Origin of the sequence: Brevibacillus sp. MER 51, assembly GCF_023714195.1 — a bacterium.
Lineage (GTDB): Bacteria > Bacillota > Bacilli > Brevibacillales > Brevibacillaceae > Brevibacillus.
Window position 1 is genome coordinate 172,582 of record NZ_JAMAUS010000011.1, and the last position, 42,268, is coordinate 214,849.

At 46.4% G+C, this 42,268-nt stretch carries 50 protein-coding genes (1 of these 50 cut by a window edge); 11 read left to right on the top strand and 39 right to left on the bottom strand.

What is annotated here, in order from left to right; all coding sequences use genetic code 11:
• Positions 1–203, top strand: the 3' portion of a protein-coding gene (locus M3630_RS22330; RefSeq protein WP_251253601.1) for a DUF4183 domain-containing protein. Its footprint begins 154 nt before the window's first position; only the last 203 of its 357 coding nucleotides appear in the window; the start codon falls outside the window, past its left edge; its stop codon occupies positions 201–203.
• Between the two features lie 285 nt (positions 204–488).
• Here the strand turns inward: M3630_RS22330 and M3630_RS22335 are convergent, their stop codons facing one another.
• From M3630_RS22335 to M3630_RS22355, 5 genes are all read right to left on the bottom strand, one after another.
• Positions 489–797 carry a WGxxGxxG family protein gene (locus tag M3630_RS22335; protein ID WP_251253571.1) on the bottom strand — a complete coding sequence of 103 codons (309 nt, stop codon included), beginning with the start codon at positions 795–797 and terminating at the stop codon, positions 489–491.
• A 381-nt stretch (positions 798–1,178) separates the two neighbouring features.
• Entirely contained in the window at positions 1,179–1,775 is a 597-nt protein-coding gene (locus tag M3630_RS22340; RefSeq protein ID WP_047074928.1) for a sulfite oxidase-like oxidoreductase, read from the bottom strand.
• 36 nt (positions 1,776–1,811) lie between these two features.
• Positions 1,812–2,243, bottom strand: coding sequence for a CoA-binding protein (locus tag M3630_RS22345; RefSeq protein ID WP_173610083.1), 432 nt, complete (start codon positions 2,241–2,243; stop codon positions 1,812–1,814).
• A 47-nt stretch (positions 2,244–2,290) separates the two neighbouring features.
• A complete protein-coding gene (locus M3630_RS22350) occupies positions 2,291–3,787 on the bottom strand; it encodes a leucyl aminopeptidase (protein WP_251253572.1) in 1,497 nt (498 codons plus the stop codon).
• A gap of 49 nt (positions 3,788–3,836) precedes the next feature.
• Positions 3,837–4,211, bottom strand: a complete 375-nt coding sequence (locus tag M3630_RS22355) for a DUF309 domain-containing protein (RefSeq protein ID WP_017251328.1) — start codon at positions 4,209–4,211, stop codon at positions 3,837–3,839.
• Positions 4,212–4,364: 153 nt separating this feature from the next.
• On the opposite strand from M3630_RS22355, the gene M3630_RS22360 reads away from it, so the two are divergent.
• Together M3630_RS22360 and M3630_RS22365 are read left to right on the top strand one after the other, a co-directional pair.
• Positions 4,365–4,841, top strand: coding sequence for a divergent PAP2 family protein (locus M3630_RS22360; protein WP_015892987.1), 477 nt, complete (start codon positions 4,365–4,367; stop codon positions 4,839–4,841).
• A 12-nt stretch (positions 4,842–4,853) separates the two neighbouring features.
• A complete protein-coding gene (locus tag M3630_RS22365) occupies positions 4,854–5,624 on the top strand; it encodes a cobalamin-binding protein (RefSeq protein ID WP_232773513.1) in 771 nt (256 codons plus the stop codon).
• Between the two features lie 90 nt (positions 5,625–5,714).
• Here M3630_RS22365 and M3630_RS22370 read toward each other — a convergent pair whose 3' ends face one another.
• The 6 genes from M3630_RS22370 to M3630_RS22395 all read right to left on the bottom strand — a co-directional run bounded on the left by M3630_RS22370 (position 5,715) and on the right by M3630_RS22395 (position 9,288).
• On the bottom strand, positions 5,715–6,350 hold the full coding sequence (locus M3630_RS22370; RefSeq protein WP_251253573.1) for a 3D domain-containing protein: 636 nt from the start codon (positions 6,348–6,350) through the stop codon (positions 5,715–5,717).
• Positions 6,351–6,509: 159 nt separating this feature from the next.
• The gene (locus M3630_RS22375) at positions 6,510–6,770 is read right to left on the bottom strand and encodes a YuiB family protein (RefSeq protein ID WP_017251331.1); all 261 of its coding nucleotides are present in this window, start codon (positions 6,768–6,770) and stop codon (positions 6,510–6,512) included.
• A 206-nt stretch (positions 6,771–6,976) separates the two neighbouring features.
• Positions 6,977–7,120, bottom strand: a complete 144-nt coding sequence (locus M3630_RS22380; RefSeq protein ID WP_236841141.1) for a YuiA family protein — start codon at positions 7,118–7,120, stop codon at positions 6,977–6,979.
• A gap of 180 nt (positions 7,121–7,300) precedes the next feature.
• Complete coding sequence (locus M3630_RS22385; protein ID WP_251253574.1) at positions 7,301–7,777, bottom strand: NUDIX domain-containing protein; 477 nt, start codon at positions 7,775–7,777, stop codon at positions 7,301–7,303.
• A gap of 64 nt (positions 7,778–7,841) precedes the next feature.
• Positions 7,842–8,093 (bottom strand): hypothetical protein, encoded by a 252-nt coding sequence (locus M3630_RS22390; protein WP_173610077.1) that lies wholly within the window; start codon positions 8,091–8,093, stop codon positions 7,842–7,844.
• Positions 8,094–8,097: 4 nt separating this feature from the next.
• Positions 8,098–9,288 (bottom strand): NAD(P)/FAD-dependent oxidoreductase, encoded by a 1,191-nt coding sequence (locus M3630_RS22395; protein ID WP_251253575.1) that lies wholly within the window; start codon positions 9,286–9,288, stop codon positions 8,098–8,100.
• 348 nt (positions 9,289–9,636) lie between these two features.
• On the opposite strand from M3630_RS22395, the gene M3630_RS22400 reads away from it, so the two are divergent.
• Together M3630_RS22400 and M3630_RS22405 are read left to right on the top strand one after the other, a co-directional pair.
• Positions 9,637–10,647: an NAD(P)/FAD-dependent oxidoreductase gene (locus tag M3630_RS22400; protein ID WP_106783852.1), complete on the top strand. Its 1,011-nt coding sequence runs from the start codon at positions 9,637–9,639 to the stop codon at positions 10,645–10,647.
• A gap of 111 nt (positions 10,648–10,758) precedes the next feature.
• Complete coding sequence (locus M3630_RS22405; RefSeq protein WP_251253576.1) at positions 10,759–11,049, top strand: hypothetical protein; 291 nt, start codon at positions 10,759–10,761, stop codon at positions 11,047–11,049.
• 29 nt (positions 11,050–11,078) lie between these two features.
• Here M3630_RS22405 and M3630_RS22410 read toward each other — a convergent pair whose 3' ends face one another.
• From M3630_RS22410 to M3630_RS22425, 4 genes are all read right to left on the bottom strand, one after another.
• The gene (locus M3630_RS22410) at positions 11,079–11,699 is read right to left on the bottom strand and encodes a hypothetical protein (protein ID WP_251253577.1); all 621 of its coding nucleotides are present in this window, start codon (positions 11,697–11,699) and stop codon (positions 11,079–11,081) included.
• Positions 11,700–11,748: 49 nt separating this feature from the next.
• Positions 11,749–12,108: a hypothetical protein gene (locus M3630_RS22415; protein ID WP_251253578.1), complete on the bottom strand. Its 360-nt coding sequence runs from the start codon at positions 12,106–12,108 to the stop codon at positions 11,749–11,751.
• A 394-nt stretch (positions 12,109–12,502) separates the two neighbouring features.
• Positions 12,503–12,883: a cupredoxin domain-containing protein gene (locus tag M3630_RS22420; protein ID WP_173610072.1), complete on the bottom strand. Its 381-nt coding sequence runs from the start codon at positions 12,881–12,883 to the stop codon at positions 12,503–12,505.
• Positions 12,884–13,003: 120 nt separating this feature from the next.
• Complete coding sequence (locus M3630_RS22425; RefSeq protein WP_251253579.1) at positions 13,004–13,798, bottom strand: metallophosphoesterase; 795 nt, start codon at positions 13,796–13,798, stop codon at positions 13,004–13,006.
• A gap of 55 nt (positions 13,799–13,853) precedes the next feature.
• On the opposite strand from M3630_RS22425, the gene M3630_RS22430 reads away from it, so the two are divergent.
• A complete protein-coding gene (locus M3630_RS22430) occupies positions 13,854–14,432 on the top strand; it encodes a hypothetical protein (protein WP_251253580.1) in 579 nt (192 codons plus the stop codon).
• 24 nt (positions 14,433–14,456) lie between these two features.
• On the opposite strand, the gene M3630_RS22435 is transcribed toward M3630_RS22430, so the two are convergent.
• From M3630_RS22435 to M3630_RS22455, 5 genes are all read right to left on the bottom strand, one after another.
• Positions 14,457–15,938: a DUF4153 domain-containing protein gene (locus M3630_RS22435; RefSeq protein ID WP_285861805.1), complete on the bottom strand. Its 1,482-nt coding sequence runs from the start codon at positions 15,936–15,938 to the stop codon at positions 14,457–14,459.
• Between the two features lie 122 nt (positions 15,939–16,060).
• Positions 16,061–16,978 carry a hypothetical protein gene (locus M3630_RS22440; protein ID WP_251253582.1) on the bottom strand — a complete coding sequence of 306 codons (918 nt, stop codon included), beginning with the start codon at positions 16,976–16,978 and terminating at the stop codon, positions 16,061–16,063.
• A complete protein-coding gene (locus tag M3630_RS22445) occupies positions 16,953–17,537 on the bottom strand; it encodes an RNA polymerase sigma factor (RefSeq protein WP_251253583.1) in 585 nt (194 codons plus the stop codon). The genes M3630_RS22440 and M3630_RS22445 overlap by 26 nt, the downstream gene beginning before the upstream one ends.
• Before the next feature lie 294 nt (positions 17,538–17,831).
• Positions 17,832–18,191 (bottom strand): iron-sulfur cluster insertion protein ErpA, encoded by a 360-nt coding sequence (gene erpA, locus M3630_RS22450; RefSeq protein ID WP_007716763.1) that lies wholly within the window; start codon positions 18,189–18,191, stop codon positions 17,832–17,834.
• Between the two features lie 150 nt (positions 18,192–18,341).
• The gene (locus tag M3630_RS22455; RefSeq protein ID WP_017251347.1) at positions 18,342–18,563 is read right to left on the bottom strand and encodes an aspartyl-phosphate phosphatase Spo0E family protein; all 222 of its coding nucleotides are present in this window, start codon (positions 18,561–18,563) and stop codon (positions 18,342–18,344) included.
• 381 nt (positions 18,564–18,944) lie between these two features.
• Here M3630_RS22455 and mqnE point away from each other — a divergent pair, with 381 nt between their 5' ends.
• Positions 18,945–20,048, top strand: coding sequence for an aminofutalosine synthase MqnE (gene mqnE / locus M3630_RS22460; RefSeq protein WP_047072973.1), 1,104 nt, complete (start codon positions 18,945–18,947; stop codon positions 20,046–20,048).
• Positions 20,049–20,151: 103 nt separating this feature from the next.
• On the opposite strand, the gene M3630_RS22465 is transcribed toward mqnE, so the two are convergent.
• Positions 20,152–20,415, bottom strand: coding sequence for a DUF1450 domain-containing protein (locus M3630_RS22465; protein WP_047072975.1), 264 nt, complete (start codon positions 20,413–20,415; stop codon positions 20,152–20,154).
• A 173-nt stretch (positions 20,416–20,588) separates the two neighbouring features.
• On the opposite strand from M3630_RS22465, the gene M3630_RS22470 reads away from it, so the two are divergent.
• Entirely contained in the window at positions 20,589–21,656 is a 1,068-nt protein-coding gene (locus M3630_RS22470) for an NAD(P)/FAD-dependent oxidoreductase (RefSeq protein ID WP_251253584.1), read from the top strand.
• Positions 21,657–21,766: 110 nt separating this feature from the next.
• Positions 21,767–22,627, top strand: a complete 861-nt coding sequence (locus M3630_RS22475; protein WP_251253585.1) for an MBL fold metallo-hydrolase — start codon at positions 21,767–21,769, stop codon at positions 22,625–22,627.
• A 59-nt stretch (positions 22,628–22,686) separates the two neighbouring features.
• Here M3630_RS22475 and M3630_RS22480 read toward each other — a convergent pair whose 3' ends face one another.
• The 10 genes from M3630_RS22480 to cysK all read right to left on the bottom strand — a co-directional run bounded on the left by M3630_RS22480 (position 22,687) and on the right by cysK (position 31,097).
• On the bottom strand, positions 22,687–23,916 hold the full coding sequence (locus M3630_RS22480; RefSeq protein WP_251253586.1) for an AAA family ATPase: 1,230 nt from the start codon (positions 23,914–23,916) through the stop codon (positions 22,687–22,689).
• Between the two features lie 11 nt (positions 23,917–23,927).
• On the bottom strand, positions 23,928–24,797 hold the full coding sequence (locus M3630_RS22485) for a tetratricopeptide repeat protein (protein WP_251253587.1): 870 nt from the start codon (positions 24,795–24,797) through the stop codon (positions 23,928–23,930).
• Positions 24,787–25,200 carry a hypothetical protein gene (locus M3630_RS22490; protein WP_251253588.1) on the bottom strand — a complete coding sequence of 138 codons (414 nt, stop codon included), beginning with the start codon at positions 25,198–25,200 and terminating at the stop codon, positions 24,787–24,789. The genes M3630_RS22485 and M3630_RS22490 overlap by 11 nt, the downstream gene beginning before the upstream one ends.
• A gap of 21 nt (positions 25,201–25,221) precedes the next feature.
• Entirely contained in the window at positions 25,222–25,980 is a 759-nt protein-coding gene (locus M3630_RS22495; protein WP_251253589.1) for a carbon-nitrogen hydrolase family protein, read from the bottom strand.
• 15 nt (positions 25,981–25,995) lie between these two features.
• Positions 25,996–26,907, bottom strand: a complete 912-nt coding sequence (locus M3630_RS22500) for an ATP-grasp domain-containing protein (protein WP_251253590.1) — start codon at positions 26,905–26,907, stop codon at positions 25,996–25,998.
• A 106-nt stretch (positions 26,908–27,013) separates the two neighbouring features.
• On the bottom strand, positions 27,014–27,355 hold the full coding sequence (locus M3630_RS22505; RefSeq protein WP_173610062.1) for a hypothetical protein: 342 nt from the start codon (positions 27,353–27,355) through the stop codon (positions 27,014–27,016).
• A 130-nt stretch (positions 27,356–27,485) separates the two neighbouring features.
• Complete coding sequence (locus M3630_RS22510; RefSeq protein WP_251253591.1) at positions 27,486–28,379, bottom strand: hypothetical protein; 894 nt, start codon at positions 28,377–28,379, stop codon at positions 27,486–27,488.
• Positions 28,380–28,674: 295 nt separating this feature from the next.
• A complete protein-coding gene (locus M3630_RS22515) occupies positions 28,675–29,010 on the bottom strand; it encodes a YuzD family protein (protein WP_047072988.1) in 336 nt (111 codons plus the stop codon).
• A 28-nt stretch (positions 29,011–29,038) separates the two neighbouring features.
• Positions 29,039–30,172 carry a bifunctional cystathionine gamma-lyase/homocysteine desulfhydrase gene (locus M3630_RS22520; RefSeq protein ID WP_047072990.1) on the bottom strand — a complete coding sequence of 378 codons (1,134 nt, stop codon included), beginning with the start codon at positions 30,170–30,172 and terminating at the stop codon, positions 29,039–29,041.
• 1 nt (position 30,173) lies between these two features.
• Entirely contained in the window at positions 30,174–31,097 is a 924-nt protein-coding gene (cysK, locus tag M3630_RS22525; RefSeq protein WP_007715789.1) for a cysteine synthase A, read from the bottom strand.
• Positions 31,098–31,292: 195 nt separating this feature from the next.
• Between cysK and M3630_RS22530 the strand changes: the two genes are divergently transcribed.
• The gene (locus tag M3630_RS22530; protein ID WP_007715787.1) at positions 31,293–31,520 is read left to right on the top strand and encodes a NifU family protein; all 228 of its coding nucleotides are present in this window, start codon (positions 31,293–31,295) and stop codon (positions 31,518–31,520) included.
• Positions 31,521–31,571: 51 nt separating this feature from the next.
• Here the strand turns inward: M3630_RS22530 and M3630_RS22535 are convergent, their stop codons facing one another.
• The 3 genes from M3630_RS22535 to M3630_RS22545 are packed head-to-tail and all read right to left on the bottom strand — an operon-like array spanning position 31,572 to position 34,490.
• Complete coding sequence (locus M3630_RS22535) at positions 31,572–32,492, bottom strand: alpha/beta hydrolase (RefSeq protein WP_251253592.1); 921 nt, start codon at positions 32,490–32,492, stop codon at positions 31,572–31,574.
• Entirely contained in the window at positions 32,489–33,448 is a 960-nt protein-coding gene (locus tag M3630_RS22540; protein ID WP_232773503.1) for a 2-hydroxyacid dehydrogenase, read from the bottom strand. Before M3630_RS22540 ends, M3630_RS22535 begins: the two co-directional genes overlap by 4 nt.
• Entirely contained in the window at positions 33,405–34,490 is a 1,086-nt protein-coding gene (locus M3630_RS22545) for a protein kinase family protein (protein ID WP_232773502.1), read from the bottom strand. The genes M3630_RS22540 and M3630_RS22545 overlap by 44 nt, the downstream gene beginning before the upstream one ends.
• A 120-nt stretch (positions 34,491–34,610) precedes the next feature.
• On the opposite strand from M3630_RS22545, the gene M3630_RS22550 reads away from it, so the two are divergent.
• Positions 34,611–35,126, top strand: a complete 516-nt coding sequence (locus M3630_RS22550; protein WP_232773501.1) for a phosphatidylglycerophosphatase A family protein — start codon at positions 34,611–34,613, stop codon at positions 35,124–35,126.
• Here the strand turns inward: M3630_RS22550 and M3630_RS22555 are convergent.
• From M3630_RS22555 to M3630_RS31225, 5 genes are all read right to left on the bottom strand, one after another.
• Positions 35,121–35,900: a TIGR01457 family HAD-type hydrolase gene (locus M3630_RS22555; protein WP_251253593.1), complete on the bottom strand. Its 780-nt coding sequence runs from the start codon at positions 35,898–35,900 to the stop codon at positions 35,121–35,123. The two genes, M3630_RS22550 and M3630_RS22555, sit on opposite strands and share 6 nt — an antisense overlap.
• 218 nt (positions 35,901–36,118) lie before the next feature.
• Positions 36,119–37,360, bottom strand: a complete 1,242-nt coding sequence (locus tag M3630_RS22560) for a DUF4073 domain-containing protein (RefSeq protein WP_251253594.1) — start codon at positions 37,358–37,360, stop codon at positions 36,119–36,121.
• Between the two features lie 281 nt (positions 37,361–37,641).
• The gene (locus M3630_RS22565) at positions 37,642–38,178 is read right to left on the bottom strand and encodes a hypothetical protein (RefSeq protein WP_251253595.1); all 537 of its coding nucleotides are present in this window, start codon (positions 38,176–38,178) and stop codon (positions 37,642–37,644) included.
• 993 nt (positions 38,179–39,171) lie between these two features.
• A complete protein-coding gene (locus tag M3630_RS22570; protein ID WP_251253596.1) occupies positions 39,172–41,388 on the bottom strand; it encodes a S8 family peptidase in 2,217 nt (738 codons plus the stop codon).
• Between the two features lie 790 nt (positions 41,389–42,178).
• Positions 42,179–42,268: IS3 family transposase (locus M3630_RS31225; RefSeq protein WP_483298460.1), on the bottom strand; the 90-nt coding region annotated here is incomplete at its 5' end.

Here is a 42,268-nt window from a genome sequence, read left to right on the forward strand (position 1 = left end):
ATACAAATGCCGACGCCTCCCTACAATTTAGTACTTCCGGAATTCTCGACCCCAGCACCGTATCGATTATCAATCTTTTTATCAACGGCATACTCCAGCCTTCAAATACGTATGTAGTCCAGCCGGGCGTCTTGATGCTTAGTGATGTCCCGTTCCAAGGTGTACCTATAATCCTTCAATTTATTCAAATCTCCAATTCCTAATAAACGTGTCTTACATACGGGTAAGGGACTACGAGTACGCTTGGAAGCCTTTCATCTGAGGGGATGGACGGTATCATTTTTCCTTTTAATTGGCACGAAACAAAACATCCTAATAGTATAGATGTTGTGGTACAGGGGGAACAGGTGAATCTTTTTCATACAGAAATGAGAATTCATAAATTCCAAGTAACTATTAGCTCTTTCCAAGAATCACTTGTAACTATTTATAGATTATTAATTAAACAAACCCGTCTCCTCAAAATGGGGACGGGTTGTTGATTTTGGTTACTTCTGTGGATTTCGTTCTCTATTTCTTCCCCTCAAACCAAAAAGACCAGCTAATCCAAGCAACCCTATCCATTCCCAGTCTGAATCAGTGTCTACTGCTGTCGTTCTGTACGTGTTGTTATTAATACCAGTGTTAGCGGGTGCCCCATTTCCTGTAACTCCTACACCTGTATTGCCCGTCATATTATTTGGGGTGTTTGTTCCTCCTGTGTTCCCTGCACCTGTACCACCAGTCTCAGCAAATGCAGTTAAACTCATTGTTACAGTTAACATTAAAGCTAACATAATTACCCTCAACTTTTTCACTTGAAAAACCCCCTTGCTGTATTGTCAATCAGAGAATAATTTTTCAGACCGTCGCATTTTGTTTGCAGGTCTGAAGTGGAACCATTGATGTTACTTTGCTCTAAATACGATAATCTTATCCAAGGCAACACTATGCAGACGGAATGACAATCTACAGCTACTTCCTGAAGATAATCGGAAGTAGTAAAATCGCTTGTTACCATGGATTTCTCCACGGGGGAAGGCTATGTTAATTTTGTAATTTTGAAATTGAATTATTGTCCTAAAACTTGAATGGGTATGATTTTGCGCTTTTGGCGCCGAAAGTGTAAACTTGTGTCGCTAAGAGTAAGCCCAATGAAAACAAAAAAGAGGCGGATAATCACCGCCTCTTTTCCCCAATCAATCCCAAGCAAACCTCTGCTCTTTCCAAGGATCTCCATACATATTATACCCATTCTTCTCCCAAAACCCTTGCTTGTCTTTCTCCATAAACTCAATCCCACGCACCCACTTGGCGCTTTTCCAGAAGTAGAGATGCGGGATAACAAAACGCAGCGGCCAGCCGTGCTCTGGGGTCAAATCCTCGCCGTTATGTTTCGTAGCGAACAGGTTGCCGCTTTTCATGAAGTCAACAAGCGGAATGTTCACCGTCCATCCGTGCTCGGCATGCAGCATGACGTACTTCGCTTCCGGCTTCACCTTGACCAGCTTCAGAACTTCCTCAACCGGAATACCTTCCCATTCATTATCCAGCTTGCTCCAGCCTGTAACGCAATGAATATCGTTGGTCGTGCCGCCTTTTGGCAGAGCCATCATTTGTTCGTAGGTCAGTGTTACTTCTTCTTCGACGAGACCGAAAAGACGAAAGCTCCACTCGGTGGACAGGTCTGTATATTCAGGAACCTCCCCGTAGTGCAGGACAGGAAAACCTGTCGTCTGCTTCTGATTAGGGGGAATACGGTCGCGTTTGGTGTCTGATGATGGATTGATAAACATGTTGTTTCCACTCCCCTCGCTGATCAGTGTTCTCGATTATTTCCCAACCCGCAGCAAGGCGTGATCTACCTTGATGCACATGTCCTGCACAACCTCAATGCCTTGATCGGCAACCAATTTAGCCGCTTCTTCGTTGGCAATGCCTTGTTGCATCCAGAACACTTTTGGCTTGTTCTGCATTTTCAATGCATCCTCGGCAACAGGCATCATGTCTTCGCTGCGACGGAACACATCGACGATGTCGACTGGCTGATCGATTTCAGACAGGCTGGCAACCACTTTTTCACCCAAAACCGTTTCACCCGCGATGACAGGATTGACCGGAATGATCTTGTAGCCCGCGTTCTGCATGGCTTGCGATACCATATAGCTGGTGCGGTCCGGCTTGTTGGACAGACCTACTACTGCGATCGTTTTTGCATCCTCCAGCAGTTGACGGCGTACTTCATTGCTTGGATTTTGTGCCATGTGAAAACACTCCTCTTTTATATTGAAATAAAATATTGAACTACCTTTTATTCACTACGGCTGGAAACAAACTCAACAACGGTGCGGGTCATCGCTCCGGTACCGCCAGCTGGTTGCATGTCGCCAGCACTTGCTGTGTAAGCCGTACCCGCGATGTCCAGATGTACCCATGGTGTGTCGCCAACGAATTCCTGCAGGAAAACACCGCCGATGATGCCGTGGCCAAAACGTCCACCAGAGTTTTTCAAATCGGCAAAACGGCTCTTGTTCAGGCTGCGGTACTCATCGAAGGTCGGGAGTTGCCACAAACGCTCACCCGCCACGTCTGCTGCGTTCATCAGCTCATCCAACAGTGCTTTGTCGTTGGTCATGGCGCCAGAGCAGAAATGACCGAGTGCGACCACGATACCACCTGTCAAGGTAGCAGCATCCACCAGGCAAGACACTCCTTGCTCTTTTGCATAGGTGATGCAATCAGCCAGTACGAGACGACCTTCTGCGTCTGTCGTAATGATCTCTACCGTTTTGCCGCTCATGGTCGTGATGACATCACCCGGACGGAATGCCGTTCCGGATGGCATGTTTTCCACGGTACCGACGACAGCCAGTACATTTACTTTTGGTTTAATCTGTCCCAGTGCCTCCAATGCACCGATCATCGTTGCCGCTCCACCCATGTCCGACTTCATGTCTTCCATGCCTGCTACTGGTTTGATGGAGATCCCACCTGTATCAAATGTCACGCCTTTACCGACCAAGCCAATGACATCGTCCCACGTGTCTCTTCCTTGATATTTGACTGCGACTACATAAGGCTCAAGCTCGCTGCCTTTTGCTACAGAGAGCACTCCACCCATCCCCAGCTCTTCCAGCTTCGCTTTCTCCATTACTTCCACAGTCATGCCATGTCGCTCTGCTACCTCGACCATCGCATCCTTCAAAGCGCGTGGAGTCAAGTAGTTGGCTGGTTCATTGACGAGTGTGCGAGCCAGATTCGTCCCGGATACGAGCGCTAAACCACGTGCAACGCCTGCCTGTACCAATGAAGCATCGGCATCTGCAGCCAAAATTTGTACCGTCGCAATTGGGTCAAACTCACGCTTTGCCTTTTGACGGTAGCCCTCGTAGTTGTATTCGGCAAGACCAAAGGCTTCTGTCACTGCCTGTGCCAAACGATCAGCACTCAAATGCTCTGTTGTAGGCAAATCAATCACCACTGTTTTGCCGTTGCCTTTTCCCACAACCGTTTTGGCTGCACGTCCCCATGCATTTCGGGCTGCGACGAAATCAAATTTCCCTGGTTCACCCATCCCGACGATCACCAGTTTTTTTGCAGCTACGCTGTTCATTCCGTGGACAACCGTAATTTCCTTCGCCTCACCTGTTACTTCTTTGTCCTGCTGCAAGCCACTCAGACTGCCACCAAAAGCTTCGTCCAATTCCGGGTATACTTGCGAAATTTCCTCGCCCTTCCATAGCGGGACAATCAGCTCATCACATGAGATATTCACAAGCTGTATGCGTTTTTCTACTGCTACTTTCATATACTCTTCCCTCTTTCTGTGTGGTAGGATACAATATGGGCACATTTGTTTAACACGATGTGTCGACATATAAGCGCAAGGGTGGAAACGTCATGGCTTTTGCCTCTGTGTAAGAAATGACATCCTTTTCCGGCAACAATTTCTCGCATTCATCTATGTAGCGAAGAACTCTTGTTACGTCCAGTCCCCAGTGAACTGGCTGGTAACGAGTCAAATACTTTCGTGCATTGCCTAACATCCAGCGAGCACCTTTTATATTGCCGTACTCTTGGTGATACAGTCCGACTGACAATTGCAGCAATCCTTGCAAAAACTTGTCTGACTTGTCTTCCATCCAGATGTCTTCCAACAGATCGTGGCATTCGTAGTATTCTCCATCATTGAATTTTTCAATGAACTGTAAATACTGCTCGGGATACCCCATGGATGCATGCCTCCGTTTCGAACCTTCCGTCTTCATGGTAACACAGATTGGCAGTGACTTTACATCCAAACAAAAACTTCACGGATTAAGACAACGCCCTTCTGTTACAATAATCCTAGAGATAAGCGCACAGTAGAAAGGAATGGATTTTCCGTGGCGGATTTTTTTGAAAACTTCCCCTTATGGGCAGCACTGCTTGCCATAGGGATCGCCCAATTTATTAAAATTCCCCTCCATTTTTTCGCAACGAAAACGTGGCAATGGTCACTGCTCATGAGTACAGGCGGTATGCCCAGCTCTCACTCTTCTGCCGTGACAGCATTATCGACAGCCGTGGGACTGCGTGAGGGCTTTGGCAGCAACATGTTCGCTATTTCCGCCATTCTCGGTGTAATTGTGATGTTTGATGCCGCAGGTGTCCGCCGCCATGCCGGTATGCAAGCCGTTGTCTTAAATAAGCTGGTCGATGAATTCAACCATCTGTTAGAAGGAATGAAATCATTAAAAGTACGTCCTAGCCAGGAAAAAGCGAAAAAATTGAAAGAACTGCTCGGTCATCAACCAATCGAGGTCTTAATCGGCGGTTGGTTAGGCGTCATGATTGCGTTATTGCTCCATCCGTTTTTTTAAAGGAGGGCTCCCATGCGCATTGTTTCCATCTGTCCCAGCAATACCGAAATCCTGTATTATTTAGGCCTGCATGAGCATGTCGTCGGATTGGATGATCACTCTGACTGGCCGCAGGAGTGGCAGCATCTCCCCCGGGTTGGACCCGATTTGACAATCGATATGGACCGGGTCGCTGCCCTCCAGCCGGATCTGGTCGTAGCGTCGCTCTCTGTTCCTGGCATGGAGAATAATATAGAAGCTCTGCGCAACAGAGATATTCCTCATATCATCCTGAATCCTTCCCGGATCGGGGAAATCGCTCATGATATCCGACTCGTCGGTGAGGCGACAGGAACACAGAGGCAAGCCGAGCAGCTTGCGATCCAATTTGACGAAACCATTGAAAGCATCCGACAAAAGGCAGCGACATACACTCAACGCCCCAAACTGTACTGGGAATGGTGGCCGAATCCCATTTACACACCCGGTCAGGAAAACTGGTTGACGGATGTCAGTGAAATTGCGGGTGCCGTCAATATTTTTGCAGACTATCCTGTCGCAAACGTCAAGGCTACGCGGGAAATGGTCATGGAACGTAATCCGGATCATATTTGCGTCGTCTGGTGCGGAATTGAATTGAAGCGAATCAAGTCTGGCATGATCACAAACCGCCCAGAGTGGATCAACATGACCGCGATTCGAAACAATCAGGTCCACTTGTTGGAGGAAGGCCTCTATTGCCGCCCTTCTCCTCGCATTTTGGAAGGACTGGAGAAGCTGGTTGATTTGATTCATACAAAATGACACAAAAAACGTTCAAAGCCTGTGCCTTGAACGTTTTTTCTTTTTTTCTTCCATGCCACCTATGCGGCATCCATTCGTTTTCGTTACTTGCTATTCAATTTGTTGTTGACCGCTGACGGGTTCCGCCATGGCTGCGATTCCTTTTTCATTCAAGCTATTCAGAAAAGCTTCCGTTACTTTGCCTTCACCTTTTTTTACGATATACACATCCACCGATTTTTTTCCCCATTGCGAGAATACGTCCTGCTTGGTCTCGAAATACAGGTCAATCTTGTGGCCGCGAATCGCTCCACCCTTGTCAGCTACGACGCCATAACCGTAACCTGGGATGTACAAAATGGTCCCCAGCGGGAAAACACGCAAATCAGCTGCAATCGTAGAATAGTCGTCTCTCCGTACTTTCACACCTGAATAGGTAATGCCATAGGACGGGTGAGATGGATTTTTTCCCGTCGACTCGTATCCTGCATAGTAGCCTGTCGCTACTACACGTACTTTTGGATATTGTTCGTGAAATACATCCGCTTTATCAATCACTTGAGTAAGAGAACTGGCAGAGACCATCCGTTTTTTGACGACACGTTGCCCCTCTTTCGTTTCCTTGATTCCAAAAGTGGATGAGACACCGTAGTCTCCCACAACATTATAGCTGTATCCATCGCTTGCGAAGGCCGTCAAGACCAGGATGAACAGCGCGACGATACTTACGAACTGCTTTCCATTCATTTCTTGGTAAACCTCCTCTCGTTTCTAGTCATGTCCCGACGAGGAGGAAAGTATACACAAATTTTGGTTGATTACGGAAATATTCAGTCAGTTGCCCATTTTTCCAATCAAATGCCAAAAGAAAAACAGGCCCGAAACAAAGGCCTGCTTGTACTTGTTTTAGAACATCCGATATCCTTTTTTGCGAAGCGTTTGAATGGTCCAGCCACTCGCCACTGTACCTGCCATACCGCAGCCGAGAATGAGTGAATCCCAAATTCCCGGAACGATTTGTTGATAGACAAGTGCACCTACGACTACACCAACGCCGATCACAACTGGAAACCATGTTGTTTTCAAAATCATGTTTAAAATAAACCCAATGCCAAACCCTAGCACGGAGAACAGAACAATGGATACCATAAATTGCATCAAGTTCATCGACGAAAAAGACCTCCTGCCACCTTCTCCACCTTTTGCCACCTTTTCGGCAAATACAGGAAAGACGGGCTATTTTCGGTATTAAGTGTAGCAAAAAGGCGAGGGATCGGTCAATACGAGAAGCCTAGCCTATGTGTTGCATGCCTGACAGAAAAAACCGCCGATGCATTTGCTTCGACGGTTTTCTATGCGAGGTTAGTTACTCGTTATGGATGAGAAGAAACAGCTTCCTTCTGAGCGTCCTGTGTACCAGCTCCGTCACAGTTAGGGCAATTCTCCGAGCCCCCCAGGAGCAGTTGGAAATACCCTTGGCCATGGCAGTACGGGCACTGTTCTTGTTTTTGTCTCATGTTGAGCTCCCCTTTCGGCATACATGCGTGAAAATTAATTGCATGTATATTCAGATTATTTAGATGTATCTAACTATATCAGAATCTCCCCTTGGTTCACAATGTAGTTCATTGCGAAAAAACATAAAAAAACCGCAATGTAAGCGGAAACATTGTGGTTTATCTAGCTTATTCGCAGGATTACTTAAAGATTTTATAGGAAGTGTATTGAAAAACGGGATCGATAGCAAATGATTGACCTGTCATTCCCTGCTCCCGTTTGATATAGTCCGGCAATATGATTTTCAAATAAGTCGAAGACAGCGGATCACGAAGCAGTTCTTGTATCGGCATAAATTTCGCCTCCGCGATCTCACCTTCCTGCGGACGTGGTTCTCCCCCTATGTAATCCATCCAAAAAACGACCATATTGTCGCTAATGGACTCACGAATGACGCCTGAACGGATTCCCGCTACTTGTCGCACGACCGCCTCGACACTCGTTTCTTCCATCACCTCACGCACTGCTGCTTCATCTACAGTCTCGCCCTCCTGCACGAATCCTGCTGGAAACGACCATTGTCCTTTTAGTCCGCTGTACGTTTTTTTGACAACCAATGCTTCTTGCCCGCGAACAACAATCCCGCAAGCGCCTAGCCAAACCTTTCCTTCGCGCATCCAACTCTCTCCTTCCACATCTAGCTAAACGAAACCCCCGGCTCTACATCGCCGGGGGTACCTATCAATCATCCTCGTCATCTAGGAGCCCATTATCGATCATGTATCGCAGATTTTCCCGATCCCTCTCGCGGCCCTTTTCCTTGAGCCGTTCGATGGCAGGCAGGATGAGAATATCTACTTCACGCTGTACATGCCATGCCAAATCGTGTCGCCCCTGCTCCTCCAGATAAAGGCCCACTTCCATCAAGGCATTGTACCGATCCATCTCTTCGCGGACCATGAGCCCCCGGACTTGAATGCTCGCGTGTCGCATCGTTTTACAGCTTTACTTTCTTCAGTGCGAGACCGACGCCGCCAATTTTGTACAGGTAGCGCAGGTCGCTCGCTTTTTTCATCATGGCTGCTGTGCTGCCGAACAGCTTTTTCGAACCAACTTGCCCGATACCCTCGCCTTTTCCAAGAGAGGCCAATGTCCCTTGCAGATGCGGAATGAATTTTTGTGGAAGATCGCCACGGACCAAGGCAGCGAGATTCTCACCCAGCGTCTCGCCTTCCTGGACCGCAATTTGCGCAGTTGGCGGGTACGGACGTCCTTCTTCGTTGAAAATCAAGGCACAATCTCCTACGACAAAAACGTTCTCGTGACCAGGCGCACGCAAGTATTCGTCTACCTTGACGCGACCTCGCATGACTTCGAAGCCTGCTTTTTCCACGATGCTGTTGCCGCGGACACCTGCTGCCCAGATAACGGTCTTTGATTTGATTTCTTCTCCAGTGTTCAACAGTACGCCATCCGGGGTGCACTGCTTGATGGGTGTTCCAATTTTGAACTCGATGCCTTTTCTCTCCAATACATCTATTGCGTATTGGATCAGCTCTGGGTCAAAGCCAGGCAATGCAGTAGGTGCTGCTTCAATGCAGTAGACTTTCACCAGTTCTGGATCGACATCAAATTCCCGGCACAGCTCTGGCAGACGGTCGCCAAGCTCTCCGCAAAACTCAATGCCTGTAAAGCCAGCTCCACCCACAACAAATGTGAGGTAATCCGTACGATCCGGCTCATTTTTAAATTTGGAGAACATGTATTCAATATGCTCGCGAATATTGCGGACCGCATTGATGCTGCGAATGCTAAAAGCATGCTCCTTGAGTCCCTCAATTCCGAACGTTTCCGGCTCGCTGCCCAATCCGATGACGAGATAGTCGTACGACAGCACCTCGCCGTTTTCGAGCGTGACGGTCTGCTCCTCTGGCTGAATGGCTTGCACCGTTCCTTTGACAAAGTTGACTTTGTCCTTGTTCAAAATGCCATCCAAACTGACGCGGGCGTGATCCGCTGATGCGGTACCTGCAGCCGGCTCATGCAGCCAAGTCGTGATGTAATGATAGTTGTGCTTGTTGACCAAGGTGATTTCTGCCTCATTGTAGTTGAGCTTTTTCTGAAGCTGCAACGTTGTGAGCAAACCACCGTATCCAGCGCCAAGAATCAGGATTTTGGGTGTACCCATCAGTATCCCTTCCAATCATGTATGATGTCATTGTTCATGGTAACTTAAGGAAGATTGTGCGATTTTTCACGTGGTCTGGTACAAATTAAGATGCCCCAATTCATGATCCGGGTAGTATCGGAATTATTGCCCTGTGATGCCATCCGAACCACTCTGTGAAAAAATGCACAAAGTCAGCCATAGAAAAATGTGACAATTTCTTTACAGTCATCCTCATCTTATCGACAACCGATTGGATTTGCAAGGTTTTTTTGCCTATCATCTTTCGAATTTTTCTCCTGTTTTTCCACTTGTATGGGTTATAATGGTTGAGGAGTTCGCTTACGATTAATTCGGAGGTGCTTTGGATTGAATTTTCTGCAAAAGGACGAGCAAATCTACGACATTACGATCATTGGTGGAGGCCCTGCCGGGTTATTTACCGCTTTTTACGGCGGGATGAGGCAGGCCAGTGTAAAAATCATTGAGAGCATGCCCCAGTTAGGCGGGCAATTATCCGCTCTTTATCCGGAGAAGTACATATATGATGTAGCCGGATTTCCGAAGGTTTTAGCACAAGATTTGATCAATAATCTGAAAGATCAGATTTCCCGCTTTCAGCAGACCGTTTGCCTGGAAGAAAAAGTGGAAAATGTCGTAAAAAAAGTAGACGATGTGTTTGAAATTACAACGGACAAAGGCACTCACTACTCCAAATCCGTTATCATCACTGCTGGGGTAGGAGCGTTCGAACCTCGCAGGCTGGAACACCCAGATGCCGTCAAATATGAAAAATCCAATCTGCACTATTTTGTTACCGATCTGAACTCCTTCAAGGGACAGCGTGTAGCTGTTATTGGCGGCGGTGATTCCGCTCTGGACTGGTCCCTCATGCTAGAACCTATCGCAAAAGAAGTACACCTCATCCACCGCAGAGACAAGTTCCGCGCACATGAACACAGCGTAGAAATGCTCATGTCCTCCAAAGTAAACGTCACGACACCTTACGAAATTTCAGCTTTGCACGGCGAGGAGCGCATTGAAAAACTCACACTGGCCAATTGCACGACAAAAGAAGAAATCGATCTGGAAGTCGATGCAGTCATTGTCAACTTCGGCTTCATCTCCTCTCTCGGTCCGATCAAGAACTGGGGGCTGGAACTCGAAAAAGGCTCTATCGTAGTCGATACACGCATGGAATCAAACATCCCGGGTATTTTTGCAGCAGGCGATATCGCAACCTACCCCGGTAAGGTCAAGCTGATCGCTGTCGGATTTGGTGAGGCCCCTACCGCTGTAAACAACGCAGTTTCCTACTTTAATCCGGATGCAAAACTGCAGCCTGGTCATTCTTCAAGCATGGACAACTTCAAATCGTAAAAATGTTTCGTCCCTGTTGTTGCCTCCGATGGCTGCGACAGGGATTTTTAATTCCTTGCATAACGGCTTTTGTTGGCGCGCACAGTAGAAGCAACGAGGAGGCGATACGCTTTGAATCATCTCTGTCCAGTCTGCAATGGCTTTACGCCGCTCCAACAAGCGTGTTCAACGTGCGGTCAAGCTATGCAAGATGCAGGCCGACTTTATGACTTTTATGGGAGCTACAGCCCGTACCGGGAGATAGACGATGCCAAGATGGACAACGGTTACCTAGATCGGAAGCGCCACCAATGCATTCATACAGGCTGGTGTCCCTCCTGCCAAACCGAAGAGATGGTCTTTCTGGATGAATGGACCCCCGTTATGCTTGTAACCGATATGGAAAAGGACGCGTACCAGTAAGTTGGTCACGTCCTTTTTTGTTCGAAACGTTATTTTTTCTTCATGGCCAGCTTTTCCGCCATGCGAGAATTGTTTGCTTGCATTTGCTCCAGCATTTGTTGAAGTGACTCCTTAATCTTGGCTGTATCACCAGATTCAATCGCAGAGTCAAAAGCTTCGTGTGTTTTTTTCATTTGCTCGATCCGAGCTTTTCGGGCGTCACGCTCTTCTTTTGGCCCCATGTTTTTGTCTTTCCATTCCTTGAACTGCTTTTCCATCTGTTCGTTGGTGATTTCGCCCTTTTTGAGTTTTTCATTCAGCTTATTGATCAGTTGCTTCCGTTCTTCACGCTTCGCCTGCCACTTCGGGTCATCACTCAACGTCTCGAACTCGCTCATTAAACGATCTCGTTCTTTAAACGCTGCCTGCCATTTCCCCACGCTATCCGGTGCATATTTTTCCGCTAGCAAGAGCATGTACATTTTTTGATGAACGCCTCTGTTTGAGCTGTTTCGCACCTTCATGTGCTTCTCTCCATGCTCATCATGGCTGTGAGTCGGCTTGATCACCTGGGCAACTGTTGCAGTCACATCTTGGGCCAACGCGACACCTGGCATGGTGAGACCCATTAGCAGCGCTGTTGTCATCATTCCTTGCTTCCACATCTTCATCCTATTCACTCCTTCTAGTAGATAACGTCTAACGTCTATGATTAATCCGTTAAAAAGGACGCAACTCTTCTCTATCCAGCCCCAATAGCTTTACGAGGCCCATTTGCTCCAGATCGCTTTTCGTTTTTTCGGTGCCATACTGATAAATAAGCTGGTAGATGGCCCGCAGGTTGTCATCGTATTCGTCGTTGTCCCGATCCGGCATGTCAGACCATAGCGTATGCCCATGCATCCACATCATGAAATCGCCGTGAACACAGTTATTGAACAGATCGCGCATCATACCCACTTGTACGTCGGTCGCTTCGATCTCAAAATCGTATGTGGCGGAGCCTTTTTCATCGCGGATTTCTGCCACGGTCGTTCCCGCTTGCAAGGTCACGTAGTAGTGTTTCTTATTCAGTGTCACTCATCTCCTTTTTGGATCGCATCACCGACTTGAAAACTTTTCCTCCTTACCATGTGCAAAAATCGCAAAAACATGTATTTAACAAGCAAAAAAAGCCCTCCATCAGAGGAGGACTCTTTCCTTCTTTCAATTTCGCCTGTACGTTATGATCGATCTTCTTTCCGCAAATTATGCCCGGTGTTCTCTCCTGTTTTCGGGGGAGTGCTGCGTGAGCCGGCGGATGCTTCCGTTGGGCGCTTGTCTTTGTTGTTGTGCTTGGACATGTAGTTCCCTCCCTTACTCGATGAGTAGCTGCCCATGTAGTATGTCCCCACCCGAGAAATGAAAAAACACCTTGACCCGCTAAGCAGGCCAAAGTGCTTGTTTGTTGATCTATGCCAATAAGAAAATCGAATTATTTCACGACTAATTTTGCTACCATCTTGGCATGATCTGGTCCACAGATCACGTTGCAAAAGATGGTGTACTCGCCAGCTGTATCGATTTTCATCGTTTTGCTGCCATCTTTCTGGAGGTCTACATCCAGCCCTTGGATACCAATACCGTGAAAGCCTTCTGTCGACTTGAAGTTGATCGTGAACTCTTCGCCTGCTTTTACTTCATAGGTTTCTTGATTGAATTTCCAGTTACTAGCTTCGATATTCACTTGTGTGCCTGTAGTCGCTGCAGTAGTCGCTGCACCCGTGCTAGCAGCTTCCTTGTCTCCGCCGCATGCTGTCATCAACATTGCAGACAATGCAACTGAAGAAATCAATAGACCCCACTTCTTGTTCACTTTTGACCCCTTCTTTCTTCTTTTTCTACACTTCCATCTTACTCGATGAGATCAATCCAAAATCTGACATCTTGTGAACGAACAGTGACGAATTGGGGAACGATTGTTGAACATGAGCGTTCATGTTGGATTGATCATGTACACAGTGATCTCTGGAAAGCAATTCAGCCGGATTGGCAGCCTGGAAGTACCTAGTCCACGACTGATACCAAATACACCAACGGATTGATCCTCTTTTTGCCCGACATGAAAATGCTTGTAGGCGCCAACAGTCCGATTGAACAAGCGAATTTGTCCACCATGGGTATGTCCGCTCAAGAGAAGATCAGCCTTCAAATCCTCGTTGTGAATCAATGAGATTATATTTGGGGAATGGGCCAAAAATATCGTCATGTTCGCCTGCTGGATCTCTTGTTCCGGACGCTGTTCATTGCCGTAAATCGAATTATCGAAGCCATATATCCAAATGCGACGGCCGCCCTTTTCTATCACGGCACTCTCGTTTTCCAACACCTTCATTACCTGCTGCCAGGCCTCTTTTTGCGAATGGTAGGCAGCATCGGAATAGACCTTTTTGTGAAGTCTCCCCGCTTCTCTCTCGTAATTGCCAGGAACGAAGAATATTCCATCCCTGCTCTTTACTTTCGCTAGCTCGCTCAACACACGCGTCAACTGCCCGCTGTGCTGTGTCAAATCTCCCGTGACCATCACCAAATCGGGATCGTGGACATTCACCAGCTTGTGCAGCTCTCCATTCCAAAATCGTATTCGTCCATGAGGATCGGAAAGATGAACCAATGTAAGTGGAGGGACAGAAGGAATCGTCAGCTTCACTGTCGATGTTTTGACGTAAGTCGTATGGTAGGCGAGAAAGATTATTCCCACCAGGATACACATAATTGTCGTTGTCATCATTTTCGGAACAATCCTCGCTTTCTTCCGTCTTATGGTTTAGAGGAGTGGATCAGTGATGATTTTGAGGAACACTCAAGGTATTCTTACCGTTTTCTCGTTCATGCTTCTTTTCACCTTTTTCGTCCAACCTTTTCCTGCGTCTGCCTGTAGTTGTGCCAGACCCCCTGACCCTTTAACAGAAAAAGATCAGTCTGCTGCTGTATTTACAGGCAAGGTGCTCCAGGTAAATGAGCGAACAGACTGGCTTCGTTGGCTCCCCTTTTGGGATAAACCAGAGCGGGGAGGCTTTGATGTTATTTTCGAGGTGCAGTCCACGTGGAAAGGAGTAGATCAGACACAAGTTCAGATCGTCACCAGCGGCCTTGGAGGTGCATGCGGCATTCCTTTTCAACCGGGTCAAGAATATCTTGTCTATGCCTCTTATTGGGAGCTAAATGAGCTAGAAACCAATATCTGTACACGAACAGCCCTCAAAGCGGATGCAGGAGAAGACTTGCAAGTATTGGGGCCAGGTACAGTGCCTGTCGGTTCAGCAAGTCTTGATTGGAATAATTATTTATCCACAGGAATTGTCATCATCGCAGGAGGAATCTTGTTCTATCTCTTTTTGTTTCAAACAAAACGGAGACGATAACTCCATCGTCTCCGTCCTCTAAATTCATTTCAGATAAGCTTTTGCCCGGTACTCCGAGAGATTAAAGGATTGCCAGCTATTGTCCTCATACAAAATCTCCTTCCGCTCTTGCAGCATCTCCATAAACCTTTCTTCTACCTTTCTATCCCGAACAAGTTCCATAACTACTGGTATGGCATCATAAGACAGCTCGCTCAAATACTCGATGTCGATATGTCCAGTAGCATGATAGCGCTGTACATTGTTTTTGGCGATAATGACGTCCATATTCATGTAATTCAGAATGACGTAACTCACGAGTGTCACAATCGCGTAATACTTGATCAAGGAGAAACCATCTCTCCAAATTTTCAAAAGAGCAATGATAAACAGCCCAAACAGAAAGATCATGAAAACGTGAGCTAACAGCCGCGTATGCGTATACCCGTAAGCATCCTCATACAGCGAGAGGCGAAAATAGGCGGACACAAGCATGAAGCCCGTACAAATCGTCAGCATACTCAGCAGAATTTGAATGATCTGGTAGAGCATTGGCTTAGCCCGTGATGCGAAGTGCATCGTACATAGGAGAATCAAGAAATTAATGACAGTGACGGTCACCAGCTCATTGAATCCATTTCTAGCATACTCGGCGTACGTCAATTCATCTGGTAAAACTCGCTTCGCCCCGATGAACAAATACGATATCTGAATGTATGTAAACGCTGTATACACAATATTGATGATCGCCAGAATCGTTACAAGGATAACTCCGTCCCAGACAATCTTTTTGTCATCTTCGGGTACCGGCAGTTCCACTACTTCTTCTCGTTTCCCGAAAAGAGAATATATGTAAGCAAACACAAGGATCGTAATGAGCCCGATTAGCATCATTCGAAAGATTGCTTCAAGTGAATCGATATCAATCACCCTTCGCGGGATTTGCCCCAGAAAATGTCCAAACACACTATCCGCATTCGAGAGCAAGGAGAGTACAATCACCAGAAGAGGCACCGAGATGGCGATTCCGATGAAAACCTTCTTCATTACGCCATACTTCTCCTGGTCCAACCTGTCCTTGATCCGTTCCTTTGTCAGCCTAAATGGCAGGCGCGTATACTTCGGGGTGTACAGGAGCAATGTCTCCACCATCTCCATGAAAAAGCCTGCTTCGTACCATTTCGCTTGATGACGCTTGGTGATTAGAATCGTTTGGATCACAAATAAAAACGGAATCAGTACCAGGTTGAACAGATGAAAATGAGGATTGGAAAATAGAAAAAAGGTTAGCGCCAGTAGAAAAATCGGAAGCGTCCATATCCAGTCGAATACTTGCTTTCGAGAAAAGCGTAAATGAATGCGTTGCCTAGCCTGCCAAATAAAAAGACCGTACAGGCCCATTACGAACAACAGATAAGAGATGCCAAAGCCTTTCCCGTAAAACATCCAGTCAAACAGTATGCCGATCCCAAATGCCCCTAGCAAAAGCCACTGCAAGCCTTTTTGTTCTTGCGTAATATCAGCCAATCTCTTCACTCCTTACGACTTTTTGCCCCAAAAAATAACGTAAGAGCAGACTCCATAAAAGAGCTGCTCTTGTAAGTACGTGCATAATTGGTGAAATGTTACAATTTTTACCCGAACTGTTTTTACTTTAAATTCTCGGCAATCAACAGCAATTCTTTTTTCGTCAACGCTGGATTCATGGCCCCCACTTCAATGAGCCTGTTTTTGTCCTCTTGATAAACCTTTACAAGTTTTTGTTCTGTTCCATCCAATAGCTTCTGAGCTACATACATTCCCTCATATTTTTGGACTTTCACTTTTTCTACAATTGCATCCTCTCCTGCTGCTTCTTCGATCCATTTCACACCTTCAAAGTTCGTAATGGCGATGTACACGTCCCCGTCCGTTCCTGCTCCTTCACTCCCTTTGTACAACGTAAAGACTCTATTTATTGTCGGCTTAGGAGATACTTTTCGCATGACGATTTGTTTCTTGTCCTTCTCCGCCTCCTTGTGCATTTCTGCGAATAATTCTGGTTGGCTATAATCAAATGGATACTCGACATGTCCTTTTAAGAATTTGTAGCCACCCGCTATCTCTGCTGGTACCTCATAAAAGCTGCCCACTTCTTTCTGCAACGGTGGTGTGGTCAAATGTTCAACAGGAATATATGTGAAGGAAACACGTTTTTTCGGATTGTCCGGTCCAGGTATATAAATAGCTGCCCCTTCTCCTTGCTTAAGCGAGTTTCGTGCGTCTTCAAAAGTTTTCATTGTTTCAGCGCTGCTTTTTTCCTGTGGAGTAGTAGTCTGCTCCACTTTTACTACTGCTTCCCCTTTTTCATTCTTCAATTCGTATACCTTCATGGCTGCATATGCGGATGTTCCTCCAAACACAAGAATAGCCGCAACCAGTAATCCCAATCTTTTTTTCATCTGTTTTCCCTCCGGTATATTTTTTCGTTCCTTGATTTTTTGAAGGACTTGATCCTTGACATCGAAATCATCGGCGGCTGCTAGTAACTGCTGTTTCCAATCATCGGGTTGCTGAGATCGAGTCATGTCTATCACCGCCTTCACTCACGAGCATGTAAGATTTACATTTTTTCAATGCACGCTCATACTGTTTTCGCAGCGTAGCTGGCTTTGTATCGAACAACAAGGCCAGCTCGTCGTAGCTGCGTTCTTCCACCACACGCAAGATCAGGAGATTCCGCTCCTTTACGGATAGCTTTGATATCGCTACATGAAGAGGGTTGTTCAAGTACTCGGTATCTTCTATCTTCTTTTCACCCTCATGGCGACTAGCCGTCTGAATTCCCGCTCGCAAAAAAGTGACCACGCGATTGAGCTTCGCCCTGTTTAACAAGTTCAAGCAATGATGATACGCGATCTTATACATCCATGCCGAGAAAGAAACGTGGTGTCGATAGCTGTCCAACTGCTCGAATGCCTTCAAGAAAACCTCCTGGACAGCATCCTCCGCTTCCTGCCGGTGTCCCAGCATGTGGTAGCAATACACGAACAACGGCTTTTGCATCGCATCGATGATCAAACCAAATTGGTCGATATCCCCGGATCTGACCTCCTTTAGCACTTGCTCCATTTCGCTATGATCCAAGCCCTCTCACCTCCGATTCGCACGTATAACAAACAAAGGCGTCATTTTGTGACAGATTGCCGCAAAAAAAATCCATACCAAAGTATGGATTCCTTGTGTTATTTCCACTGAACCTTGTAAAGCTCATTTTTTGTTTTGGCATAGAGGCTGTATTGTGCGGGTGCGATTCCAATTATTTCTAATATAAATTCAAGTCCATATTTTGTAAATTTCTTTTTTTTCGCACAACAAAATACCCCTTCAACTCGTGCGCAATCATTCACACAAGTCGAAGGGGTTCTGTCCTTATCCTTCTTAGTCGTCACATTTCTCCGCTTTTCCTTCAGCCAACGCTGTTTTGAACGAAGATCCACAGCCACAAGAAGCGACTGCATTCGGATTCTCGATGGAGAAGCCTCCACCCATCATCGATTCCTTGAAATCGATCTCTGTACCTTTAATGTATGGGTAGCTGTCCTTATCGACAACAATTTTCACACCGTTTTGCTCGAAGGTCTCGTCGCCTTCCTTCATCTCTTCGTCCCAGCCCATCCCGTAGGTAAAGCCGCTGCAACCACCAGTTCTGACACCTACCCGCAAAAACACATCGGGCTTGCCTTCTGCTGCCAGCATTTCTTTTACTTTCAGACTGGCGCGCTCTGTCAATGTAATCATGCTTCTTTCCCTCCTTCACAGGCTCATCATTCCTGCACTTGTTACAACCAGTATATTCAGTTTACTAAGAAACGCTTCTTCCCACAAGGTTCCCCTGCACTTTACGCGCTCATTCTCTCTTTCCAAATAAAAAAGAAGGGTTTCCCCTTCCTATGCAAAATGTGCATTGTTTTCCATTAAATAAAATCTATACGCTTTCTTCCGGTTCCCTGCCTTAGACAGACTATGATCGATCTGGTTCAGTTCGTTGTGTAGTTGATCAATTTGTATACTGTATTCTAGGACATCTGGATGATCTAACCCAAACTCTAACCCCATATATACCATACGCTGTCGAAGGAGTTCGATTTTCTCGAGCAAAACGTCCCGCATTTGAAGCTCCTCCTAATAATAGATCAGGCTTTCTTACTATATTTTACAAGAACAGCTAGAATTTCGCAAACGGAAAATTCCTACTTTCCCCAATTAATGCCGATATTTGTTAGTTTTTTACAATATTCCGCACATAGAAATAACGACTTTTCATGAACAATGGAGTGGAGAATCGGGCGAAGAGGAGCCGAGTGTAGAGTTGGAGAACTTATGATATTGTTCGTACTTACCAAGAGGTTTATAATATAGGTGCTCTTGTTGCCCGAGATTCGCTTTATTCCTAAGAGCTTATCCACTCCCATGGTACGAATATCGATTGGGTACGACTGGATTAAAGCTCTTTCATCTAAGAACCATTGACTTTGAAAGGAAGTGTTTGGAATGGCGCTTGAAACGATTGCCATACAGGACAAATCTCTCGCCGGAATTGCAGAAAAAGTTATGCATGGCGAAAGACTTACCTTGGAAGACGGTGTCACCCTTTTTAATTCCAACGATCTTTTGACGATTGGACAATTGGCTAACGTTGTTAACTATCGCAAGAATCAGGATAACGTTTACTTTTTGCAAAATCTGTACATCAACCCAACCAACGTATGTGAAGCTCATTGCAAATTCTGTGGCTTCCGCCGCGATGAAGGGGATGAAGGTGCCTACACGATGAGCATGGAAGAGTTGCTTCATTATGTAGAAACGCGCTTCCATCCGGGTATCCGTGAATTCCATATCGTTGGCGGACATAACCAGCACAAGCCATTTGAATACTACCTCGACACCCTTCGTACCTTGAGAAAAGCGTACCCGGATGTGACGATTAAATCGTATACAGGTGCTGAGATCGAGTTCTTCTCCCGTATTTCCGGTCTATCCATCCGCGAGGTTTTGCAAGAGCTGATGAAAGCTGGTCTGCAAAGTCTTACTGGTGGTGGCGCTGAAATTTTGACTGAGCGCTATCGTATGAAAATGAGCCCGGAAAAAGCAAGTACAGACATGTACCTGCAAGTACACCGCACGGCACATGAGTTGGGCTTGAAAACACATACCACCATGCTGTACGGCTCCATCGAGACGTTGGAAGAACGCGTGATTCACATGCTCCGCCTGCGCGAGCTGCAAGATGACACAAACGGCTTCATGGTGTTCATTCCATTGGCTGTTCAACCGATCAAAGCAACAGCTGGCATCAAGCGCCGCAACTCTGCCATTGATGATTTGAAAACAATGGCAATCAGCCGTCTGATGCTCGATAACTTCCAACATATCAAAGCATACTTCATCAACATCGGTACCCAGCTCACACAGCTTTCTCTGCAAATGGGGATTTCCGATGCTCACGGAACCTTGATCGAGGAGCGCATCAGCCACTCAGCCGGTGCACTTACCCAGCAGGCTCTGACAGTAGATGAGTTGGTTTGGTTGATCAAAGGCGCAGGAAAACGCGCCCTGGAACGCGATACCTTCTACAACGTGATCAAAGAACATTAATCCATAAAAAAGCTGATGCTCCGAATCACTTGGGCATCAGCTTTACTATTTTGATACGTGCACGGTTGATCATGCTCCCCGATGAACATCCTAAGAGAACAATCTACAGAGGAAAATCTGCATCCAGCAGTTCTTCTTCCTCCCGTAATTTATTCTTGATTTTCACCAGTAATTCATCCGCTGTTGGAGCTTGTACCAATGTGCCGTTTACAAGCGCGAATGGCTCCATGTAGCATTCACCGCAATACCCCAGACAGCCGTACTCGAGTACGTCCACATCCAGATCAGGATCATTTTCCAATGCATCCACGACGGATTGCGTATAAGAGGAAACATTGCTCGCGCAAAATTCTACTAGTGGTTTCATCTATTGTCACCTACCGATTATTTCGACATCATCACGTACTTTATTGTACCGCGACTTTGATAAAAATCCAGCGGAGAAAACGGGAAAAAGATTCTGCTTGCATTTTTAGTGAAAGAGACTAAAAATAGAGTGGGTGCTGTAAAAAACGGACAGAAGAAAGGACTAGACCTTCTATGAAACGACTTGTGATCCTTGGAGGAGGATACGGGGGTCTTCGTATTATTGAGCGAGTCCTGTCCCCTGATTTACCAGATGACGTATTTATAACCCTCGTAGACCGTATGCCGTTTCATGGCTTGAAAACAGAGTATTACGCTCTGGCGGCAGGTACTACACCGGAATCTCACCTGCGTGTTACTTTTCCAAATGATCCACGCCTGACCGTCAAATACGGAGAAATTGCTGGCGTGGAATTGGACGAGCAGGTCGTCAATTTTGCTAACGGGGACACCCTCTCCTACGACTGGCTTGTAATCGGATTGGGTTGTGAGGATCGTTACCATGATATCCCTGGTGCTGATCAATTTACGTGTTCGATTCAAACCATGGGAGCTACTCGCAACACATACATGGCAATCAATAATGTGAACCCATACGGCACGGTTAGCGTTGTAGGCGGTGGTCTTTCCGGGGTGGAAATGGCTGCTGAGCTGCGCGAGAGCCGTCCCGACCTGAATGTACGCATCATCGACCGCGGTCAAAGCATTTTGAGCCCATTCCCGAAAAAACTTCAGGAATATGCTTCTCAATGGTTTATTGAGCACGATGTACAGCTTGTTTCCATGGCGAATGTCACTGGTATCGAGCAAGGGATCGTGTACAACCACAACCAGCCTGTTGAAAGTGATGTTATCGTATGGACAGCAGGTATTCAAGCGAACAAAATCGTGCGCTCTCTGCCGATCGAAACAGACAACATCGGACGCGCCAAACTAAATCAGTATCATCAAATCCCAACCCATACGAACGTGTATGTGGTAGGCGACTGTGCAAGCACCATCATTGCGCCGAGCGCACAAACAGCTGAGATCCAAGGCGATCAAATTGCCCTGATGTTAAAAAAAGACATCAAAGGTGAGGAGTATCCAGCCTCATTGCCTGCTCTCAAGCACAAAGGCTTCCTCGGTTCCCTCGGCAAAAAGGAAGGCTTTGCCAGCATGGGGAAAATGTCTCTGGTCGGTCAGATGGCTCGTGTCATCAAGAGCGGTCAGTTATGGATGTACAAAAAGCATATGGGATAGTGTACAAGCCTGTTGGCCGGATGGTCTAACAGGTTTTCTTTTTGTATATAATCTCCAAGCTGAATCGGCATAATATCGTAGACCGGAATAACCAGCTTGGAGGTTTTTTAGTGGAATCAAACACATATGAGGATATGAAAGATACGCTGGCTGACAACTACATGCCGATGACTTCCTTTCGAAGTGGAGTCGAAGAGACAGTCAGACCAGATGTAGCATGCTACACCATTCAAATTGTGAACATCGCGCTGGTCGGAGATTCACATTCATGGGTTCTGGTAGATGCGGGGATGCCACAATCGGCGGAACAAATCATCGAGATTGCCCGGGAGCGCTTTGGTGAAGAAGCAAAGCCAAGAGCCATCCTGCTCACTCACGGTCATTTCGATCATGTCGGGGCAGTCGTCGAGCTCGTAAAAGCGTGGAGGGTTCCCGTCTATGCCCATTCGCTTGAAATCCCTTATTTGACAGGTCAAAAATACTATCCGGAGCCAGATGGAACGGTTGAGGGCGGGCTGCTTGCGAAGATATCACCGTTGTTTCCAAATGAACCAATCGATTTGGGCAGCCATGTTCATCCTTTGCCCGAAGACGGGAGTGTTCCCGGAATGCCTGGATGGCGCTGGATACATACACCTGGACATTCGCCCGGGCACATTTCGTTCTTTCGTGATGAAGACAGAACTCTTCTCGCAGGAGACGCTTTTGTTACGGTAAAGCAGGATTCGTTGTATCAAGTCGTGACTCAGCAACAGCAATTGACCGGTCCCCCTGTTTATTTGACAACCGATTGGCAGGCAGCTTGGCAATCCGTCGAAAAGCTTGCCAATCTCGCCCCTGCGTATGCAATCACTGGTCACGGTCCACCTATGTATGGCCAGGAATTGGCCGATGGATTGGTCCAATTGGTTGCTGAGTTTGATCGGATAACTGTTCCCAAGTATGGACGATACGTGGATATGGAGATGTAGACTGGCAAAAAAGCTGACGTCGGGATGGTTGGACGTCAGCTTTTTTTGATTAGTGATTGTTAAATGCGCTTATAACGTGATAAGAACGACTCTACATCATTGTACAGCCCGCCCTGATTGGCGTATTTTACGTAATTTTTGACTGTGCGCAGCCATTCAATGGTAGAAGGATTGGTAGATGTGATGGCTTGCTTCAAATCATTCATCTGAATTGGGCGTTCAAAGCCTGTCTTCATAATTTCAGCGATCACCATCTCTGTCGCAGTCTCTACGACATTCTCGATATCTGCGCCAGAATACAGGTCTGTTTCCTTGGCCAACCAATCGTAATCGATCTCAACCACTGGCCGTTCTGCCAGCTTGATTTGAAAAATCGTCTTCCTCGCTTCTTCATCTGGAGGTGAGACAAAAATCATCTTGTCGAAACGGCCCGGACGCTTAAAGGCAGGGTCTACATCCCATGGCATATTGGTCGCACCGATGATGAGCATCTTGTCTGTGCTGGTATCGATCCCTTCGATCTCGGTTAAGAGCGTATCAACAACTGTTCGCATTGTATTAGATGAAGCACGGCTGCGATTGTAGCCAAGTGCATCCATTTCATCGAGGAACAGGACACTCGGGTTGTTCGCTCTCGCAGACGAGAAGATCTCTCGGAGGTTTTGCTCACTAGCGCCGATATAAGGATCGAGAATATCCGAAATATGTATGGGCACAAAGCGGGCACGGCATTCCCCTGCTGTCGCTTTGGCAATGAACGTTTTTCCGCATCCGGGCGGTCCGTAAAGGAGGATTCCGCCCCCCACTTTTTTCTTGAAGAGTTCGAATAATCCAGGGGACACAAACGGCTTGATAATTTTCATTTGAATGGCATTCTTCACCTCATGAAGTCCGCCTACATCCTCGAAGGTCACCCGTTCTTTCTCTCTCCCCCGTTTGCCAGCTTGTCCGCCGGAAATTACTTGAAAGGTCGAAGAGTCCTCTTGGGTTTCAACTTGCTCGCGGATATCCAATTCCACTTCTTGTACTGTTACCGAAGTCTGTTCAAAAGCCTCATGCTGAACCAGTCGAGGGTGACTGGGAGACGTATTTGAAGCTGCTAACTTACCCAACTCCACGATGATTTGCTGCTGGAGGGCGTGATCACAGAACCGAAGCGCTTGAGTGAATGCTTGTAACGCTTCATTATTTTGACCGATCTGCGCATATTCCAAGCCTAACAGGTACCAAGCAGATCCATTTTCAGGATTGCTTTCCGCCATTTGTTTAACGACATCGATTTTATTCATATGAAACTTCCTCACTTTACAAACAATTTATAAACAAACCCCGAAATCCACGTGTAAACATTAAAGATAAGCAGAAAGAGAAAGATGCCCCCAAACGCTGGTGGATACAAGTAAATAGCCAGTAAAATTAGTCCCACGCTAGCTGCCCATGAACCAATAGGTCCTCCCAGCTTGTGAACAATTCGGTTCGGAAAAAAAAGAAAATGGGTCTCCTTTTCTATACCGTCTAGTAGTTCCTTTACTCGAGAATTTGTCGGGTCTAGCATAAAGGCGTGGATCAGAGCTTCCTTCGCTGTTTTGTAATCATTTCGAAAGTAAGCCTCTTCTCCAATTTTGATTAGCTTGTACAAATCGTCTTCGGCTACTTGTATGTACCCTGCCAGCGCTTCGTATTTCTCTTTTTTCTTACCATCGATCATGGCCATATAAAATTGGTAATGCAGCACCGTTGGGTCCATCGGGTCTAGACGTTTCGCTTCTTCCAGCAGTATCCTAGCCCTTTTTAGATGGCCAGTCTCGTACATCAGGAACGCATACGTGGCAATGTTACTCGGTTCGAGAGGATTTAAGGACAACGCATAAAGCATCGCCTCCTCCGCTTCGTACCATTTTTTTTGCTGTTTCAGAATCAATCCAAGGGTATTATAGACATATTCTGTAACGAAGCCCTCTTTAATGGCGTTTGTACAAAGCTCATAGGCTTCTTCATAATTGTCCAGTTGGTATTCACAATATCCCATCATGTATAGTAGTCTTGGATGCGCAGCGTCTTCGGCCAATACCTGCTTAAATTGTTCTCTCGCCTGTTCATAGCGCCCCATTTCATAGTAATGCTCGCCCAACTGATAGTGGGGAGAACCCTCCAAAACTTTAAGATCCATATAATAACGGCACTCCTTTTACAATGTAACCCACTTCCAGCATCCTGCCTACGAAGGAGCACCCAATAGCAGTTTGGAACATTGGCTGAATTGTACCGTGGATTCCCTCATGAACCTTATATCTTCTTTTCATGAAATAGTAATAAGCAAGCCCAATCCATGTCCCTAAAAAAAATCTGAGTAGCCCTAGTGGTAAGACGAAATAAAGAATAATTCCTACGACCAAAATGACGGTACGCAACAACGGATTGACACGTAACCACACTGCATTTTGCATCCCCAACACAAGCGCGGGTAAAAAACCGCCAATCATACATGCATACAGATAAGAGGTCAGATTGTATGATTTGGTTTCATAGTTCACATCGGGTTTCAGACTCGGTTGAAACAATTCTAGATTCATTCATTCACGCTCTTTCTATAACTATTCAACCAACTCAGGCTGGAAGCGCTCGGCCAATAATCGTGTCGCTCTTGCGGGATCAATCTCGTACATTAGCAGCTCTTCGCTCCCTGAAACCGCCACACAAAGCCGTTCCCCGGTCGGTGAGATCAAAGCTGTCGTCACTTGTTGATTTGGAATCGCGTAGTTCACACTGGCGAAGTAGATGTTGTTTTCCAAGCTTCGGCAAACCATTGCCCCGTTGTAAAAATCGGGATTGCTGACTTCTCCTGTAAACATCGGATGGAAAACGATGCTCGCCCCACGGCGTGCCGCCCACCGTACCGTCTCTGGATATCGCCATCCTTCATGGCAAATGACAATGCCAAAAGACACATCCTCTATCGTAAACATTTGGCGCCCTTCGCCCGGAATATAGTCAAACTGATCCTCATCTGGATCGATCTGATTTTTTATTTGCAGCCCAAGATCTTCTCCCTGTTTCCCCACCACAAAGGCGACTAGATGATAGCCGCGCTCATCCTTCCATTCCATCGGTAAAATGACAGCGAGCTGACGTTCCTTCGCCAGAGCACGAATCTCTTCCAAGGCTCTCCGTTGTACCTCATGATCATATGCTTCCACTTCATAGCCTACACCGCGCAGCCCAGGAATCATCGATTCAGGAAAGCAAATCAAATCGCACATGTTTTGCGCAGCGTTGATCATCTGCTGCTTAATAATTGCAAGCCCCTCCGCTGCTGATTGGGGGAACCTCGTCTGAGCCAAGCCTATTTTCATGGGGAATCCCTCTTTCTATGGAAGATTTCTTTTTAACCTCGTGAAAAATTCAAATCTATCAGCCTGTTCAGGCAGAGCAGACACCTGTGCATCCCCTAGCTCAAGGATGGTCCACGAGCCATTTTCCAGCTTGGCGATATCCATAGAAAAAAAGCGGCTCTTGATTTTTTTCGCTACCTCTAAAAATGGCTTGAGATCTGGCGGCGTTTCGTCATATTGTCCTTCCTCCCAGTAATTTTCCATGTACATGGGTTCACCATCCAAAAAGAAAACGCGATATTCCTGGGATAATGGCATGTTGCTCTGCGAGTGATGGGTCAAAAATTGAAGCTTCAGAAATTCTCGAAAGACGACTCCCTCATTCAACTCATCCTGTTGCAGCTCCAAAAATCGGCTTGTCACTTTCTGTACCTTTTCATTATCGGAGGCATCGGGAATATAGCAGGCCTCATTCCAATCGTGTTTTCGAGATTTCACATAATCTTTGATCATGATCGGAGCCTGTCCAAATCTCTTTACAATCCGATACACGTTTTCAAATGACGCGTCTATCTCTTCTTTGTGCAGCCAGACCGACAGCGGGGTGAAATCTTTGATGATCTCATAAGATTCAGGCAGGTAATGGCAATGCACGTACTTTTCGGGTGTATTGATTAACTCTATATTTTTGGCTAGCAGCGCGTCGTACAATTTTTGGTACAGGAACGGCTTTAGCATCCATCCCCTGTAGATAGCCGTTACTTTTTCAGGAGAGGGTTGGATTTGTTTCACAGCCCCTAACGGGTTGTCCTGGTATATCAGTTGTTCCAAGCTGATCAGATGAATGTCCAAGCCGAGTTGTTTTGCGCACGTATAATCATATTCATAGGTTTCATCGACTTTGTTTTCTTGAAATGGTTGACCGCAAAATAGGACTTTCAGCTGCACGATCCTCCTCTCAGAAAAATTGGAAATATCATCCCATTATACAAGATAACTCTTTGAACGTAAAAACCGTCAAGACTAATCCTGACGGTTTTCTCATCTTGCTATTTTATCTCTTTTGGACACGTAAAACAGGCACTTTTTTCGGTTCAAAGGTGTCTGCCAGTATCTTCTCTTGAATGACATTCAGCTTGAGCAAGCTCGAAATTTTCCCTGTATCCGCCTTCGACATGAGGCGCCAAAGCGAAGGATCGGGCAAGGCGTTGTAAAGGCGATCATCGTTGTATTCTCGCCGCTCCTGATAGGAGATCAGCAGCTTGTATTCGCCTTCTTCTGCGCTGCCTGCTTCGCTGTAAGCTTCAATCAGTTTACTCCGCAGCTCGTTCAACTCTTCCTCTACCTGCTTCTGAATTTCCTTCAACTCGTAGTAGCGAGCAATCGGTTGGTCCATCCGCTTTTCCTCCTTTAGTTACCCCTGTACCCAAAATCCTTATGAGGAAAAGTCCGTTGGTAGAACCATTCGCTGGCAACGAAAAACAGCCTCCTTTTTCATAGGAGGCTGCGGTCAAGCTCTGCCATTATTATTTTTCAATTATCGTGTTGATCGCTTCACCCGGGTGTTTTTTCAAGAAAGTAGAATACTCTACTTCCCATGGATTCCATTTGCCTTCCCCTTGGTAGCCCCATACGGAATTGATGCGGGAGACGGTATCTGTGTTGTTCATCCCTACAAGTCGTTGCTCCCCGACCAGCTCATATGTGCCGTTCGCATCCATATCGACTGGAGTCAAAGAACCGAATGGATAGGAGAATACAGAAACAGCATCTTCTGTTGGCTGTACTTTGCCTGCTTTGTCATACAGCTTGGCAGCTACGTATACATCCTGGTTCGCACTTACGTCAAGCGTCAGGGGCTTATCCAGGTGGGAGCCTTTGCCCTCTACTTTAAAGCCATCTACGAATTTCCCCTCGTAACGAATTCCTTCGTTTTCCTTTTCACCAAAAATCACGGCTGGTTTGCTGTTTTCAAATGTAGCGATTACGTGATTGTAGACACCACCGCTTCCGCCAGTCGCTGTTTTCACGAAAGCATCCGCAACATGATCACCCGTGAAGTCTACGAGAGTCAGCTCGCCTTCATAGCCGCCCAGCTCTTTGATATCGGTTTGGCTATAAGCGCCTGATTTTCCGTCTTTCACTACAATGTTCATATTGGAGGAATAGATGTCATCCGCTTTTTCTTTTTCACCAATCAGATATACAACGTCATCCTTCTTATCGCCATTCACGTCAGCCGTTTTTTGATCGATCACATAGGTGTTTTTCGCGAGCTTCAATTCAGTTGCGGCAGAGAACAGCTTTCCTTTTTCAGAGTCTGCGTGAGCTACTTGTGTATTCATTGCAGAAAATCCAGTAACGCCTACAACTCCTGCGAGCAGCAAATATGTAACAGGCTTCATCCATTTTTTATTCATCGTTATGGCCTCCACTATATGGTAAGTTATTGGTTACATTTACTACTATAGGACGAAGCCTGCTCTAGTTCGTTACAGAATGTTTACGAATGATATACAAAAAGTAAACAGCACGTTATTTGTCGTTATCCAGCACACTTTTGATATTGCTGTCTGACCGCTTGCTAGACGGCATCTACGATTTTTTGCTTTTGGTGGATGAGATCGCGGCTCCAGTCCCATACGCAATTGAAAAAAGCGACCAGGCTCATGCATCTGGTCGCTGTAAAAGATAATTGTCATTGCTCTTATGCTGTTATTCGGCATCTGCTGTCGAAGCAATCGGCTGCACGCCCATGCTCTCCAGCTTTTCATAGATATCCTTTAATTTCGGATTTCCCTCACCGACAATTTCCCCGGAAATTACGACAAGCGGATACCATAAATCTTCCTCGATAATGCGATTCGCCCAGCTTTTGTCATCGTCTGTCTGCGGCTGTTGAAAGTCGCTATAAACGATGCGGATGCTGTCACTCCCATACTTGCGAGAGAGTGCCGCCTCCAGCCACTCGGCTGTTTCCTTTGCAGATGGCAAATTGACGCAGCTCGCGCACAATTGCTCTGTCCCAAAAACCTTGATATCGACAGTCACTTATCCGCCCTCCCCCGGGTCAGCTAGCTTAGGACAATGCTTGGTCGAGGTCCTCGATCAAGTCCTGAACATCTTCAATACCAACAGAGATACGCACCAGGCCATCCGTAATGCCCAGCTCAGCACGACGCTCTGCCGGGATAGAAGCATGTGTCATGCGTGCAGGTACGCTGATCAAGCTCTCCACTGCACCCAGCGATTCTGCCAGCGTGTAGTATTTTACCTTTGCCAACACTTCGTCAGCACGCTCTGCGCTGCCTACGTCGAAGGAAATCATGCCACCAAATCCACGCGCTTGTTTTTTAATCAGCTCATGACCGGAATGGCTGGACAAACCAGGATAAATGACGCGTTTGATGTCGCTGCGCTCAGACAGCCATTTTGCCAGCGTACGAGCATTGTGCTCATGCTCTTCCATCCGAATACCCAGCGTCTTCATACCGCGGAGCAAGAGCCAGGAATCTTGTGGTCCAAGCACACCGCCGATTGCATTTTGTACAAAATGGAGGTCTTCGCCCACTTGCGCATCTTTTGCTACGACCAGACCTGCTACTACGTCGCTATGTCCACCCAAATATTTCGTTGCGCTGTGAAACACGATGTCAGCACCGAGATCCAGCGGATTTTGCCAGTATGGCGTCATGAACGTGTTGTCTACCACGAGAAGCACGCCTTTTGCTTTCGCGATGCCTGCCAGCGCGCTGATGTCGCTCACTTTCAGCAGAGGGTTTGTCGGTGTTTCCATGATGATTGCTTTGGTTTCCGGGCGAATTGCCGCCTCTACTGCTGCCAGATCGCTCGTATCTACGTAGGTTGCTTCCAGACCCATCCGGGAGAATACGCGTGTAACGACGCGGTAAGTACCACCGTATACATCGTCACCTACCACGAGATGGTCACCTTTGTTGAACATGGAGAGGATGGTAGAGAGTGCCGCCATACCAGAACCAAATGCAAAGCCGCGTGCGCCGCCTTCGATTTCGGCGATGTATGTTTCCAATGCGTGACGGGTCGGATTCCCGGTACGGGAGTATTCAAAGCCCTTGTGAACGCCAATGGCTTCCTGTTTATACGTACTTACCTGATAAATTGGAACGGATACGGCTCCTGTATGTGGATCTCCATCGATTCCGCCGTGGATCAGACGAGTTTTGATACGCATCTTAAATTCCTCCCTGGTAAATTTTCTTGCTTAGATAACGTTCGCTGCCGTCGGCAAACAGTGTAACGATATTCGTCCCAGGAGCTGCTTCTCTTGCTTCGCGCAATGCCGCTGCCATGGCTGCACCTGAGGAGCTGCCTACGAGCAAGCCTTCCTTGGCAGCCAACTGCTTGACCAGATCGAATGCTTCCACATCGAGAATCGTGTGAATGGCGTTGAAGTAGCTCGTATCCATGAACGGAGGCAAAAACTCCATGCCGATCCCTTCTGTTTTATGCGGGCCGGATTCTCCCCCATTCAAGATGGAACCTTCTGGCTCGACAATGACCGTTTTTACGTTTGGGTTTTGTTCTTTCAAGTAGCGAGCAGCCCCCATGAAAGTACCGCCAGAACCCGCGCCTGCCACAAATACGTTTACCTGGCCGTCCATTTGACTCCAAATTTCCGGACCTGTTGTTTTGTAGTGTGCGTCTGGATTCGCCGGGTTAGCAAATTGCTGTGGAACAAAAGCACCTGGAATCGATTCTGCGAGTTCTTTTGCCTTCGCAATTGCACCCTTAATCCCCAGCTCTGTCGGTGTATTGACGACTTCTGCTCCGAGGGCGCGCATCAGCTCTTGTTTTTCTTCGGAAAACTTCGCTGGTACGCAGAAAATGACTTTATAACCAGTTCCTACAGCGGCCAGCGCTACACCAATCCCTGTATTTCCTGCTGTCGGTTCAATAATGGTACCACCTGGGGCCAATTGGCCGTTCTCTTCTGCGGCACGAATCAGCTCCATGCCCAGTCTGTCTTTTACGCTGCCCCCCGGGTTAAAATATTCCAGCTTGGCGAACAAGCGGACACCCTCTGGAAGCTCAAATTGAGTAATTTCGACGATCGGCGTATTACCAATCAGTTCCTTCACATTGCGAAATACGTTCACGAAGATCTGACTCCTTATATTGAAGTACTTGCTTCTTTCTTTTTCATTATAACATGCAAAGATTACAAAAAGTCCATGCTGCTAAACTTCGGTGTGCCAACTGAACTTCAAAGTGTCAACAGGGCATGTAAGCCATGGATTTCTCACCATGGTATGATTATAATAAAGGAGAGGTTGGAAAGGAGTGAATGTAACATGGATATCATGGATCAAGTACAAGAAGTTCTCGATAAACTGCGCCCTTACCTGCAACGTGACGGCGGAGATGTACAACTCGTTGATGTAGAAGATGGAATTGTGAAGCTGCGCCTGATGGGTGCTTGCGGTAGCTGCCCTTCCTCTACCATCACCCTGAAAGCAGGAATCGAGCGTGCACTGGTGGAAGAAATCCCAGGCATCAAAGAAGTTCAACAAGTATTCTAATCCAGTCACATCGACATGAAAGCAGCTACAGCAACCGCGTAGCTGCTTTTTTCATTTTCCTTTTCCCATTCCTTTTTCCAAAAAGGCAATGACACGATTCTCATACTCTTCAGGAACTAACGCATAACTGCGGACGTGACCCGCTCGCGGTACGATCCAAATCTCGGAATCGTCGTCTTGGGTCAGCTCATACAGTCGTTCGCTGTTTACCATGGGAATCGTCGTATCGCCTGTCCCGTGTATAAAAAGAATCGGTTTTCTCGCTTGCTGGACTGCCTGATACGGATTGACGTCTCGCGGGTTGGCTCCGAGCAAAACGGGGCACAAGGTCAGAATGAGCCAGTTGAATGGAAATCGGGGCAGGCCCGTCCACTGCGGCAAGTTTTCAGTCAAGTATTCACGCAAGGAATAGAACGGTGAATCTGCCACAATCGCTGTGATGCGTTCATCCACTCCACCAACCATCAAAGAGGTTGCCGCGCCCATGGAAAATCCGACGAGACCGAGTCTGTGCTCCGGCTTCTTCGTTGCTGCAAAATCAATGGCCCCAAGGAGATCTTGCTGTTCTCGAAGACCGATCGTAGTCAGTGCTTTGCTGGACTCTCCCGCATTGCGAAAGTCGAACATCAAAACATCAAAGCCGGCCTGAACCAGTTTTGCAGCTAGTGACAAAGCAGGCAGATGTGGTTCTAATCTGTTTTGACTGTACCCGTGAGCAAAGACCAGCGTACTTCCATTTGAAACCTGCCCATTTTTTTCTGCCGACACGTACCATCCAGCCAACGAAATCGTCGTTTCCCTGCTCGAAAAAACAACAGGCTCCACCTGTTCGATTCCAAAATCTTTGGGTTCCATGTGAAGCGGTTTTCGTACAGGATGCGTCAAGCGCCAGGTTACGTGAAACGAAACGGCTACTGCTGCAATCAAGAGAAGCACGAAGAGTCCTGAAATCAAAACAAAGAACGTGTTCATACCGCAGTCAGTGGTCCCCTTCCACTTAGCACCTCTACGATGTTAGCAGCAGCCAGCCTCGCCATCTCCGCCCTTGTTTGCACAGTTGCACTACCGATATGTGGCAAGGCGACTACATTCGGCAGTTGCAAAAGCGGGTTATCCATCGGGACAGGCTCGACCGCAAAAACGTCCAGGCCAGCCGCCCATATTTTTTTATCTACCAACGCCTGATACAGTGCGGACTCATCGACTGTCCCACCGCGAGAAACATTGATAAACACAGCGGTTTCTTTCATGAGCGAAAACTGTTTTTCCCCCATCAACATGCGCGTGTCCTCTGTCAGCGGTGTAAGCAGAACGACATAATCGGACTCTTTCAGAAGCTCCGCCAAATCCGCATACCGTGCTCCTGTCTCTTGCTCAGCCTGCGTTTTGCGATTCCGGTTGTGATACAAGATTCGCATACCAAATCCTTTGGCGCGTCTCGCCACAGCTTCTCCAATTCGCCCCATCCCGATAATCCCCAGAGTCGAACCATATACATTTTGCCCAGCCATGAGGGTCGGACTCCACGATGTCCATTCCCCCTGCAATAAAAATCGGTTGGCTTCCGTCAATCGGCGGCCTGTCGCCATCAGTAAAGCGAAAGCCAAATCGGCTGTAGACTCTGTCAGCACATCGGGTGTGTTGGTTACGATGACCTCGTGTCGTCTGCACGCTTCCAAATCAATATTGTCGTAACCGACAGCCATGTTTGCCACGATACGGAGTCGTTTTGTACTTGCCAAAAATTCTTCGTCCACTCGTTCTGTCAGCATGGTCAAGACGGCATCTACATGTTTAATCTTTTCCAGCAACAACTCACGCGGGATCGGCGCATTTTTTGTCCATTGCTCGACCTCGGCTACTTTTTCAAGCATCGCGATCACTTCAGGATTGAGTTTCCTCGTTACGAAAACTTGTTGCTTGATCATCTTTTTTCCTCCACAACCAATCAATTTGTGGAATGGATACGTCATAACGCTGGGCAATGAATAGCGGGTACTTTCGAAGTCCGTCTTCCATTTTGGTTAGCTCGTCTTCCAACTGCGTTTGCCATGCTTGGATGTTGACTTCCTGGCGCTCTTCTATCGGCAACTCCATATAAGTCTCCACGAGCTTCAAAAATCTGCCGGGGTAGAGCATGAGCGCATAAATCACGGCATATTCAGCTGGCAGCAGAGCAGAGACGCTGTTGTAGCCGTCGAGAAAGCTGGATACAGCCTCTTCATTCCAGCCGTTTCGCTTTGTCTCGGCTTTGATCCACTGCCCCACATCGCGAGTACGCATGTCAAGAACCCAGTTCCATTCACCGGCCATTAGACGTACATCCTTCTCTTTCCATAGCATATACCCTTGATCAAAATTTTGGTAGGCTACTTTCCCGAGACCAGCTGTTTCCTTCACGACTTTATCGTATCCAGCATCCAACAAATATTGAACGGATAATTCCCCGAGCTGAGTAATGTACGTGAAGCAGGTCAACAAATATTCATCCATTGGCGCGAGCTCTACATTTTCCTCATCCATCTCATCCCGATACTCATGAAAATTCCGCAGCTTTTTGCGCCACGTGCTGGGCCAGTTTCCAAGAGAGCTGTAGGGGATAAACATCTTGTCAGATGAAAAATCACTCGTAGCCAGATGGAACTGTGCGAGCGACTGCCCGCTGGCATAATGCGGATTTTCAGGAACCGCCTCTCGTACGCCTCTGTATAAATAGTAAAGCTGCTCATCATCAACGATGTGAGCCTGCCCGCTTGTTGTGTTCACCAGCTTTAACAAGCGAATGTTTTGCTGCTGGCTTAAATGCGTTTTTACTTTCTCAATAAACTTGCTTTTGTATTTATATCCGGCTGGCGCCTCGAACATGTAGTAAAGGCCTCGATCCGTTTCCAGTATCTTGCTTGCCCCCGACGTGCGATATCCCTGGAGTTCAAAACCATACTTCTCCTGAAGTAGCTCTTTTTCTTCCATACAGTTGTTCACCCTCCTTGCATACTGCTCTTCTGGCATTGTATGTCGGTAGATCGGGATAGGTGCCTATCTGTATGCAGATACTAGATACATTCATGCCGAAAAGGAGGAGCGACAAGCATGAGCGAGCATCCACTAAATAGCGAGAGTTGTCTGGATTTCGTTATTGAGCTGTTGGAAAAACGAGGAGTCAGCATGAACGACATTGCTGAAATTGTCATGTTCCTACAGTCAAAATATATCCCGGACATCACCTTAGACTTGTGTCTCGACAGTGTGGGGTCCGTCTTGAAAAAACGTGAGGTCCAAAACGCATTGCTGACCGGGATTCAGCTCGACATCCTCGCCGAACAAAAGCAGCTGCTGCCCCCGCTCCAGGCGATTATTGAAACAGACGAGCCGCTATACGGTATAGACGAGGTACTCGCCCTCGCCATCGTCAACCTGTACGGGAGTATCGGATTCACCAACTTCGGTTATGTAGACAAGCTGAAGCACGGCAAACTCGCTGATCTCAACGACAAGCGTTTTGGTGTCCATACTTTTTTGGACGATCTCGTCGGTGCGGTCGCAGCAGCTGCCTCCAGCCGCATTGCCCACCGCCAGAAGCAGCAGGAAGAATGCGCTGAATCATAGGGAGATTCGCTGCTGCCATTCCGGCAAATTTTCCGAAATATGGGTTGGCGCAACGTGATGCTGGTCTGCTTCTTCGCGGGTGGAATAGCCTGTCAAAACGAGCAAGCTGTCCAAGCCGCTGTTGGCACCTGCCTCAATGTCTGTATATAAATTGTCCCCGACGATCAGCGTGTCAGCCGCAGCAGTACCAAGCTGATTCAGAGCGTAACGGACGATAATGGACTCCGGTTTGCCAATCACGATTGGTTTGGTCGCGGAGGCAACGGAGACGGCTGCCACCAGTGAACCATTGCCAGGGAACAGACCAGCATCCGTCGGCAGGGCTGCATCTGCATTTGTAGCGATAAAAGCTGCTCCTGCACGGATAGCACGTGCGGCGATCGCCAGCTTTTCATACGTAAAGGCACGATCAATCCCGACAATGACATAAGCCGGATCTTCTTCTGTCACCACATAGCCTGCATCCGTCAGCTGATCACGCAAGCCTGCCTCTCCAATCACGTAGACCCGTGTACCCGCTGGTGCCTGCTCTTGTAAATAGGTAGCGGTTGCCATACTCGTGGTATACACGTCCCGAGCCTGTGCCTCTATGCCCATTGCTACCAGCCGTTCTGCGACGTGCTGTGCAGAGGCAGAAGAATTATTTGTCAGGAACAAATACGGGATCTGGTGAGTTTTTAAGTGGGTGATGAATGCTGCTGCTCCCGGAATCGCTTCTTTTCCCCGATAAATTGTCCCATCCAAATCTAGCAAGTAGCCTTTATATTGTTTCACGTTGTTCCATCTCCCATCTGTTGTCGTAAGCTCTCCTCTCTTAGTGTAAACCTTCGTCCTTCCTATCGCAAAAAGCAGGAAACGGCCTTCTACCGCTCCCTGCTTTTTGTCTAGCTGCTCTTCATCAACTGGTATGAATACTCGAACGAAGTTGAGTGGGGCACAAATAAAGAGGACCCGATCGGCCCTCTTATGACGAACAATGCACCGCAGTTCCGTTATTTCTTGAATTTGACCATGATTGGCGTGCCGACTTCCAGGTTCATTTCCCCTTTATGACGGACATACACGACCTGGTTTCCTGGAAATGTTGGTGGATTTTCGGGATCAAAATTCCGCCAGTTTTTTTGCTTGCCAACTGCGTACTCCATGTATTGCGTCGCGTTGACAAGCACATTATCATCATCGTCTGCCTGTACATCCGGCGGCAACTGCTCGATTTTTCCATTACGGATGCTGAGCTTCTTAATGACTTTGTCATGTTGGTAATCATACGCTTGGATGACGACATCATTACCGTACACTTGCAAGCGCAGCCCTTGCTTGAAATCCCCTCCATCTGGCGTGACTTTCTCGCCGCCTTCTGGACCTGCTGACATCCATCCCGTTTCAATACCGGCCGTGTTTACGACAGTAAAGCCTCGTTTGTCTCCGCCTTTGACTTTCTTTTTGCCTGCCCAGTCCGGCAGATTCAGGTCCCAATGGGTGTGGCTTGAGAAGAAAACAACTTGCGGATAGTCTTTCAAGATGTCAAGGAGCTTGTCCACATCCAGGTAATCGTTCGTGTATGGACTTTGTCTGGAGCCCGAGATACTGTCCGGGAGCACATGGTGGGAGAATACAAAAATGGGCTTATTCTTGTCCTTCTTGCTATAACGCTTCAGATTATCTTTCAGCCAATCCAGTTGCTCGTCGCTCATGTATACTTCATCCCACAATTTTGGATCGTGGTATTTCATGTATTTTTCTGTGCCGAGGAAGAGAAAGGGATATCCGTTGATTTCTTTTTGGTGATAGACTTTGTCTTCTCCGCTGAATTGGTAGAAGTTATCGAACAACTCTTCTTCCGTTGTCCCGTTTGGCCAGCTACTTTGTGCAAGCGTTTGGGGATTCTTCCACTTCGGCACATAAAACTCATGATTACCGATGCTGTACCACACATTTTCAGGATGAGGATTTTTATCGAGCACATCTTGTACGGCTTGATATTCAAAATCGTAACCGCGAGGAGTAATATCACCGTTAATGATTAGCGCTTTGGACTTTGGATTTTCCTCATCGATGTCTTGCAAAACGTGACTAAAATCTCGGAGGTCTCCCTGGATGTCACTGATCACGTCAAATGTCATCGTCATCTTTTTCTCAGAAAATTTGTCTTTTGCATGAGCGGAATCAACGACTGGCAGAATTCCACCCAACAAAATGGCAGAAGCAGCGATACTAGATACCATTTTTTTCATTACGGATCTCTCCTCATCTGTTTTTCGTCAAGACGGCTATCCGGTTTACCAGCATTTCCCTGATGTCACTCCACCTTTCAGTTGTTTTTATGTGTGTTTTGTTGTTTTCTTACACCATAAATAGTAAATGTCCAACATAAAGAAAACATTAAACCAACATTAAGATTGCTAGAATGGAGCAAAAAGGTACTTAATACCCGCCTGATTATAGAAAAAAAGGCACAGGACCCTAACCCAATCCTGTACCTCCCTTGTTTTTGATTCTATAAAATATCATTTTCTTATTTTGGGAATGCCTGAATAACAATTTCTAGATCTTTCTTAAATGAATCAACCTTTTGCTTATCTTTACTGAAAAGCCGATCATCATTTATTTTCCCCATAAGTTCACTTAGTTTCTTGAATTCATCTTGTTTCCCTTCGATCTCCATAAGGTTATTCTCATTTACTAATGACTGAATCTTTTTAAGATATTCTTTTTTATTCTGGTACAATGTTACGATTGCGGATTGTAATTGTTCATCTGCTATCATCTGTTTTGTTTCTTCATTGGTAAAGATAATGGATGGGAGGAAAAGGGGGTTTGGAATCAAATTGCTATCAATCATTCCTGATAGATATGCCAACCTCTCTTTGTCTTTTACATTGGAGAGTTCTTTCGTAATAAGTTCAAACTGATAGACAGAGGATGTGTGTTGATGTTTGAATACGTCTTTCAAAGTCATTTGGAATTGATTATGCGTAGGCTCCGGCGATGTTGTGCTGCAAGAAGCAAAAATAAGGGATAAACCAAATATGATGGAGAATGATCTCTTCATGAGGTTTTTTTTTCCTTTTTTAATTTTATATTAACACCACTGTATTACACCATCGTCCCAGACTTGCTAATTTTTCTTGCTTGGAGAAATCGACGTCACCGGTTGGACTCCACGAAGGAATCTATTTATCTTGTAAAAAAAGAAAAATCCACCCGACTCGAGTGGCAGTGATGATCTTTTATATTATGGGGACTTGGAAAAAAAACCTATATTTATCAACACTTAAACCCGTTCGCACCTCCGTTCGTATGCGGTAATTTTGGGTGCTTGTTGACGAGTTTGGTCAACAGATCATCAACAACTGGTCAACAACTTCAATCTCAAGGGAGCGTATATAGATATGGATTTGCAATATAAAGGGGTTAACAAAACGCGGACGCATGGAATGGATTGAACGTGATCTCGCATCTTCATTCCGTCCAGAAGGTTTGATAATGGAAGAATGGCAAGTTGAGCAATACAGACCGTTTGTACATGGTATTCGGGATTGTATCGGTCGTGATTTAACAAAAGATGAGCTTAGTACGATGGTTGATTCAGCGCCGCTACATGCTCTGGCAGCTTGAAGCCCATTCCAATCGAATCGTTAATTTTTATGGACAATTCGTATCTCTCCAAAACAGAACCTTCGTTCCCATTTCATGAGAACAACATGGGTACATGCAACCACAACTTTTTTCCAAACAGAAAGCTGAGGTATGAATACACGAATCAATTTCCAATAATTCACATTAATAGGAATAACCATTATGCTCTAGTTGTTTATATAATCTAAATATTGGTAGTGTATGTAAATGAAAAAGTTTTTATTCTCTGGAGCTAACTTGATATTGATTTTAATCTAGTAGTGCTAGGAAAGACTTATTTGTGTGCTTCCCCAAGATGGGATGAAAAAGCTCTCGACTTTCTCATAGTACAATATGGCTGACCGAATCCCTTGCAACCATTTGAAAAAAATAACCCCCCTGCATATTTCAGCAGGGGGGAGTGAAATTAGTAACTGATACGCACGTTGTCGATAAACGCCGCATCGTCACCAGCAGAAGAGGACCCGTCTTTGTAATACTTGAATGCGACGGTCTGAGAACCCGTTCCAAGCGCAATTTCATGGTTGAGAACCCAACCAGTAGAACCGGAGATTTTCAACTTGCTAACTCCGTTAACCAGAACTTCAAAGAAGTCGTAGTTTTGTTCGGAGCTTACACGGTAGTCGAAAATCACTTTCGGGCTAACACCAGTCGTTGGGATAGTCTCGGTGAACGAAGCTTGAGAAGAGCCACCGTGACCGATTGCATAACTCTTGTAGCTCCAAGAACCGGTAGATGCACTAATTTTCGAATCATCCCAATCTCCACTCCATGTGTAGGTGGTCATTGAGCCTTCGAAGTCTTCTGTCTTGCGAATGCTTCCAGTTCCACCGCTAGTACCAGCAGTAGCCTTCATGTCGAAAGCACCTGTGTTACTACTGTTGTATGGCATGACTTTGATGTAGACAACCTCGTTTGCCGCCATAGTGCGAGTAAACATTGGGTTGCTTCCATTGCCCTCGTCATCGGAACTCGCCAGTTTATCCAGATTGACATTGTACAGGTCAGCTTTCAAGTCGATAGCGGCATTCCATGTCTCGAATGTGTAGGAGCCAGCGCTTGGAGCAACGAAGCGGAAAATCACATACTTATTGGTTGTAGCTGGGATACTACTTGCCACAGTGCCAACAGGCAAAATGATTGATTCAGCAAAGGAGGAGCCATCACCACTTGCGAGTTCACCAGTCTTAGACAGGGACAAAGTAAAGGAACCTGCTTGAGTGTAAGGAAATCCATATACACCAATGTAATAGGTGTTTCCTGCAACGAAGTCTGCAACAGTTGGGGAAGTTGAGTTAGAACCAGTAACACGGTTTCCACCAACACCATATGCGTCTACTCGTGGAGTGATTGCACCAGATGTGGTCAGCGTGTACTTACCAGAAACGGTAGGAACATACTTATAGATGATTGGCTTTCCTGCAACAAGAGTTCCAGACACACTAGAACCAGTCAAGGTAGCACGAGTAACGGTCTTGGATGTCCAAGGAGAAACTAGCATACCCTTACCATAAGCGATGTCTTGACCCTCAACACCATAGTCGATAACGTTAGATTCGAAAAGGTTACGAAGTTGTGTAGCTGTGTAGTTAGGGTACATTTGTTTATACAGTGCAAGAATACCAGCCGCATGTGGTGTGGCACAAGATGTTCCATTGAAGGAACTGTACAGTGTGCTTGGAGTAACCCAGTCAGTACCAGCGTAGTTTGCATCACTTGGTCGAGTGGACATTACACCGTCACCAACAGCAGAAACGTCAACAGCCTTACCACGACTTGAATAGGCCGCAATTCTACCAGAATCGGTTACACAACCTACGGTGATAACAAAATCGTATTTGCCAGGGTAGAACACACAGTCGTCTGGGTCTGGGTCTGTAGAATACTGACCACCATTTGCCTCATTCATAGCCGCACAAACGAACAGGACACCGTTGTTGTTGAAGTGGTCGCGCCATTGTGTTTCACGAGTAGGACTGTTAGTTTCTGAACCGAAACTGCAACTGATGATTTTTACTCCTTGTCCTACTAGCCAGTCAGTTCCTTTAAGAATGGCAGAACTATTCATTGCACCAGAGCCATCGTTGCTATCAACTTTTACGCCATACAGCAAGCAGTCAGGTGCGATACCGACATAACCAAGAGTATTGTTACGCATACCGATAATACCAGCTACTTTGGTTCCGTGACCATGACTATCTGCACCAGCAGGAACGGTTGTGCTGTTTGCGTTGTACGTCCCAGCATAAACCAAGTCTTCGTGGGGTGCCGCACCAGTATCCAAGTAACCAACTTTAACACCAGCGCCAGTATAACCACGAGAATGGAAAGCCGTAATGTCCATCATTGTATGCGACCACTCAGCAGGGCTTTGAGCCATGGCAGGATAAACTACAGAATCCTCTTCAACGAACATAACATCTGGGTCATTACGAAGGTCTTCCAACAGTTCTTCATTGGCATCTTCGATTACGAATACACGAGGAGTATGTTTCAGTTCATCATGCATTTTTGGCTTCTTAGCCATTTTCTTCGAAGCGTGTTTCTGAAGATGCTTTTCGAGCTTGGTTTTGTTCTTCCCGTTGTCGTGTTCCTTGAAGGTAATCAGGTGAATTTTACTCATAATCCCTCTCCTTGTTCTCGAAATTTCGTATGTTAACTGATCCACCTAGATTAATAGCTTAAAATCAGAAGCATACGACACAAATAGAAAAGCCACCCGGCGTCCCGAGTGGCTCAGTTCCTATTTGCTTGTCTCCATTTTATCAAAGAGTCCTGTTCTCTCGCTGAAATCTCCTGGAGTGTAAACTTTTGTAACTAAGTGTAAGCCTAGTAAACTTATCCTATTGAGTTTGTTTTGCAAAAGAAAAAGCACCGCGCGGGTGCCTTTTCTTAGTTTTTCGCTACGTCGAACAGATGTCTCTCTGGACTTTCTCCATTTGTAATATCCTGCACGGGATACTTTTGCAAAACTGAGCAGCCATGATAATCGATATTTGGTTTGCATTTGTTCAATAATTGAGAACCTTGCTTTCTTCGAAGTCACTCCCCGTTTAGATTTGGATATCGCTTTTTTAGATATTCATTCTCCGCTTTTATGTATGCTAACTCTTCCTCAACGCTTGTGAATTTGGTTTTTGGACGCCCTTTTCGCCATGCCTGATTTGATCGAGAAGCTGTTAGTGCCTCCCCACTACGAACCTTATTAACCCAGTCCAACACCTGTCTTTTTTCTGGAATGCCTAATCTTCTGGCGACTTCTCTAGAAGATACTCCGGTCTCGTAAAGACGTTTACGGCTTCCATTTTTTCCTCTTCCGTATAAATTCTAAATGTTTGTCCTTTTTTAGCCATAAAAAATCCCCTCTGGTCAATTGTGGACTGACCCTAATTAATGAGACGTTGAAAAAGCACCTAGGCTACCTGTTTCCCATACTCGTATGGAGACAGGTAGTTCAATTTTTCCTGAATTCGATCTTGGTTATAAAAACAGATGTAATTTTC

Excerpts from the sequence above, each read along its gene's own strand:
- M3630_RS22390 (WP_173610077.1), bottom strand. The coding sequence starts at position 8,093 with ATGCGACACGCGAGCATTCAAGTCCGGGGGCTCATGGTCCGCGAAGAG.
- M3630_RS22565 (WP_251253595.1), bottom strand. The coding sequence starts at position 38,178 with ATGAAGAGATCATTCTCCATCATATTTGGTTTATCCCTTATTTTTGCT.
- M3630_RS22560 (WP_251253594.1), bottom strand. The coding sequence starts at position 37,360 with ATGAAAAAAATGGTATCTAGTATCGCTGCTTCTGCCATTTTGTTGGGT.
- M3630_RS22375 (WP_017251331.1), bottom strand. The coding sequence starts at position 6,770 with ATGAACTTGATGCAATTTATGGTATCCATTGTTCTGTTCTCCGTGCTA.
- erpA (WP_007716763.1), bottom strand. The coding sequence starts at position 18,191 with ATGATTACATTGACAGAGCGCGCCAGTCTGAAAGTAAAAGAAATGCTG.
- M3630_RS22355 (WP_017251328.1), bottom strand. The coding sequence starts at position 4,211 with ATGGGGTATCCCGAGCAGTATTTACAGTTCATTGAAAAATTCAATGAT.
- M3630_RS22410 (WP_251253577.1), bottom strand. The coding sequence starts at position 11,699 with ATGAAGATGTGGAAGCAAGGAATGATGACAACAGCGCTGCTAATGGGT.
- M3630_RS22455 (WP_017251347.1), bottom strand. The coding sequence starts at position 18,563 with ATGCGGGACGTTTTGCTCGAGAAAATCGAACTCCTTCGACAGCGTATG.
- M3630_RS22480 (WP_251253586.1), bottom strand. The coding sequence starts at position 23,916 with ATGAATAAAATCGATGTCGTTAAACAAATGGCGGAAAGCAATCCTGAA.
- M3630_RS22395 (WP_251253575.1), bottom strand. The coding sequence starts at position 9,288 with ATGGGTACACCCAAAATCCTGATTCTTGGCGCTGGATACGGTGGTTTG.
- M3630_RS22540 (WP_232773503.1), bottom strand. The coding sequence starts at position 33,448 with ATGATCAAGCAACAAGTTTTCGTAACGAGGAAACTCAATCCTGAAGTG.
- M3630_RS22340 (WP_047074928.1), bottom strand. The coding sequence starts at position 1,775 with ATGTTTATCAATCCATCATCAGACACCAAACGCGACCGTATTCCCCCT.
- M3630_RS22470 (WP_251253584.1), top strand. The coding sequence starts at position 20,589 with ATGAAACGACTTGTGATCCTTGGAGGAGGATACGGGGGTCTTCGTATT.
- M3630_RS22490 (WP_251253588.1), bottom strand. The coding sequence starts at position 25,200 with ATGAATCTAGAATTGTTTCAACCGAGTCTGAAACCCGATGTGAACTAT.
- M3630_RS22510 (WP_251253591.1), bottom strand. The coding sequence starts at position 28,379 with ATGAATAAAAAATGGATGAAGCCTGTTACATATTTGCTGCTCGCAGGA.
- M3630_RS22370 (WP_251253573.1), bottom strand. The coding sequence starts at position 6,350 with ATGAATGGAAAGCAGTTCGTAAGTATCGTCGCGCTGTTCATCCTGGTC.
- M3630_RS22440 (WP_251253582.1), bottom strand. The coding sequence starts at position 16,978 with ATGACTCGATCTCAGCAACCCGATGATTGGAAACAGCAGTTACTAGCA.
- M3630_RS22550 (WP_232773501.1), top strand. The coding sequence starts at position 34,611 with ATGAGCGAGCATCCACTAAATAGCGAGAGTTGTCTGGATTTCGTTATT.
- M3630_RS22530 (WP_007715787.1), top strand. The coding sequence starts at position 31,293 with ATGGATATCATGGATCAAGTACAAGAAGTTCTCGATAAACTGCGCCCT.
- mqnE (WP_047072973.1), top strand. The coding sequence starts at position 18,945 with ATGGCGCTTGAAACGATTGCCATACAGGACAAATCTCTCGCCGGAATT.
- M3630_RS22385 (WP_251253574.1), bottom strand. The coding sequence starts at position 7,777 with ATGCGCGAAGGAAAGGTTTGGCTAGGCGCTTGCGGGATTGTTGTTCGC.
- M3630_RS22345 (WP_173610083.1), bottom strand. The coding sequence starts at position 2,243 with ATGGCACAAAATCCAAGCAATGAAGTACGCCGTCAACTGCTGGAGGAT.
- M3630_RS22365 (WP_232773513.1), top strand. The coding sequence starts at position 4,854 with ATGCGCATTGTTTCCATCTGTCCCAGCAATACCGAAATCCTGTATTAT.
- M3630_RS22535 (WP_251253592.1), bottom strand. The coding sequence starts at position 32,492 with ATGAACACGTTCTTTGTTTTGATTTCAGGACTCTTCGTGCTTCTCTTG.
- M3630_RS22380 (WP_236841141.1), bottom strand. The coding sequence starts at position 7,120 with ATGAGACAAAAACAAGAACAGTGCCCGTACTGCCATGGCCAAGGGTAT.
- M3630_RS22495 (WP_251253589.1), bottom strand. The coding sequence starts at position 25,980 with ATGAAAATAGGCTTGGCTCAGACGAGGTTCCCCCAATCAGCAGCGGAG.
- M3630_RS22545 (WP_232773502.1), bottom strand. The coding sequence starts at position 34,490 with ATGGAAGAAAAAGAGCTACTTCAGGAGAAGTATGGTTTTGAACTCCAG.
- M3630_RS22505 (WP_173610062.1), bottom strand. The coding sequence starts at position 27,355 with ATGGACCAACCGATTGCTCGCTACTACGAGTTGAAGGAAATTCAGAAG.
- M3630_RS22430 (WP_251253580.1), top strand. The coding sequence starts at position 13,854 with ATGATTTTGAGGAACACTCAAGGTATTCTTACCGTTTTCTCGTTCATG.
- M3630_RS22485 (WP_251253587.1), bottom strand. The coding sequence starts at position 24,797 with ATGGATCTTAAAGTTTTGGAGGGTTCTCCCCACTATCAGTTGGGCGAG.
- M3630_RS22465 (WP_047072975.1), bottom strand. The coding sequence starts at position 20,415 with ATGAAACCACTAGTAGAATTTTGCGCGAGCAATGTTTCCTCTTATACG.
- M3630_RS22425 (WP_251253579.1), bottom strand. The coding sequence starts at position 13,798 with ATGATGACAACGACAATTATGTGTATCCTGGTGGGAATAATCTTTCTC.
- M3630_RS22350 (WP_251253572.1), bottom strand. The coding sequence starts at position 3,787 with ATGAAAGTAGCAGTAGAAAAACGCATACAGCTTGTGAATATCTCATGT.
- M3630_RS22520 (WP_047072990.1), bottom strand. The coding sequence starts at position 30,172 with ATGCGTATCAAAACTCGTCTGATCCACGGCGGAATCGATGGAGATCCA.
- M3630_RS22570 (WP_251253596.1), bottom strand. The coding sequence starts at position 41,388 with ATGAGTAAAATTCACCTGATTACCTTCAAGGAACACGACAACGGGAAG.